At 72.4% G+C, this 45,574-nt stretch carries 38 protein-coding genes and 1 pseudogene; 19 read left to right on the top strand and 20 right to left on the bottom strand.

All coding sequences use genetic code 11. The features are described 5' to 3' along the window. Nucleotides 1-184: 184 nt before the first annotated feature. Together VT50_RS28765 and VT50_RS28760 are read right to left on the bottom strand one after the other, a co-directional pair. A complete protein-coding gene (locus VT50_RS28765) occupies nucleotides 185-1,393 on the bottom strand; it encodes an MFS transporter (protein WP_046084458.1) in 1,209 nt (402 codons plus the stop codon). 175 nt (nucleotides 1,394-1,568) lie between these two features. Then, on the bottom strand, nucleotides 1,569-2,606 hold the full coding sequence (locus VT50_RS28760; RefSeq protein ID WP_046084459.1) for an endonuclease/exonuclease/phosphatase family protein: 1,038 nt from the start codon (nucleotides 2,604-2,606) through the stop codon (nucleotides 1,569-1,571). 423 nt (nucleotides 2,607-3,029) lie between these two features. On the opposite strand from VT50_RS28760, the gene VT50_RS28755 reads away from it, so the two are divergent. Then, nucleotides 3,030-4,031: a hypothetical protein gene (locus tag VT50_RS28755; RefSeq protein ID WP_046084460.1), complete on the top strand. Its 1,002-nt coding sequence runs from the start codon at nucleotides 3,030-3,032 to the stop codon at nucleotides 4,029-4,031. A 47-nt stretch (nucleotides 4,032-4,078) separates the two neighbouring features. Here VT50_RS28755 and VT50_RS28750 read toward each other — a convergent pair whose 3' ends face one another. Together VT50_RS28750 and VT50_RS28745 are read right to left on the bottom strand one after the other, a co-directional pair. Continuing rightward, nucleotides 4,079-4,705, bottom strand: coding sequence for a TetR/AcrR family transcriptional regulator (locus tag VT50_RS28750; RefSeq protein ID WP_046084461.1), 627 nt, complete (start codon nucleotides 4,703-4,705; stop codon nucleotides 4,079-4,081). Continuing rightward, nucleotides 4,702-6,327, bottom strand: coding sequence for an MFS transporter (locus VT50_RS28745; RefSeq protein ID WP_046084462.1), 1,626 nt, complete (start codon nucleotides 6,325-6,327; stop codon nucleotides 4,702-4,704). The genes VT50_RS28750 and VT50_RS28745 overlap by 4 nt, the downstream gene beginning before the upstream one ends. A gap of 263 nt (nucleotides 6,328-6,590) precedes the next feature. Between VT50_RS28745 and panB the strand changes: the two genes are divergently transcribed. The 3 genes from panB (at nucleotide 6,591) to VT50_RS28730 (ending at nucleotide 9,530) form a co-directional block, all read left to right on the top strand. Further along, on the top strand, nucleotides 6,591-7,460 hold the full coding sequence (panB, locus tag VT50_RS28740; RefSeq protein WP_046084463.1) for a 3-methyl-2-oxobutanoate hydroxymethyltransferase: 870 nt from the start codon (nucleotides 6,591-6,593) through the stop codon (nucleotides 7,458-7,460). Between the two features lie 235 nt (nucleotides 7,461-7,695). Next, nucleotides 7,696-8,709 carry an ATP-binding cassette domain-containing protein gene (locus VT50_RS28735; protein ID WP_046084464.1) on the top strand — a complete coding sequence of 338 codons (1,014 nt, stop codon included), beginning with the start codon at nucleotides 7,696-7,698 and terminating at the stop codon, nucleotides 8,707-8,709. Between the two features lie 11 nt (nucleotides 8,710-8,720). Then, entirely contained in the window at nucleotides 8,721-9,530 is an 810-nt protein-coding gene (locus VT50_RS28730) for an ABC transporter permease (protein ID WP_046084465.1), read from the top strand. 256 nt (nucleotides 9,531-9,786) lie between these two features. Here the strand turns inward: VT50_RS28730 and VT50_RS28725 are convergent, their stop codons facing one another. Continuing rightward, on the bottom strand, nucleotides 9,787-12,438 hold the full coding sequence (locus tag VT50_RS28725) for an ATP-binding protein (RefSeq protein WP_476714584.1): 2,652 nt from the start codon (nucleotides 12,436-12,438) through the stop codon (nucleotides 9,787-9,789). A gap of 394 nt (nucleotides 12,439-12,832) precedes the next feature. Beyond that, nucleotides 12,833-13,699 (bottom strand): annotated as a pseudogene (locus tag VT50_RS40655) (AfsR/SARP family transcriptional regulator); the annotation flags it as partial. 264 nt (nucleotides 13,700-13,963) lie between these two features. Between VT50_RS40655 and VT50_RS28720 the strand changes: the two are divergent. Then, the gene (locus VT50_RS28720) at nucleotides 13,964-14,761 is read left to right on the top strand and encodes a site-2 protease family protein (RefSeq protein ID WP_046084481.1); all 798 of its coding nucleotides are present in this window, start codon (nucleotides 13,964-13,966) and stop codon (nucleotides 14,759-14,761) included. Nucleotides 14,762-14,789: 28 nt separating this feature from the next. Here VT50_RS28720 and VT50_RS28715 read toward each other — a convergent pair whose 3' ends face one another. The 6 genes from VT50_RS28715 to VT50_RS28690 all read right to left on the bottom strand — a co-directional run bounded on the left by VT50_RS28715 (nucleotide 14,790) and on the right by VT50_RS28690 (nucleotide 20,472). Continuing rightward, nucleotides 14,790-14,990: a hypothetical protein gene (locus VT50_RS28715; RefSeq protein ID WP_046084466.1), complete on the bottom strand. Its 201-nt coding sequence runs from the start codon at nucleotides 14,988-14,990 to the stop codon at nucleotides 14,790-14,792. Nucleotides 14,991-15,169: 179 nt separating this feature from the next. Beyond that, nucleotides 15,170-15,934, bottom strand: coding sequence for an NADPH-dependent F420 reductase (gene npdG / locus VT50_RS28710; protein WP_046084467.1), 765 nt, complete (start codon nucleotides 15,932-15,934; stop codon nucleotides 15,170-15,172). Between the two features lie 47 nt (nucleotides 15,935-15,981). After that, nucleotides 15,982-17,028 (bottom strand): carbohydrate ABC transporter permease, encoded by a 1,047-nt coding sequence (locus VT50_RS28705; protein WP_240529346.1) that lies wholly within the window; start codon nucleotides 17,026-17,028, stop codon nucleotides 15,982-15,984. Beyond that, the gene (locus tag VT50_RS28700; RefSeq protein WP_046084468.1) at nucleotides 17,025-17,987 is read right to left on the bottom strand and encodes a carbohydrate ABC transporter permease; all 963 of its coding nucleotides are present in this window, start codon (nucleotides 17,985-17,987) and stop codon (nucleotides 17,025-17,027) included. The genes VT50_RS28705 and VT50_RS28700 overlap by 4 nt, the downstream gene beginning before the upstream one ends. Nucleotides 17,988-17,992: 5 nt before the next feature. Further along, nucleotides 17,993-19,348 (bottom strand): ABC transporter substrate-binding protein, encoded by a 1,356-nt coding sequence (locus VT50_RS28695; protein WP_046084469.1) that lies wholly within the window; start codon nucleotides 19,346-19,348, stop codon nucleotides 17,993-17,995. Next, nucleotides 19,345-20,472, bottom strand: coding sequence for a sialidase family protein (locus VT50_RS28690; protein WP_046084470.1), 1,128 nt, complete (start codon nucleotides 20,470-20,472; stop codon nucleotides 19,345-19,347). Before VT50_RS28690 ends, VT50_RS28695 begins: the two co-directional genes overlap by 4 nt. 281 nt (nucleotides 20,473-20,753) lie before the next feature. Between VT50_RS28690 and VT50_RS28685 the strand changes: the two genes are divergently transcribed. Further along, a complete protein-coding gene (locus tag VT50_RS28685) occupies nucleotides 20,754-21,359 on the top strand; it encodes a hypothetical protein (RefSeq protein WP_046084471.1) in 606 nt (201 codons plus the stop codon). A 134-nt stretch (nucleotides 21,360-21,493) separates the two neighbouring features. Here VT50_RS28685 and VT50_RS28680 read toward each other — a convergent pair whose 3' ends face one another. Beyond that, complete coding sequence (locus VT50_RS28680) at nucleotides 21,494-21,721, bottom strand: hypothetical protein (RefSeq protein WP_046084483.1); 228 nt, start codon at nucleotides 21,719-21,721, stop codon at nucleotides 21,494-21,496. 72 nt (nucleotides 21,722-21,793) lie between these two features. Here VT50_RS28680 and map point away from each other — a divergent pair, with 72 nt between their 5' ends. Further along, the gene (gene map / locus VT50_RS28675) at nucleotides 21,794-22,651 is read left to right on the top strand and encodes a type I methionyl aminopeptidase (protein ID WP_046084472.1); all 858 of its coding nucleotides are present in this window, start codon (nucleotides 21,794-21,796) and stop codon (nucleotides 22,649-22,651) included. A gap of 157 nt (nucleotides 22,652-22,808) precedes the next feature. Continuing rightward, entirely contained in the window at nucleotides 22,809-23,459 is a 651-nt protein-coding gene (locus VT50_RS28670) for a biliverdin-producing heme oxygenase (protein ID WP_046084473.1), read from the top strand. Nucleotides 23,460-23,514: 55 nt separating this feature from the next. On the opposite strand, the gene VT50_RS28665 is transcribed toward VT50_RS28670, so the two are convergent. The 3 genes from VT50_RS28665 to VT50_RS28655 all read right to left on the bottom strand — a co-directional run bounded on the left by VT50_RS28665 (nucleotide 23,515) and on the right by VT50_RS28655 (nucleotide 27,533). Next, nucleotides 23,515-23,994: a hypothetical protein gene (locus VT50_RS28665; RefSeq protein ID WP_046084474.1), complete on the bottom strand. Its 480-nt coding sequence runs from the start codon at nucleotides 23,992-23,994 to the stop codon at nucleotides 23,515-23,517. 253 nt (nucleotides 23,995-24,247) lie between these two features. After that, the gene (locus VT50_RS28660; protein WP_046084475.1) at nucleotides 24,248-25,816 is read right to left on the bottom strand and encodes an HtaA domain-containing protein; all 1,569 of its coding nucleotides are present in this window, start codon (nucleotides 25,814-25,816) and stop codon (nucleotides 24,248-24,250) included. A 202-nt stretch (nucleotides 25,817-26,018) separates the two neighbouring features. Next, on the bottom strand, nucleotides 26,019-27,533 hold the full coding sequence (locus tag VT50_RS28655) for an HtaA domain-containing protein (RefSeq protein ID WP_078840556.1): 1,515 nt from the start codon (nucleotides 27,531-27,533) through the stop codon (nucleotides 26,019-26,021). A 126-nt stretch (nucleotides 27,534-27,659) separates the two neighbouring features. Between VT50_RS28655 and VT50_RS28650 the strand changes: the two genes are divergently transcribed. From VT50_RS28650 to VT50_RS28620, 7 genes are all read left to right on the top strand, one after another. Continuing rightward, nucleotides 27,660-28,703 (top strand): heme/hemin ABC transporter substrate-binding protein, encoded by a 1,044-nt coding sequence (locus VT50_RS28650; RefSeq protein WP_046084485.1) that lies wholly within the window; start codon nucleotides 27,660-27,662, stop codon nucleotides 28,701-28,703. Between the two features lie 47 nt (nucleotides 28,704-28,750). Beyond that, nucleotides 28,751-29,875 (top strand): FecCD family ABC transporter permease, encoded by a 1,125-nt coding sequence (locus VT50_RS28645; protein WP_046084486.1) that lies wholly within the window; start codon nucleotides 28,751-28,753, stop codon nucleotides 29,873-29,875. A gap of 533 nt (nucleotides 29,876-30,408) precedes the next feature. Beyond that, nucleotides 30,409-31,257, top strand: a complete 849-nt coding sequence (locus VT50_RS28640) for a heme ABC transporter ATP-binding protein (RefSeq protein ID WP_240529348.1) — start codon at nucleotides 30,409-30,411, stop codon at nucleotides 31,255-31,257. 161 nt (nucleotides 31,258-31,418) lie between these two features. Then, nucleotides 31,419-32,552, top strand: coding sequence for an iron uptake system protein EfeO (efeO, locus tag VT50_RS28635; protein ID WP_046084476.1), 1,134 nt, complete (start codon nucleotides 31,419-31,421; stop codon nucleotides 32,550-32,552). 10 nt (nucleotides 32,553-32,562) lie between these two features. Beyond that, nucleotides 32,563-33,849 carry an iron uptake transporter deferrochelatase/peroxidase subunit gene (gene efeB, locus VT50_RS28630; RefSeq protein WP_046084477.1) on the top strand — a complete coding sequence of 429 codons (1,287 nt, stop codon included), beginning with the start codon at nucleotides 32,563-32,565 and terminating at the stop codon, nucleotides 33,847-33,849. 70 nt (nucleotides 33,850-33,919) lie between these two features. Continuing rightward, on the top strand, nucleotides 33,920-34,897 hold the full coding sequence (efeU, locus tag VT50_RS28625) for an iron uptake transporter permease EfeU (protein ID WP_046084478.1): 978 nt from the start codon (nucleotides 33,920-33,922) through the stop codon (nucleotides 34,895-34,897). Continuing rightward, a complete protein-coding gene (locus VT50_RS28620) occupies nucleotides 34,830-35,753 on the top strand; it encodes an SCO2278 family lipoprotein (protein WP_476714581.1) in 924 nt (307 codons plus the stop codon). The genes efeU and VT50_RS28620 overlap by 68 nt, the downstream gene beginning before the upstream one ends. Nucleotides 35,754-35,849: 96 nt before the next feature. Here VT50_RS28620 and VT50_RS28615 read toward each other — a convergent pair whose 3' ends face one another. Next, nucleotides 35,850-36,584, bottom strand: a complete 735-nt coding sequence (locus VT50_RS28615) for a bifunctional DNA primase/polymerase (RefSeq protein ID WP_046091031.1) — start codon at nucleotides 36,582-36,584, stop codon at nucleotides 35,850-35,852. A gap of 168 nt (nucleotides 36,585-36,752) precedes the next feature. Between VT50_RS28615 and VT50_RS28610 the strand changes: the two genes are divergently transcribed. Together VT50_RS28610 and VT50_RS28605 are read left to right on the top strand one after the other, a co-directional pair. Next, nucleotides 36,753-37,661, top strand: coding sequence for a glycerophosphodiester phosphodiesterase (locus VT50_RS28610; RefSeq protein WP_079343919.1), 909 nt, complete (start codon nucleotides 36,753-36,755; stop codon nucleotides 37,659-37,661). 70 nt (nucleotides 37,662-37,731) lie between these two features. Further along, nucleotides 37,732-38,760: a small ribosomal subunit Rsm22 family protein gene (locus tag VT50_RS28605; protein WP_046090442.1), complete on the top strand. Its 1,029-nt coding sequence runs from the start codon at nucleotides 37,732-37,734 to the stop codon at nucleotides 38,758-38,760. Nucleotides 38,761-38,920: 160 nt separating this feature from the next. On the opposite strand, the gene VT50_RS28600 is transcribed toward VT50_RS28605, so the two are convergent. Both VT50_RS28600 and VT50_RS28595 read right to left on the bottom strand, forming a co-directional pair. Beyond that, nucleotides 38,921-40,030, bottom strand: coding sequence for a serine hydrolase domain-containing protein (locus VT50_RS28600; protein ID WP_420822235.1), 1,110 nt, complete (start codon nucleotides 40,028-40,030; stop codon nucleotides 38,921-38,923). Further along, nucleotides 39,991-41,322, bottom strand: coding sequence for a multidrug effflux MFS transporter (locus tag VT50_RS28595; RefSeq protein ID WP_046090444.1), 1,332 nt, complete (start codon nucleotides 41,320-41,322; stop codon nucleotides 39,991-39,993). The genes VT50_RS28600 and VT50_RS28595 overlap by 40 nt, the downstream gene beginning before the upstream one ends. Before the next feature lie 91 nt (nucleotides 41,323-41,413). Here VT50_RS28595 and VT50_RS28590 point away from each other — a divergent pair, with 91 nt between their 5' ends. Beyond that, nucleotides 41,414-42,481: a Gfo/Idh/MocA family protein gene (locus tag VT50_RS28590; protein WP_046090445.1), complete on the top strand. Its 1,068-nt coding sequence runs from the start codon at nucleotides 41,414-41,416 to the stop codon at nucleotides 42,479-42,481. Between the two features lie 101 nt (nucleotides 42,482-42,582). On the opposite strand, the gene VT50_RS28585 is transcribed toward VT50_RS28590, so the two are convergent. After that, entirely contained in the window at nucleotides 42,583-44,205 is a 1,623-nt protein-coding gene (locus tag VT50_RS28585; protein WP_046090446.1) for an alkaline phosphatase D family protein, read from the bottom strand. A 224-nt stretch (nucleotides 44,206-44,429) separates the two neighbouring features. Here VT50_RS28585 and VT50_RS28580 point away from each other — a divergent pair, with 224 nt between their 5' ends. Continuing rightward, complete coding sequence (locus VT50_RS28580; RefSeq protein WP_046090447.1) at nucleotides 44,430-45,203, top strand: SDR family oxidoreductase; 774 nt, start codon at nucleotides 44,430-44,432, stop codon at nucleotides 45,201-45,203. Nucleotides 45,204-45,574 lie beyond the last annotated feature (371 nt).

The following is a 45,574-nucleotide window of genomic DNA, read 5'->3' as shown; positions in this document are numbered from 1 at the left end:
GGCCGGGGGGACAGGGGACGGGGGACGGGCCATCGGGGCTAGGGGCGAAGCCCCTGTTGGGGGCTGGAGGCGAAGCCCCTGGTTCGGGGCCGGGGGCGAAGCCCATGGTTCGGGGCTAGGGGCGAAGCCCATGGTTCGGGAAGGGGCGGGGAGGGGAAGGACCCCCTGGCCAGCCGTCCGCAGGTCAGCCCACTTCCGACAGCTCCGCCCTCGCCTCGCGCCTCGCGACGACCCGCGAGCCGCCTGCCGGGGTGGCGCGGTCGGTCAGGCCCGCGACGACGGCGATCGCGAGGCCGAGCACCGCGAGCACCGCGCCGACCAGCGTCGGGGACGTCCAGCCCCAGCCCGCCGCGATGGCGGCGCCGCCGAGCCACGCGCCACCGGCGTTGGCCAGGTTGAAGGCGGAGTGGTTGGAGGCGGAGGCCAGCGTCGGGGCGTGCTGGGCCTTGTTCATCACCAGCATCTGGAGCGGGGTGGTGGTCATGAAGCCCACCGCACCCAGCACCACGACCGACACCAGCGCCGCCCACTTCACATGCACCGTGAAGTCGAAGGCCACCAGCACGGCGGCCAGCGCCGCCAGCGAGCCGTAGAGCGTCGGCCGCAGCGCCCGGTCGGTCAGCGGACCGGCGATCAGGGCGCCCAGCGTCATGCCTATGCCGAACAGCGCCAGCACCAGGGTGACCGTCGACTCACCGAACCCGGTGACCTCGGTCATCATCGAGGCGAGATAGCTGTAGACGGCGAAGACACCGGCGAAGCCGAAGACGGCGGTGAGCAGCCCCAGCAGCACCTGGCGGTCGCGCAGCGCGCCGAGCTCCTGGCGCAGCCCGCCGTGCTGCTCGTGGGAGATCCGCGGCACGAGCCGGGCGAGCGCGGCCATGGCGACCACCCCGATCGCGGCGACGACCAGGAAGGTCGCGCGCCAGCCGAGGTTCTGGCCGAGCAGGGTGGCCACGGGGACGCCGACGATGTTGGCGATGGTCAGCCCGAGGAACATGGTGGCCACCGCCCGGGCCCGCCGGTCCTCGGTCACCAGCCGCGCGGCGACCACCGCGCCGACGCCGAAGAACGCCCCGTGGGGCAGCCCGGCGAGCACCCGGCCCGCGATCAGCAGCCCGAAGGTGGGGGCGAGGGCGGAGGCGAGGTTGCCCACCGTGAAGAGCGCCATGAGCAACACGAGCATCCGCTTGCGCGGGATACGGGAACCGAGGGCGGTCAGCAGCGGAGCGCCCACCACGACCCCGATGGCATACGCGGAGACGAGGTATCCGGCCGTGGGCACCGAGGTGCCCAGATCATGCGCGACATTGGGCAGCAGGCCCATCATCACGAATTCCGTAGTACCAATGCCGAAGGCGCTCACAGCAAGGGCGAGCAGGGCCAGGGGCATGAGAGACCTTTCAAACGAAGGAGAAACGTGCAGGGATGCATATGTTCTCTAGCTGAACAAAGTCTCTCACGCGGAATGTTCCCAAGCAGATCCCGCAGATGAACGGCACGTAAGATCTCGCCGGGTGCCGCGTGACATGGCTCACGGGGCACCCGGCGAGCCCATACGGCTCAGCTCAGTAGTCGACCGACGCCGCCAGCGGAAGGTGATCGCTCCCGGTCCTGGGCAGCGCCCACGCCGACACCGGATCCAGCCCCCGCACCATGATCTGGTCGATCCGCGCCATCGGGAACGACGCGGGCCAGCTGAAGCCGAAGCCGTCGCCCGCCGCCCCCTGGGCGGACCGCATCTGCGCGGTGACGGGAGCGAGCGCACGGTCGTTCATCGTGCCGTTCAGATCGCCCAGCAGGACCACCTTCTTCAGCGGCTCCTCGGCGATGGCCTGGCCCAGCGCCTCGGCGCTGCCGTCGCGCTGCCCGGCGGTGAAGCCCGCGTTGAACTTCACGCGCACCGAGGGCAGATGGGCCACGTAGACGCCGACCTCACCGCGCGGGGTGGCGACGGCGGTGCGCAGCGCCCGCGTCCAGCCCAGCTTGATGTCCACCGGTTTGGTGCCGGACAGCGGGTACTTGCTCCACAGCCCCACCGTGCCCTGCACGGTGTGGTAGCGGTAGGTGCCCGCCAGGGCCCGCTCGTACGCCGGCACGGCCGGGACCGTCAGCTCCTCGAGGGCCACCACATCGGCACCCGAGGCGGCCACGTCCTTCGCGGTGCCGGTCGGATCGGCGTTCTCCGCGTTGACGTTGTGGGTGACGACGGTCAGCTCACCGCCGCCGCCGGACTTGTCGGAGAACATCAGCCCGCCGAAGAGGTTCAGCCAGACGCCGACGGGCAGCACCAGCGCCAGCACCGCGCTGGCCGACCGCCGCACCAGACCGAGCACCAGCAGCACCGGCAGGAACAGGCCCAGCCACGGCAGGAAGGTCTCCAGCAGCGAGCCCAGGTTGCCCACCCGGTTGGGGATGTCGGCGTGGAAGATCATGACCAGCGTGAGCAGGAGCGCGAGCGCCGCCAGCACCAGCCCGCGCCGCCAGAGGCCGCGATCGTTCCGGAGCCGGAACCGGAACCGGTCGAACAGGCGGCCGATCCGGGAGCCCGATTGCCGGGGCGTGTCCCCGAGCTGACCCGGCTCCTGCGTGTACGCCTGCGTCATTCGCTGTCCCTCACTGCCTCAACTGCCGCGCCTTGGACTACGACCCTAGGTGATGACCAGGGCTTTTCCCGACGCCCCCGCGTGCCCCCGCGCAAGGACGACCGGTGGGGGCGCTCCCCCGTCCGAGGACGACGGCGCGACGGCCCCGAGTTCCCCGTCCCGGCCCCGGGACGGGGTGTTGTGACACAACAGGCACATATCCGCCACCCCGCCGTCGGCCGACGTTCGGGCAAGGCATCGGTGCACGGCATTCGTGCGAGGCGTTCGTGCAAAGCGCTTGTCCACGACGTTTGTGCAAGAGGCTCCGACGTCCGTCCAATGCGCCCGCGCGCGCCGCGCCCGCATAGTGACGTGGGCGCGCCCGCGCCCGCAGCCCCGACGCCACCCGCCCACCAACCACCGCCCCTGGAAGGGGAGTCGCCGATGAGATGGCGCCCCAGCGCCCCGGCCCTGGCACTGGCACTGGTCCTGGCACTCGCCGTTGTCCTCCCCCTCGGGCCGTCCCTGCCCACCGCGTCCGCGCGGACTTCGGCCGGGACCCCCATCGTGTTCGACGACGGCCCGCGGCACCGCTGCTACGCCGTCCAGGAGGAGCACTACGACCCCGAGCCGCCCGGCCACGCGCCCAATCCCCTCAAGGACACCTCGGGCTGCTCCGCCCTGGACGACCCCCAGCGGGTGGACGCGGCCTGCGCGGACTTCGGCCACACCGGCCCCTGGGGCCCGGCCTGTCCGGCGTGGAAGTTCCTGACCGTGGGCTGGTACTACCAGAAGACCCCGGACCCCGACAGCGGGGACTTCCGGAAGTTCCCCGGGTACGACGTCCAGGTGGCGGGGGCGGAGGGCGCCCCGCTGACCGTCTCGCTGCGCAACAGCGCCCGCGCGACGGCCGATCCGTGCACCCTGCGCGAGGTGGCCTTCGCGTACGAGTACCCCTCGTCCTCCTTCCGCCGCAGGGCGGACGGCGGCGCGTACGGGCTCGCCGACGGCTCCGCGCTGCGGGTCTCGTACGACGCGCGGGTCAGCGACGGCGGCGTCTACGCCTGTGCGTCCGAGCACCGGGCGTCGCTCACCACCGACCTGATCTACGGCTACGGCCCCGAGGGGGCCCGTAAGAAGAACGTGATCTCCGTGGTGCATTTCAACCCCGACGCCCCGGCCCCGCCGCCCGACGGCGTCCTGTGGAGGCACTGCGACACCGGCGGGTGCCGGGTCGCCGTCGCCGCTCCGGAACAGCTCCCCGCGGGGGTGAGCAGCCACATCAGCGTCGAGTTCCGTGCCCTGGCCCAGCGGTACGCGGCCGACCTCGGCCATCCGGACGGCGTCCCGGCCGACGCCCAGATCGACGCCGTACAGATCGTGAGCAGCAACCGGGGCACCGACACCGGCGTGGACCTGACCGGCACCGAGGTCGTTCTGGAGTAGCCCGGGGCCGCGGCGTAACCGCCGCGAGCGTCAACCGACCGGAGGTGTCAGCCGGGGGCGTCCGCGCGCGGCGCGGGCGCCACCCCGTGCAGCACGGCGTCGACGATGCGCTCGGCCAGGCCCTCGGGCAGCTCCTTCCACTCGTGCAGGATCGCGCGGGACAGCATCGGCCCGGTGAACAGGTCGGCGAGCAGTTCCAGATCCACGTCGGTACGGATCTCACCGGTCTCCTGGCCGCGGCGCAGTACGGCGCGCAGGGCGGTGCGGCGGGCCTCAATGACGGTCTCGTCGTACGCCCGCCACAGCTCCAGGTGGGCGTGCATCTGCGTGATGACGTTGCGCAGCAGGGCGGAGTTGCGCTTGGCCAGCCCCCGGCGGCGCATGAACTCCAGGATGGCGACGAGGTCGTCGCGCACCGAGACCCCGGACGGCTCGGGGCCGGGCTCCTCCAGGGAGCGCAGCACATCGAGCAGCAGCGCGTTCTTATCGGGCCAGCGACGGTAGACGGTGGCCTTGCCGACCCCCGCCTCGCGGGCGATCCCCTCGATCGAAAGTCCGCCGACCGAGGCGCCCTCCTCCAGCAGCCGGAGCGCGGCCTCGATGATCGCGGCGTCGGTGGCGGGGCTGCGGGGACGGCCGCGGAGCCTGGGCGCGGAGCTCTCCGGTGCGGTCATCGGTCGGCCGACGCCCCCTTCCGCTCCCGCGGCCGCCCGTCGTCGGGGGCCCGGCCGGGGCCCTCCTTGCCGGGCAGGAAGGCCAGCACCACCAGCGCGCCGAGGACGGCGACGCCCGCCGAGCCGAGGGCGGCGATGTGCATGGCGTGGACGAAGGCGTCCTGGGCCGGGCCCACCAGCGCCTGCCCCCTGGACCCCAGCTTCTCGGCGACCCCCATGGTGGCCTCGACGGACTCGCCCGCCGAGCGCTGTACGGAGTCGGGCAGCCCGGGCACCGCGGCCAGGGTGTCCCGGATCCGCTCGCGGTAGGCGGCGGAGAGCACCGAGCCCAGCACCGCGACCCCGAGCGCGCCGCCGACCTGCCGGAAGGTGTTGTTGAGCGCCGAGCCGGAGCCCGCCTTCTCGCGCGGCAGCGCCTGCATGATCCCGGTGGTCACCGGCGGCATGATGTGGGCCATTCCGGTGCCCTGGACGAAGAACAGCACCTCGAGCACGACGATCGGGGTGTCCACGCCCAGCAGCAGGAATCCCGACATGGTGGCGGCCACCAGCAGCATCCCGCCGGTGCACACCGCGCGGGCGCCGAACCGCTCGACGACCAGCCGGGCGCGCGGGGCGAAGATCAGCTGCGCCACGGCCAGCGGCAGGATCAGCAGCCCGGATTGGAGCGCGCTGTAGCCGCGCACGCTCTGGGTGTAGAAGACCATGAAGAAGGTCACGCCCATGAGGGCGAAGAAGACCAGGGCGACGGCGGCGATGGCGGCGGAGAAGGCGGGGTTGCGGAAGTAGCCGACGTCGATGGCCGGATGGTCGCTGCGCTTCTCGTGCACCACGAAAAGGACCAGGACGACGAGCCCGGCGATGATCGAGCCCAGCACCTGGGCGTCGGTGAAGTCGGCGAGCTGGCCGCCCTTGATGATGCCGTAGACCAGCAGGACGAGCCCGACCACGGACAGCAGCACGCCCAGCGGGTCCACCCGGCCGGGCGCGGGGTCCCTGGAGTCGGGGACGAGCACCACCATCGCGATCAGCCCGACGATCACCACCGGTACGTTGACGAAGAAGACCGAACCCCACCAGAAGCGCTCGAGCAGCAGTCCGCCGGTGATCGGGCCGATGGCGATGGCCAGCCCCACCGCGGCGACCCAGATGCCGATCGCCTTGGCCTGCTCCTCGCGTTCGAAGACATTGACCAGGATGGCGAGGGTCGCGGGCATCACGAAGGCGGCGCCGAGGCCCATGAGCGCCCGGAAGCCGATGAGTTCACCGGGCGACCCGGAGAAGGCGGCGAGCACCGAGCCCATGCCGAACACCGCCATCCCGCCGAGCAGGACCTTCTTGCGGCCGATCCGGTCGCCGAGGATCCCCGCGGTGAACAGCAGCCCGGCGAAGACCAGCGTGTAGGAGTTGATCGCCCATTCCAGCTGGCTCTGGGTGGCGCCGAGCCCGGTGGGCTTCGGCGAGGCGATGGTCTTCATCGCCACGTTGAGTATCGAGTTGTCGAGGACGACGACCAGCACGCTGAACATCAGGACGACGAGGATCGCCCAGCGCCTGCGGTGGATCGCCTCAGGGACACCGGATCCGGCCGGCGCGCCCTGGGCGCTGGGTGAGGTTGCCATACCGCCCAGGCTAGGCGACTTACGATACGAGGCCGTCTCGTATTAGAAAATCTTTGCGAGGCTTTTGAGCCGACGGGCAGACGGGCCGACGGGCCGGTGGACGGACCCGTGGAGCGGCCCGTGAACGGGCCCGCGGAAGGTGGTCAAGGCCACTCGCCCGCACGGTCCGGGCCCACTTTCGTCCCGGCAGGAGCCGTGCCAGCATGGGATTGGTCCGGGGACGCCGTCAGGGCGCCTCGAGATGATGAACAGGAGCCGTAGCGATGACGCACGTCGATCCTGCGCGAAAGCAGTCCGAGAAGCCCGAGAAGGCGCTCTACGGGGGCACGAGCTCCCGCCGCATCACCGTCCGCGACATCGCGGCGGCCAAGGAGCGCGCCGAGAAGTGGCCGATGCTCACCGCCTACGACGCGATGACCGCGTCCGTCTTCGACCAGGCGGGCATCCCGGTGCTGCTGGTCGGTGACTCGATGGGCAACTGCCATCTGGGCTACGAGACCACCGTGCCCGTCACCATGGACGAGATGGCGCTGCTGTCCGCCGCCGTGGTCCGCGGCACCCGGCGCGCGCTCATCGTCGGCGACCTGCCCTTCGGCTCGTACCAGGAGGGCCCCGTACAGGCGCTGCGCAACGCCACCCGCCTGGTCAAGGACGCGGGCGTGGGCGCGGTGAAGCTGGAGGGCGGGGAGCGCTCCGCCCACCAGATCGAGCTGCTGGTCCAGTCCGGCATCCCGGTCATGGCCCACATCGGCCTGACCCCGCAGTCCGTCAACGCCTTCGGCGGCTACCCCGTCCAGGGGCGCGGCGAGGAGGCGGCCCAGCAGCTGCTCCGGGACGCCAAGGCGGTCCAGGACGCGGGCGCCTTCGCGGTCGTCCTGGAGCTGGTCCCGGCCGAGCTGGCCGCCGAGGTGACCCGGTCGCTACACATCGCCACGGTCGGCATCGGCGCCGGTCCGGACTGCGACGGCCAGGTGCTGGTGTGGACGGACATGGCGGGCCTGACCGACGGCCGGGTGCCGCGCTTCGTCAAGCAGTACGCCCAGCTGCGGCAGGGCCTGGGCGACGCGGCGCGGTCCTTCGCGGAGGACGTCGTCGGCGGGGCCTACCCGGCCGAGGAGCACTCCTTCCACTAGGTGTCTCCGACGGGCGCCTGTAGGGGACGTCCGACGCGTCAGGTGCCGGGAAGGGGCGGGGAGGGGAAAGACCCGCCGGACCAGCCGTAGCACCCCGGGTCCCGTCGGACACCACGAGTCCCGTCGGACACCACGAGCCACTGCGGTACAACGACAGCCCGCCGATCTTCCCCCGTCGGCGGGCTGTCTGCCGCTTGTCGGTGGTCTGTCGGTGACGGCTGCCACCGTGGGCTGCATGACGCGACGGGAACACAGGATCAGGGACGGCAACGCCGTCGAAGTGCGGGGGCTGGTCAAGCACTTCGGTGCCACCAAGGCCGTCGACGGAGTGGATCTGGACGTGCCCGAGGGCACCGTCCTGGGGGTGCTGGGCCCCAATGGCGCCGGTAAGACGACCGTCGTCCGGTGTCTGTCCACCCTGCTGGTGCCGGACGCCGGCACCGCGGTGGTCGCCGGGTACGACGTGGTGCGCCAGCCCCGGCAGCTGCGCCGCACCATCGGGCTGACCGGGCAGTACGCATCGGTCGACGAGAAGCTCCCCGGCTGGGAGAACCTCTACATGATCGGGCGGCTGCTCGACCTCTCCCGCAAGGAGGCGCGCACCCGGGCGGACGCCATGCTCGAGCGGTTCTCGCTCACCGAGGCGGGCAAGCGGCGGGTGCGCACCTACTCCGGCGGTATGCGCCGCCGGCTCGACCTGGCCGCGTCCATGATCGGGCGGCCGTCGGTGCTCTATCTGGACGAGCCCACCACCGGTCTGGACCCCCACTCCCGCAACGAGGTGTGGGACGAGGTCCGGCGGATGGTCAACGACGGCGCGACCGTGCTGCTGACCACCCAGTACATGGAGGAGGCCGAGCAGCTGGCCGACAATCTGACGGTGATCGACCGGGGCAGGGTCATCGCCAGCGGCCGGGTGCACGAGCTCAAGGCCAAGACCGGCGGCCGCACCCTGCAGATCCGTCCGTCCGACCCCGGTGAGCTGCACCGCATGGTCGGCGCCATCAGCCAGGCGGGGCTCGACGGCATCGGCGGCGCGATCGCCGATGTGGAGGAGGGCCAGGTGAACGTGGTCATCGCCAGTGACGAACAGCTGACGGCCCTGATCGGTCTGCTCGCCGAGCGCGGCTTCGCGATCTCCGGGATCCACACCCAACTGCCCAGCCTGGACGAGGTCTTCCTGGCCATCACCGGCCGGAGGGCGTCCGCCCCGCAGGACGACAGGAAGCTGGAAGGGGTCCCCGCGTGAGTACCGCCACGATGACCGCGCCCCTGAGGGGGAAGAACGACGGCCGGATCGGCCCCCGCGCCAATCTGCGCCACATCGGCGCGCTGGTGCGGCGCAACGTCATGCAGATCAGGTACGAACCGTTCGCGATGTTCGACGCATTGGCCCAGCCGATCGTCTTCGCGCTGCTGTTCACCTATGTCTTCGGCGGCGCGATGACGGGCGGCAACCGCTCCGAGTACGTCAACTACTTCATTCCCGGTCTGATGGCGATGGGCGGGCTCAACATCGCGATGTCGATCGGCATCGGTGTCAATGACGACTTCAGCAAGGGCGTCATGGACCGCTTCCGCACCATGCCGATCGCCCGCTCCTCGGTGCTGATCGCCAAGCTGATCGTGGAGAGCGGCCGGATGATGGTGTCCACCCTCATCCTGCTGATCATGGGCTTCATCATGGGCTTCGAGCTCGAGACCGGCCCGCTGGAGCTGGTGTTCGCGGTGGTGCTGTCCGTGCTCTTCGGATCCTCGCTGACCTGGATCTTCATGCTGCTGGGGATGTCGATGCCCACTCCGCAGGCGGTCAGCGGTCTGGGCTTCATGGTGATGATGCCGCTGCAGTTCGGCTCGTCCATCTTCGCCCCGACCGCCACCATGCCGGGGTGGCTGCAGTCCTTCACCGAGTACAACCCGCTGTCCCGGCTCGCAGACGCCGCACGGGCGCTGACCAGCGGCCATGGCGCGGTGGCCGAACCGGTGATGGTGACCCTGGGCTGGGCGGTGGCCCTCACGGTGGTCGTGGCGCCGCTCGCGGTGCGCAGGTTCCGCATCAAGACGAGCTGACGGCCCGCGGACCCGAGACACCGGCGAGCCACCGGCCGGGCGCGCATCTCCCCGTGGGACGTGCCCGGCCTGTTGCCGTTGCCGCCGCCCCGGCCGGGGCTCGCGGCCCGGGCGGGCCCTTGCCGCCGGGCAGCGGGCGGGGCCGCTCAGACCGTGCCCTGGGCGGGCCCGATCAGCTCAGGGCAGTGGCCTCGCCCGCTCAGACCAGCGCGGTGGCCTCGCCACTCACACCAGCGCCATGACCTCGCCCGCCCGCTCACACCAGCGCGGTGGCTTCCTCCAGCGTGAGGCCCGTGCCCTCGGCGTACGCCCGCTCGTACGCGGCGTCCCCGAGCCCGGCCCGCGCCGCAGCCTCGGTGCGCTCCCGGCCCGTCCGCTCGATGGCGGACTTCCGGTGGTACCGCGTCGTGCGCAGCACGTCGTACGCCCCCACCAGCCGCGCCGCGGTCCCGGCCCGCCCGGCGCCGCCGAGGGCGCTCAGCGCCTCGGCCCCGGTGAGCAGCTGGGTCACCGGGATGTACGGCGCGATGAGGTCCGTCATCGGCCCGGTGGACTTCGCCAGCGCGCCGCGCGCGTTCTCCAGGGCGTCGCCCGGCCGCCCCTCCAGCAGGTCGAGCCAGGCCAGCATCCCCATCACCAGGCCCGCGAACAGAGGCAGCGACCGGCCCTCGAACTCCCCGTGCAGGGTGACGAGAAGGGCCCGTGCCTCCGCGGGACGGCCCGTGGACCCGCAGCGCAGCGCCAGGTGGATCCGGGCGTACGACAGCGCCTCGGCGCCCATGTGCTGCCGCTGACCGACCACCTCGCGCAGGATCCGCTCGCCCTCCGCGGCCTCCTCATCGTCCCCCAGCTCCACGAAGACCCCGGCCAGCCGGGAGCGGAGGAACAGCACCTGCTCATGGGCCCCGAGCTCCTGGGCGCAGCGGATCGCCGCACGGTAGTCCTCGGCCGCGGCCGCGCCCTCGCCGCGCTGCTCCCGGGTCTCGGCCCGACCGGCCAGCGCCTCCGCGGTGCCCCATACGTCACCGAGCCGCCGGAAGATCTCCAGGGCCTCGTCGGCGTCGCGGATCGCGCCCTCGTGCTCGCCGCCGCGCTCGTTGTGGACCCTGGCCCGCAGCTGGAGGTTGAACGCCAGCTCCCACGCGTAGTCCAGCTCCCGGCAGGTGCGCACCGCCTCGTCGGCCATCCCGCGCAGCAGGGCGAAGTCACCTTTGAGGATCACCGCGAAGAACCAGAGGACGCCCGGGAGACGGCAGGTCTGGGGCAGCCCGGGGCGGTAGGCGGAGACGATGCCCTCCAGCTCGCGCCGGGTGCCGCTGCCCACCATGGCCTGGAGGTCGCCCTCGATGGTGGACAGCGCGAACAGCCGCACCCCGCGCCGCGCCTCCTCCAGCGGTTCGGGCTCCATCGGCGGCGGGGCGGCGATACAGCTGACGTGGAGCGGCGGCGCGGGCGTCACGGGCGGGGTGAACGGGCTCGGCCCGAGCTCGGCCGCGGCGGTCGCCCAGTGGTGGGCCTCGACGCGATGGCCGCGCAGGTGCCAGAACCAGCCGAGCGAGAGCACCAGGCACAGCGCCTCCTGCTCGTCGCGGGCGGCCACGGCCCGGCGCAGCGCGGTGCGCAGATTCTCGTGTTCGGTCTCCAGCCGGAGCAGCCAGCGGCGCTGTGCCGGGCCGCGCAGCAGCGGGTCGGCGGTACGGGCCAGCTCCCGGTAGGCGACCAGGTGGCGGCGCTCGACCACGGCCCGCTCGCCGGACTCGTCCAGCCGCTCAGCCGCGTACTCGGCGACGGTCTCCAGCAGCCGGTAGCGCATCTCCCCGTCGGCGGCCCCGGGCGCGGTGACCACAAGCGATTTATCGATAAGGGAACCGAGGAGGGCGGCCACATCGCGAGGATCCACGACTCCGGCACGCTCTTCGCTGCCCTCTTGCCTGTCGTCTTGCCTGTCGTCTTGCCTGTGCTCATGGCTGTCCCCGCACACCGCCTCCGCCTCGGCCAGTCCGCAGCCGCCCGCGAAGACGGACAGCCGGGCGAGCACGGTGCGTTCGGGGGCGTCGAGCAGGCCCCAGGACCAGTCGACGACCGCGCGCAGGGTCTGCTGGCGGGGCAGCGCCGTACGGCTGCCGCTGGTCAGAAGGCGAAAGCGGTCGTCCAGCCGGTCGGCGAGCTGGCGCGGGGTGAGCAGCCGCAGGCGCGCGGCGGCCAGCTCGATCGCCAGCGGCAGCCCGTCGAGGCGGCGGCAGATCTCGGCGCACGCGGCCGGGTCGTCCTCGGTACGGAACCCGGGCCGGGCCGCCGCGCCCCGGTCCTGGAGCAGCCGCAGCGCGACGGGGTCGGGCAGCGGCTCCACGGGCCGCACCAACTCGCCCGGGACGGCGAGGGGTTCCCGGCTGGTGGCCAGGATGGTGACCCCGGGGCACTGGGCGAGCAGGGACTCGGCGAGGTGGGCCGCGGCCGTCACGAGGTGTTCGCAGTTGTCGAGCACGATCAGCATCCGGCGCGGGGCGCAGTGCTCGATGAGCCGGGCACGCGGATCGTGCAGGGTCGGGTCGGCGGCGGCTCGCAGCCCCTCGGCCGCCGTGCCGAGGATGACCGTCTCGCGCGCCCCGAGCGCGCTGAGGACCGTCTCCGGAACGGTCTCGGGGTCGTCCACGGGCGCGAGCTCGGCCAGCCACACCCCGTCCGGCCAGCCGGACGCGACCGCCTCGGCGGCCTCCTGCGACAGCCGCGTCTTCCCGGCCCCGCCGGGCCCGAGGAGGGTGACCAGCCGGTGCTCGGCCAGATCGCCGCGCAACGCCGCGAGATCGGTCTCGCGCCCGACGAAGCTGGTCAGCCGGGCCCGCAGATTCCCCCCACGAACGCGCGCGGACCCGCCCGCCACGCCCCCCGCCGAACCGCGGCCGGGCACCCCCGAACCGCCCGGTACGAACTCCGCCGCCCCGGAGCCGGGCGCCCCCGAACCGGCCCGTACGGACTCCACCGAACCAAAGCCGGGCGCCCCCGAACCGGCCGGTGCAGACCCCGCCGAACCAAAGCCGGGCGCCCCCGAACCGCCGATGCAGACCCCGCCGAACCAAAGCCGGGCGCCCCCGAACCGCCGATGCAGACCCCGCCGAACCAAAGCCGGGCGCCCCCGAACCCGCCGATGCAGACCCCGACGGACCGGAACCCGCCAACCCCGAACCAGCCCGTACGGACTCCACCGAACCGGGACCGGGCGCCCCCGAACCCGCCGATGCAGACCCCGCCGAACCGGAACCCGCCAACCCCGAACCAGCCGATATGGACTCCGGCGAACCAGAGCCGGGCCGCCCCGAACCAGCCGGTGCGGACTCAGCCAAACCAGGACTGGGCGCCGCCGAACCGGCCCGTACGGATTCCGCCGAGCCAGGGCCGGAAGCCCCCGAACCAGGCCGTACGGACTCCGGCGGAGCGGGGGGCTCGCCGGCGGTCAGCGTGAGGAGCTCGGCGTGGAGCGTCCGCAGGTCCGGCCCTGGGTCGGCGCCCAGACGGTGGGCGATCTCCGTACGGATCGCCTCGTACGCGGCCAGGGCCTCCGCCACCCGGCCCGCGTCCCGCAGGGCGCGGATGCGCAGTGCGTGCAGCGGCTCGTCCAGCGGGTGGGCGTCGCAGAGCGCGGTGAGCGCGGGGAGGGCGCGGTCGGCGCGACCGAGGGCGAGGTCGGCGGCGAACCGGGCGCGCCGCGCCTCCAGCCGCCGCGCCTCGGCGCGGGCGGCGGGCGCGGCGGCGTCGGGCAGATCGCTGAGCGCGGGCCCGCGCCACAGCCCGAGTGCGGCGTCGAGCAGATCGACGGCCTTGACCGGATCGCCGTCGGCGAGGGCGCGGGCGCCCTCCTCCGCGAGCCGTTCGAAGCGGTGCAGATCGATGTCGTCGGGGTCGGCGCTCAGCCGGTACCCGCCCGGTACGGACTCCACGGCGTCCTTGCCGAGCACCCGCCGCGCCCGCCCGACCAGCGCCTGCAGCGCGCCGTGCTCGTCGGCGGGCGGATCGGTGTCCCAGATCTCCCCGATGAGCGCCCCGGTGGTCCGCGCCCGCCCGGGCTCCAGCGCGAGCGCCGCAAGCAGCGCACGCAGCCGTACCCCGCCGACGTCCACGGGGGTGCCGTCGTCGCGGCGGGCCTGGGTGGTGCCGAGTATGCCGTAGCGCACGGGCCCATTCTGATGGATGGCCCGCGGGGCGAGGCATCGGCCTCGGACACGCGGGAACGGCGCCGACGAAACGATGCCGTCGGGAACGGCGCCGACGGGGAGGGCGCCGAGCCGAGGGCGCCGGGTGGCCGCGGGCGCGTGGCGCTGATCACGTCTGCTCTGCTCCCCATTGACCGGAACTCCGCGCACACTGTCCGTCGTTTCCCCCTCAGCGCTCACCAGCTCAGCGCTCACCAGCCCGTACGTGTATGGAGACCCCACCCGATGACCACCGCCATCAGCCGCCGCGACCGGCGCATCAGCCCCGTCTTCCTCGGTCTGTTCGCGATCATGGTCGTGTCCGCGTGGGCCGTGTGGACGGAGTACTCCGCGAGCCCCGGCTTCGCCGTGTTCCTGTTCGTCGTGTCGGGCTGGATCGTCTCCCTCTGTCTGCATGAGTACGCCCATGCGCGCACCGCGCTGCACGGCGGGGATCTGACGATCGGCGCGAAGGGCTATCTGACCCTGAACCCGCTGAAGTACACCCATGTGGCGCTGAGCATCGTGCTGCCCGTGATCTTCGTGATCATGGGCGGGATCGGGCTGCCGGGCGGGGCGGTGTTCATCGAGCGGCACCGGATCCGGGGGCGCTGGAAGCACAGCCTGATCTCGGCCGCGGGGCCGCTGACGAACGTGCTGTTCGCGGCGGCGCTGACCGCGCCGTTCTGGCTCGGCGCCACCGACCGGGTGCCGGAGCTCTTCCGCTTCGCGCTCGCCTTCCTGGCGCTGCTCCAGGTCACGGCGGCGATCCTGAACTTCCTGCCGGTGCCGGGGCTGGACGGGTACGGAGTGATCGAGCCGTGGCTGTCGCACCGCATCCGGCGCCAGGTCGAGCCGTACGCGCCGTTCGGGCTGCTCGCGGTGTTCGGGATCCTGTGGATACCCGGGGTCAACCAGGTGTTCTTCGAGGCGATCGACGCGGTGCTGCGGGCTTTGGGCGTATCGGAATGGGACACCTATTGGGGTCGGGAATTCTTCCGCTTTTGGCAGGGTGAGCCCGATATGACCGGATTCGGCGCGTAGGGGCGCCTGGCCAGCCGCGGCCGGAGGCTCAGCCCGTGGCGCCCTCGCCCTCGTGGGTGGTCGCTCGGTCGGCGCGGGTCTTGCGGAGGTAGTACCAGGCCATGTTGGAGGAGATACCGGCGATCAGGATCCAGACGATGCCGAGCAAGCTCCCCCGCGCGAAGGACACGACGGCTGCGGCGATCGCGAGCACGCAGACGGCCAGGGCGTAGAGGGCGAGGCGGGGCATGGGGTCGGCTCCTGTCGGGGGGTGTGTCGCTCCCCGACATTGTCCCCCATGCGCCGCCGGAGGGGGCGGGGCGCCCCGGGCGCGGACCCCCGACACCCCGGGCGCGGACCACCGCCGACCCCAGGCGCCCCGGGCGGGGACCCCCGCCGACCCCAGTGCGGGCATGCCCACAGCCGTCCTCAGACGTCCGTGACGCGCAAGCCCGCATGCGCCTTGTAGCGGCGGTTGACCGAGATCAGATTGGCCACCAGGGACTCCACCTGGTGGGCGTTGCGCAGGCGGCCCGCAAAGACCCCGCGCATGCCCGGAATGCGGGCCGCGAGCGCCTGGACCACATCCGTGTCGGCGCGCGACTCGCCCAGGACCATCACATCGGTGTCGATCTGCTCGACCCCGGGGTCCTGCAGCAGCACGGCCGAGAGGTGGTGGAAGGCCGCGGTGACGCGGGAGTCCGGCAGCAGGGCGGCGGCCTGCTCCGCCGCGCTGCCCTCCTCCGGCCGCAGCGCGTACGCGCCCTTCTTGTCGAAGCCCAGCGGATTGACGCAGTCGATGACCAGCTTGCCGCCCAGCTCCTCGCGCAGCCCCTCCAGCGTCTTGGCGTGGCCGTCCCACGGGACCGCGACGATGACGATGTCGCTGCGGCGCGAGCACTCCGCGTTGTCCGCGCCCTCGATCCCGAGCTCCGCGCCGCCCAGCTCCCGCGCCGCGGTCTGCGCGCGCTCGGCGGCACGGGAGCCGATGATCACCTTCTGACCCGCCCTGGCCAGCCGGTAGGCGAGGCCACGGCCCTGGTCGCCGGTACCGCCGAGGACACCGACGGTCAGGCCGGACACATCCGGAAGGTCCCAAGGGTCCTTGGCCGGGGCCTTCTTCGCGGGGACCTCCTTCGCGGGGGCGTCGGACGCGGAGTTCGTGGCATCAGGAGTGGCATCAGGAGTTGTCATGACAGTGATCCTGTCACGCACCGCGGCCACCTTCAGGGTGACGTCTCTTACGCCTTGACACTCCCCTCCGTCAGCCCTGTCCGCCAGTACCGCTGGAGCACACCCATCAGCACCATCAGCGGCAGCACGGACAGGAACGCCCCGCCGACCGTGTACTGGTACAGCTCCGGCTGCCGGTCCGCGTACCCCTGCCACGACGTCAGACCGAGCTGGATCGGATAGAGGTCGGAGTCGGAGAGCATGACCAGTGGCAGAAAGAAGTTGTTCCAGATGTGTACGAACTGGAACAGGAAGACGGTCACCAGCGCCGGGGTCATCAGCCGCAGCCCCAGCGTGGAGAAGATCCGGGCCTCCCCCGCGCCATCGATCCGCGCCGCCTCCAGGAGGGAGTCCGGCACGGCCGCGGTCGCGTAGATCCGGCACAGATAGACCCCGAACGGGCTGACCACGCTGGGGATCAGCACGGCCCAGTAGGTGTTGGCCAGGCCGATCTCGCTGAAGAGCAGATACAGCGGGAGGGCGAGCGCCGTGCCCGGGATCAGCACTCCGGCCAGGATGACGTTGAAGACGCCCTCCCGGCCGGGGAAGCGGTACTTGGCCAGGGCGTAACCGGCCGCGGCCGACAGCAGGGTGGCGGCGAGCGCCCCGACGCCCGCGTACATCAGGCTGTTGGCGAACCACCGCACGTAGATGCCGTCGTCATAGGTGAGCACCTGGTGCAGATAGTCCAGCGGGTGCGGGTCGTGGAACCAGAAGCCGAAGGTTCCGAAGAGGTCGCTGCTGGACTTGGTGGAGCAGACCACCAGCCAGTAGACGGGGGTCAGGAAGTAGAGGGCGGCGACGGTGAGCAGCGAGGAGGTGATGATCCGGTGTCGCAAGGGGGGTGCCAGACCCTCCCGGCCCTTCGCCGCGCGGCCGGGGGACCGGCCCGCACCGGGCCGGTCGCCGGACTGATCCCCTGGTCGGCCCCCGGGCCGGTCGTCGGGCGGGACCGCCTCGGCCTCACCCCCGGGCGCGGCCTCACCCCCGGGCGCGGCCTGGCCCCCGGACTCATCGGCGACCACCCCACCAGGCAGGTCGTTTCTCTCGCTCATCCGCTCTCGCCGTCCTTCTCCCGCTGTCCCACGAGCCTCAGGAAGCCGAAGGACAGTACGCAGGCGACGAGGGCGAGCAGTACCGCCTCGGCCGCCGCGATGTGCTGGTTGTTGCTGGTGAACGCCTCGTTGTAGGCGGAGAGATTGGGGGTGTAGCCCGAGTCGATGGAGTTGCTCAGCGGCTTGAGCACCTTCGGCTCGGCGAAGAGCTGGAGGGTGCCGATGAGGCTGAAGACGGTGGTGAGCACGAGCGCGGGCCGGATCAGCGGGAGCTTGATGTGCCGGGCCACCTGCCAGGCGTTGGCCCCGTCGATCCGCGCCGCCTCGTACAGCTCACCGGGGACGGCCTTGAGCTGGGCGATCAGCACCAGCATGTTGTAGCCGGTGAACTGCCAGGTGACGATGTTGGCGATGGACCACAGAACCGCTCCGCGGCCCAGGAAGTCCACGTTCCAGCCCATCGAATCGGCCATCTCCACCAGCGGGCTGATCCCGGGGACGTAGAGGAAGCCCCACAGGATCGAGGCGATCACCCCGGGCACGCCGTACGGCAGGAAGAAGGCGGTCCGGAAGAAGCCGACCCAGCGCGCGGACGCCGCGTCCAGCAGCAGCGCCAGCGCGGTGGCGAAGACGATCATCAACGGGATCTGGACGGCGCCGAAGAGCAGCACCCGCCCGAAGCCCGCCGTGAACCGGTCGTCCTCCAGGGCGTGGACGTAGTTGGACAGGCCCGCCCACACCTGTTTGGTCTCGCCGCCGAGGCCCAGCGGCCCGGTGCGCTCGACCTTCAGCAGACTCTCGTAGAGGGCGTACGCGATGGGGGCGATGAAGCACAGGAGGAAGAGCGCGAGGAACGGCAGCAGGAAGCCGGACGCCGCCCGGGCGCTGCGGGCCTCGGTCCTGGTCAGGCGGCGGGGGGCTCCGCTCCTCCGCAGCCCGCTCCCCCGCGCCCCGTTCATCCGCCTCACCCGGCCTTCACCTGGAGGCCCTTTTCCTTCAGGTCGGCGACCGTCTGGCTCTGCACCTTCTTCAGTACGGAGCGGAAGTCGGACCCGTCCCCGATGGCCGCCGTGAAGGCGTCGCCGAGCCGCTGGTAGAGGGTGTCCGTGGCGGGACCCCACTTCCAGCTGGTGTCCACGCCCTTGCTCGCCTCGTCGAAGACCTTGCTGTACGCCTGGCCGCCGAAGAAGTCCTTGTGCACATCGAGCTGGGAGGTGGTGTAGCCCTTCTTGGCGCCCGGGGTGCCATAGCCGTTCTCGATCAGCAGCTTGATCGACTCGGGGTCGGTGTTGAGCCAGACCGCGAAGGCCAGCGCGTCCTTGGGGTACTTGGTCTTGGCGAAGACCGCGGTGGTGGAGCCGCCCCAGTTGGCGTGGGCGGCGTCGCCCTTCTTCCACTGCGGCATGGGCACCACGCGCCACTTGCCCGCGGTCTTGGGGGCGTTGCCGACCAGCAGGGCGTCGCCCCAGCTGGCGCCGAGCCAGGAGGCGATACCGCCGGTCTGGACATCCTTGTACCAGGCGTTCTGCCGGTCCGGGATGGTCTTGATGAGCTTCCCGCGGACCAACTCGTACCAGTAGTCGGCGACCTTACGGGTGGCCTCGTCGTCGATGGAGACGATCCAGGTGTCCCCCTCGGTGCCGAACCAGCGCGCCCCGGCCTGCCAGGCGAGTCCCGCGAAGCGGTTGCCGTTGGTGGCCGAGAAGGTCTCGATCCAGGCGCCCTTCTTACGGATCGCGGTGGCCGCCTCCTGGTACTCGTCCCAGGTGGTGGGCGGCTCGATGTCCCACTTCTCGAAGAGGTCCTGTCGGATGAAGAGTCCCATCGGGCCGGACGCCTGCGGTATCGCGTAGACCCCCTTGCCGAAGACGGACTGCTGCCACTGCCAGCCGACGAACTCGTCCTTGTGGTCGGCGACCCCGTACTTGGTCAGGTCCAGCAGCCCGTTGTCGACGAGGAAGCTGGGCACGACCGGGTACTCGATCTGGCCGAGGTCCGGCGGATTGCCCGCCTTGATGGCGGCGTGCATCTTGGCGTACTGGGCGCCGTCGACGGCCGAGACCTTCTCGACCTTGACCCGCACCTCCGGGTTCTTGCTGTTCCACAGGGCGACGGGCTTGTCGATGCCCGGCACCCAGGACCAGAAGGTCAGGGTGATCTTCTCGCCCTTCTTGCGGCCCTTGGGCCCATCACCCCCGTCGTCGTCCGAGCCGCAGCCCGCGAGGGCGAATCCGGCGGCCGCGGCGGCCGCGCCGCCGAGGACCGTACGGCGCGGTGTGCCGTGCGGCCAGGTGTTCCCGTTTCTTGTGGTGTCGCTCATACCAGCTCCTTCATAGGTATGCGCCGGAATGTGATGGTCGAGTAGGCGCTGAAGTCGCCGGTCTCGTAGAGCAGTCCGACCGTGGCGTCGTCGAGCCGGACCAAATCGGAGTAGGCGGCGGGCAGGCCGTCCACGGTGTGCGCCGGCCGCCAGGTGACGCCGCCGTCACGGCTGGTGCGGACGGTCATCAGCGCCCGGTACGCGGGGTCGGCGGGGCCGGAGAAGAGCAGTGCGTCCGGCTCGCCGAGGTGCAGCACGCTGCACTCCACCACCGGGGCGACCAGACCGGCCTGCGGCCGGAAGGGGAGGTCCAGGGTGGCGCCACCGTCGCCGGAGTGGGCGTCCGCGCGGGTACCGGGCGCGCTGGCGTCGGTACGGGTGTTGAAGTAGACCCGGCCGTCCGGGAGTTGGGCGGCGGTGGTCTCGTTGACGTTGATGTAGTCGTCGGGGTTGTCGTCCACGTACCCGATCCGCCAGGTGGCGCCGCCGTCGTCGCTGAGCAGGTCGTGGCCGCCGTTGTACCGCCCCTCGGTGCCGTTGTCGCCGGGGACGGTCGGGGGCAGGGAGTGGTTGCCGGGGATGACGATCCGGCCCGCGTGGGGGCCATACCGCAGCTGGAGGGCGTGGCCGGGGGTGGTGGCGTACCAACGCCACTCGGGCCGCTTGGTGCTCGCGGTGATCTCGCGGGCCCCGCTCCAGCTCGCGCCGCCGTCATCGCTGTACGTCAGCCACACCCGCCGCCCGTCGGCAGCGCTCACCTCGCCGCGCCGGATCCGGTCCTCGGTGGCGGAGGCGGCGCTGCGGACGTGCACCAACAGGACGCGGCCGTCGTCCGGGCCGCCGTCGAGGACGACGGGGGCGGGGTTGCCCGCCGTTCCGTCGCCGTTGCGGGCCACGACCTGTAAGGCGCCCCAGGTCCGTCCGCCGTCGGCCGACCGCTTGAGCACGAGGTCGATATGACCGTCGTCGGCGGAGGAGTTCACCCGCCCCTCGGCGAAGGCGAGGACGGTGCCGTCGTGGGCCAGCACGGCCGCCGGGATCCGGTAGCTCGCATAGCCCTCCGTCCCCGCCCGGAAGGGAACGGACACCTCGTACGAGCGTGCCGCCCCCGTGTCGACTGCCATCAGACCTCCCGATGCCCCGTCGCAATCGAGTGCCACGTCATAAATAGGACGTAGGACGTCCCTTGTGTGCGGCGACCTTAGGGTTTGCCTCACAGAGCGTCAAGGGACGGGGCATGAACACTTGGAGACACGGAGGGGCACGCGCAGGGGGACACGGAGGGGGCGCGGGGGCGCCGGGCGCGCAACGGGTCGACGGCATGCCCAGCGCATATGCCCCGAACGGGTGAGCCGGACCCGAATCGCCCCCGCCGGGGCGCGGACCGGGGCAGGATCCGGATGCCATGGACGCCGTAAGGGTCGCGCTGCTGCGCGAAGTCCTCGCCGGAACGGAATGGCTCCAGGCCACCCGCCGCTTCGCGGGCTCGCTACGGGCCTCGGTCGGACCGCGCGCGGGCGGACTGCTGCTGGTCGGCAGCGAGGCTTATGAACCGTGGCACCTGGCCGCCCACCTCGACGACGAGGCGGCCTGGTCCGGGCTGCCCGAGCTGTCCCCCACCCTCGTCCGCCACCAGGTGCCCGAGGGCGGCGCCGTCCCCGCGCACCTCGCGGTCGGCCTCGGGCGGCTGGAGCGGGCGGGCCGCGGCGAGACCCTGCTGGTGGTCGCACCCGGCGACCCCGGGGCCGGGCTGCTGGAGCGGGTGAACGGCGCCCGCCGGTCCGGGGCGACCGTGCTCGCCCTCGACGGCGGCGACGCCGAGCTGCACGCCCTGGCCCATGACGCGCTCTCCGCCCCCGAGGACGGCGAACTCGACCTCGACACCCTCCAACACCTGGTCAGCGCGGCCACCGGCGAAAACAGCCCGCCCCGCCCGGGCCGCCGCCGCTTCCAGGACCGCCTGGCCCGCCTGGCCGAACACCTGGCCGCGCCGCCGCCCGCGCATTGGTGAGGCCGGTTTGGGGGCTGGTGTGCGCCCGCTGGGGGCTGGCCATGGCGGCGGCCGGATGGCAGTCCAACGTCTGGAACGGCGCGCCGGGAGGCGGCTAGGCGTCACCGCCGGAGACTAGGCGTCACCGGCAGAAGCTAGGCGTCGCCGCCTTGGGGCTTGTCGTCGCGCCAGCGCGGATCGTTCCGCCACTCCGCGTCGCGCTCGCGCACCGTCTCCACCGCGCGGGCCGCCTCCTCCGGGGAGGCGTACGGGCCGAGGCGGTCGGCGGCGCGGCACTCCGGGCCCTCCTCGACCTTCTGGTGCTCGATGCAGTAGTACCACTCGCCGGGCTTCCCGGCGGTACCTCTCCTGAACAGCGCCATCCCGGCCCCGACCTTCCGCTCGTACTCCCTTGCGGCCATGCTGCCCCATGCACCGCCGATACACTCGCTGATATGTCTGGCCAGTCGCTTCTAGTCCCGGGGAAGCTCTCCCCCACCCGCACCGTCCCCGCCTCGATCCCGCGTCCGGAGTACGTCGGCAAGAGCGGCCCCACTCCTTACGACGGGCCCGAGGTCCAGGACGCCGAAACGATCGAGCGCATGCGGATCGCCGGGCGGATCGCCGCACGGGCGATGGAGGAGGCCGCCAAGCTGATCGCACCTGGGGTCACCACGGACGAGCTGGACCGGGTGGCCCATGAGTACATGTGCGACCACGGCGCATACCCCTCGACGCTGGGCTACCGCGGGTTCCCCAAGTCGCTGTGCAGCTCGGTCAACGAGGTCATCTGCCACGGCATCCCCGACACCACCGTCCTGCGCGACGGCGACATCGTGAACCTCGACGTCACCGCCTTCATCGGCGGGGTGCACGGGGACAACAACGCCACCTACCTGTGCGGCGAGGTGGACGAGGAGTCGCGGCTGCTCGTCGAGCGCACCCGTGAGTCCCTCAACCGTGCGATCAAGGCCGTCAAGCCGGGCCGCCGGATCAACATCATCGGCCGGGTCATCGAGTCGTACGCCAAGCGCTTCGACTACGGCGTGGTGCGCGACTTCACCGGCCACGGGGTCAACACCTCGTTCCACTCCGGCCTGATCGTGCCGCACTACGACAGCCCGCACCACACCACCGAGATCAAGCCGGGGATGACCTTCACCATCGAGCCGATGCTGACGCTCGGCACCCATGACTACGACATGTGGGAGGACGGCTGGACCGTGGTCACCAAGGACCGCAAGCGGACGGCGCAGTTCGAGCACACGCTGGTGGTGACGGAGACCGGGGCGGAGATCCTCACCCTGCCGTAGGGGTCCGCGGGGTTCTGAGGTGTTCTGAGGTGTCTTGTGCCGGGGGCGATTTTTCGTCGGCCGTTTTACCGACAGCTTGTCGGGAAAGCATTGACGTAGACGACGGTCTCTACTTAGGTAAGGCTAACCTACACACCTCGGCCCCCGGAGGTCCACCGTGGAGTTCTCCGCCCTGATCCGCACCGCCTCACGGGAAGCGCACTCGGACGTCGGGAGCTCGTCGTTCATGACCGACCTGCTCGGCGGGCGGCTGGGAGTGGCGGCCTACCGCCGCTATTCGGAGCAGCTGTGGTTCGTCTACCGCGCCCTGGAGTCCGGGCCCGCGGCCGGCGCGCTCGCGGCCGACCCCGTGGCGGGCCCGTTCCTCCGGCCGGAGCTGGCCCGCCTGGCCGAGCTGGAGCGCGATCTGGCCCACCTCGGCGGCCCGGACTGGCGCACCGGCCTCACCGCGCTGCCCGCCACGGCGGCGTACGCGGCGCGGATCGCGGAGTGCGCCCGCGACTGGCCCGCGGGCTATGTGGCCCACCACTACACCCGCTACATGGGCGATCTGTCCGGCGGCCAGATCGTCCGGGACACGGCGGAGAAGACCTGGGGCTTCGACCGTAAGGGCGACGGGGTGCGGTTCTACGTCTTCGAGTCGATCGGCAACCCCGCCGCGTTCAAGCGGGAGTACCGCGCGCTGCTGGACGCGCTGCCGCTGGACGACCTGGAGAAGCAGCGCGTGGTGGAGGAGTGCAAGCGCGCGTACGCGCTGAACGCGGGGATCTTCCGGGAGCTGGCCGAGGAGTTCCGGCTCAGCGCCTGAGCGAAGTGACTGAGCGGGCAGGAGGGGCCGGTGAGCGCGGGCGTTCCGGTGGGCGCTACGAGTTAGCGGCATAGCTGGTGGTGCCCCAGCTCTGGCCGACGCGCAGCGACTCCATCCAGCGGGCATCGGTGACCTGGACGAGGTAGTCGCCCTGGGCAAGCCGCTCCTCGTCCTGCCAGCCACCGTCGCGCTCGTGGGAGAACATCGGCAGCCGCTCGAAGGCCTCATCGCTGACGGGGTGGTTCCGCGCGGCCACCCTCTCGATGCCCGCGACGAAGCGGTGGGTGTTGCTCTCCACCCATTCCTCGTCCAGGAACTCATCGAGGGTGACGACGTCCGCCAGCGAACCATCGCGGCGCGGGGTGGAGTTCTCCGCGGCCTCCCACAGCACCCGGAAGAAGAAGGTGGGGTCGTCGGGCAACAGCTCGCCGGTGCCCCAGGAGGGCTCGTAGTAGACGACGAAGACCCGAAAGCACACGCGCCGCTGCTCGTGGTCAAGATCGAGGACGCGGACGCCGAAGAGGTCGGTGGACATGGGGGACTCCAGGGAGGATGCGCAGGGGATCCAGCCCGGACGGTGGGACCGCCGGTGCGGGGGCTCACGGTAGCGGCGCCCGCGCTCTGTTGGTGAGCTGGATGGATCGCTTCCACGAAGACGAGTGGGGCCGGGCCGCGACCTGCGTTGCCCTCCCCCGTACCGGGCCACGGCCCTAGCGGCCCAGCCCACAAGCCCGCGCCCACCGGGCAGGAGGAGTCGGTGAGCGCGGGCGGCCGGTGGGGCGGGTTGGTCAGGACCCGCCGGGTGTCGGGGTGTCGATCGCGTTGAGGCGGCGGCGGGCGGTGGCGAGGAGGGCCGCCGTACCGGCCACGGCCATGGCTCCGGCGCCGCCCAGCATTGCCCCGGTGGGGATGTCCGCGCCGGTGCTGGCCAGGGAGCCGGTGCCGCCCGTGGTGGACCCGCCGGTGACGGACCCGCCGCCGGTGGTGGTGCCTCCGGTGTCCGTACCGCCCGTGTCGCCGCTTCCGCCGGAGCCGCCGGTGTTGCCGCCGGGCAGTTCGGCGTCCTCGTCGAGGGAGACGGCCACCGTGACCGGATCGAGGGCGTCGCCCGCCGTGTAGAAGCCGCCGAAGGCCTCGGCTCCGTCGGCCGTCAGCGCGGCCGGGAGATCCGTAAGGGTGATGACCCCACCCTTCGGGTCGGGGAGGCCGGAGCCCGTCGCGAGATCGGCCACCGTGACGTCGTCGCTCTCGGTGACCTTGCCCGTCTCCCGGTCCTTCGAGGACACATCGGCCACCAACGCGCCCTTGGCGCCCTCGACCTCGATGCTCAGATCGCTGAACCTCAGGTCCAGCGCGCCCTCATGGCCGGTGAAGCGCACCGCGCCGTCGAACGCCGCGTCCAGCGAGCCCTCGTCCGCGTCATAGGCGCCCTCGCCGTTCGGGAAGCGATAGCCGTCCCCGTGGTCGGCCGCGCCGCCGCTGAGGGTGATCTTCCCCTTGGCGATCGGGCCGGTGACGTAGTCCCGGAAGGACTTCTTCACCCCCCAGTCGAGGTTGCCGTCCACGACCCCGGGCGCCGCGCCGGAGGACTCGGTGGGCGTGTTCGCGGGCCCCGCCGTGGTGTGGGTGGGAGCCGGGGTCGTCGGGGTCGTCGGAGTGGCCGAGGGCGAGTCCGTCGGGGTGGGCGTCGCGGTCGGGGTGGCGGCGCCCGGGGTGACCGCGAGCGTCGCCGGGTCCAGCTGCTGCCCCTCCTGGTACATGTCGTTGAACGCCTTGGCGCCGTCGGCCGTGAGCTCCGTCGGGATGTCCGCGAAGGTCATCCGGCCGCCCTCGCCGGTGCCCGGCGTCACCCCGGACAGATCGAGGGTGACGAGCACGACGTCGTCGCTGGTGGTGCCGGACGAGGTGACATCGGCGGTGATCTCGCCCGAGGCGCCCTCCGTGCGCACCTTAAGGTCGGCGAGGGTGAGGTCGAGCGCCCCGGCGTGGCCGGTGAAGCGCACCGTGCCCTTGAAGGTGGTGTCCACGGCGTGGCTCGAGGTGTCGTACGTGCCCGTGCCGTCGGTGAAGGTGAACGGGCCGTTGTCGGGGGCCTGTCGGGCGCCGTCCGCGACCTCGATCGTGCCGTGGGCTATCGGGCCGGTGACGTAGTTCCGGAACCCCTCCTTCACACCCCACTCCAGGGTGCCGTCCTTGAGCTCGAGACCGGGCGCCGCCGCGGCGGCGTGGGCGGGCAGGACGGTGACGGCGCCCCCGAGCGCGGCCGCGGCGGCGACGGCCGTGGCGAGCGCCAGGGCGCCGCGGGCGGCGGGTCTGCGGGGGCGGGGCGCGGAGGTGGTGGTCGGTGTGACGGTCATGGGCGGGTGCCTCCCGGTCGGAAGTCCAGTTGAGGAGCGACGAATCAGTAGTGACAGGGGTGGATGAGTGGTTCAGGCCGGTGGCGGGGTCGCCGTCCGGTGGCCGGGGGTCAGCCCCGTGGGCGCGGTCGCCGCCCGGCGGCCGGAGGGCAGCCCTGTGGCGTCGCCCCCGACGGCCGGGGGCCCGTGGCGTGGCCTGGGGTCAGTTCCGTGGCGCGGTCACCGCCCGGCGGCGGCGCCACCGCGGTACGAGGACGGCCGCGGCGATCAGCAGCACGCCGCCCGCCCCGGCCGCCGCCCATGGCGCGGCGGAGGAGCCCGACGAGCCCGACGACGAGGAGGCCGCCGCGGGCGAGGCGGTGCGCCCGGCCTTCGCGCCGGTGGGCCGTTCGGCGGTGGCGGACGGGGAGTCGCCCAGGTCGGGCAGGGGCGGAAGGGATGCCTTGGCGTCGAGGGCTACCGCGAGCGAGACCGGGTCCATGGCCGTGCCCGCCCGGTAGAGCCCACCGAACACCTCGGCGCCCCGGGTGGTCAGCGTGGCTGGGGATTCTGTCACCGCGATCAGGCCCTTCTGGGCGCGCAGTTGGGCGGCCTTGAAGGTGGCCAGCGGCACGTCCCCGGCCGTGGAGCCGTCGCGGGTCACATCCGCCGCCAGCGTGCCGCGCCCGTCCGCGATGCGTACGGACACCCCGCTCAGCGCGAGGTCGAGATCCTTGCCCCGGAAGCCGATACGGCCCTGGAAGGTGGCGCGGAGGGTGTTCCGCCGCTCGTCGTACGTCCCCTTGCCGCCGGGGAAGCGGAAGAGCGCGCCGCCGTCCTGCGCCCCGTCCGACAGCCGCCACTTCCCCTTGGCCACCGGGCCGGTGACGTACTCGCGGAAGGTGCGGCGCACCCCCCAGTCGACGGCGGCCGTGGTGAAGGCGCCCCGTGGCCGGTCCTTCCCAGGGTCAGCGCTGGCGCCATGGGTCGGCTCGGCACCCGGCTTCGGCGCCTTCCGCGCGGGCGCGTCCACCGACAGGCTCACCGGGTCCAGCTCCGTACCCGCCGTGTAGTACCCCGCGAACGCCTTGGCGCCCTCCGAAGTGAGCTTCGCCGGAAGGTGGTTGAGCACCACCGGCGATCCGCCGCCGCGCATGGTCACCCCGCCGAGGTCGAGGGTGGCCAGCGGCACCTGCCGGGCGCTGGTGACCTTGCCGGTGCCCTTGGCCTTGCCGGTCATATCGGCGTAGAGGGTGGCGCCGCGGCCTCCGGCGGGGATCCGGACGGTGGGGTGGCCGATGGTGAGGTCCAGTTGGTACGAGCCGTCCGGCTTGCGGTGGCCGAGGAAGCGCACCCCGCCGGAGAACGCCGCCTCGAAGGCGCCGTCGGCCGGGTCGTAGGAGCCGGTGGCGGAGTGGAAGCGGAACTGGTCGCTGCCGACCGTGGCCGCCCCGTCCCGCAGGTTCCAGCTCCCCTTTGCGATGGGTCCGGTGACATAGCTCTGGAACGAGGACTTGATGCCCCAGTCCAGGCGCCCGCCCGCGACCGTACGACCGTCGGCGACCGTGTGTGCGTCCGCGGCCGTACGTGCGTACGCGGCCGTACGGTTCGCCCCCTGTGCGGCGGGGCCGCTCAGCAGCGTGGCACAGAGCGTGAGCACGGCGGTGGCGGTCGTCGCGGTGAGCACGGTGGACTTACGGACCGGCCGTGACGACTCTGCTGGTCCCAACGGCAGCATCAGAGGCCCCTCCCCCCTCTAGTGAAGCAAGGCAAGGCTAACCTAAGCTATGCGCCGTCAGGTAGGAACAGCGCGACCAACGTGGAAGGGCTGAACGTGGATCAACCGCAGTCGGCGGCCGGGCCTCTGCCCGGCAGACCCCATGCACCACGCCTCGCCAGGCGGCCACTCGGCGCCCTTCTCCCGCTGCTCGCGCTGCTGGCGCTCACCGGGTGCGGCGGGGGCGCCGGGGGCGGAGGCGGTGAAAGCGGTAGGGACGCCGGTTCGCCGCGTACGGCCGCGGCGGCAGCGGACCGGGTCGAGCCCCTGCGCACCACGCCGACGCCGCGCCTCCCCGCCACCGTCAGGTCCGCCGACGGCCACCGGGTGACCGTGCGGGACGCCGACCGGATCGTGCCCCTCACCGGGTCGCTCTCCGAGATCGTCTTCACCCTGGGGCTGGGCCGGAACGTCGTCGCCCGCGACATCACCGCCACGTTCGCGCAGGCGGCCAAGTTGCCCGTGGTCACCCGGGCCCACGATGTCTCCGCCGAGAGCGTGCTCTCCCTGAAGCCCAGCGTGGTGCTCGCGGAGACCACCACGGGTCCGGCCGAGGCCATCGGCCAGATACGGGACGCCGGGATTCCGCTGGTGGTGCTCGACCCGCCGAAGCGGCTGTCCGACATCGGCACCCGTATCGACGCGGTGGCCACCGCACTTGGCGTGCGTACGGCGGGTGCGGAGCTGCGCGAGCGCACCGACCGCCGCATCGAGGCCGTGCGCAAGGACATCCCCGCCGCGGACCACCGGCCGCGCGTGGCCTTCCTGTACCTCCGCGGCAGCGCCTCGGTCTATCTCCTCGGCGGCCGGGACTCCGGGGCGAGTTCGCTGCTGGAGGCCGCGGGGGCGGTGGACGCGGGCAAGGAGTCCGGACTGACCAAGGACTTCACCGCCATCACCAGTGAGGCCCTTGCCAAGGCGGCGCCGGACGCGATCCTCGTCATGACGAAGGGGCTTGAGTCGGTGGGCGGTGTGGACGGGCTGCTGAAGGTGCCGGGGGTCGCGGAGACTCCGGCCGGTATGGACCGGCGCGTGGTGGCGGTCGACGACGGTGTGCTGCTCAGCTATGGACCGCGTACTGATCGGGTGCTGGCGTCACTGGTGCGGCAGCTTCACCGTACGGGCCGATGACGGCCAAGGGGGGCCGCCGCCCGGTGGATCGTGGCGCCTGCGGCGGGCTGTTCCCCTCCCCGCCCCTTCCCGAAACTGGGGCTCCGCCCCAGCCCCCGACATCCGGGAGCCAGGCCCTTGGGGTCCCGGGTGGAGCCCTTGGGCCTCGTGGGCGGGCCGCGCTCCTTACGGGTGCTCTCGTCGCCGCCCTCGTCGTGCTTGCCCTGCTCGCCGCGTCCATCGGGGCGTATGAGATACCGCCTCGGGCGCTGCTCGGCTCGCTTCTCCACCGCACCGGTCTCGGTGGCGCCGAGTTGGACCGGGTCGGGGAGAGCGTGCTGTGGAACGTACGGCTGCCGCGCGTCGTCCTCGCGCTTCTCGTCGGGGCCTCGCTGGGGTGCGCGGGGGCGCTGACGCAGGGGGTGTTCGGCAATCCGCTCGCCGAGCCGGGGGTCGTGGGCATCTCCTCGGGCGCCGCCGTCGGCGCGGTCGGCTCGATCGCCCTGGGTCTGGACGTCTTCGGCAACTGGACGGTGACCGTGTGCGCCTTCCTCGGCGGGCTGCTCACCGCGTTCGTCGTCTACGCGCTGTCACGGTCCGGCGGCCGTACGGAAGTCGTGACGCTCATCCTCACCGGGATCGCGGTCAACGCCTTCGCGGGCGCGCTCATCGGGCTCGCCGTCTTCCGCGCCGACAACGCCCGGATCACCGAGATCACCTTCTGGCAGCTGGGTTCGCTGGCCCAGGCCACCTGGCCCAAGGTGCTGGCGGTGCTGCCGTGCGCGGTCGCGGGCCTGGCCGTCGCGCCGCTGTACGCCCGCGCCCTGGATCTGCTCGCGCTGGGCGAGCGCCCGGCGCGCCATCTGGGCGTGGACGTCGAGCGGTTGCGCAGGGCGCTGATCCTGGTCGTCGCGCTGCTCACGGCCGCCGCGGTCGCCGTCGCGGGGGTCATCACCTTCGTCGGGCTGCTGGTGCCGCATCTGCTGCGGATGGCGGCCGGTCCGGGGCATCGCTTCCTCGTCCCCGCCAGCGCGCTCACCGGTGCGCTGGTACTGCTCGCGGCCGACCTCGCGGCCCGTACGGCCGCCCAGCCCGCCGAGTTGCCACTCGGGGTGCTGACGGCCCTGGTCGGCAGCCCGTTCTTCTTCTGGCTGCTGCGCCGGACCCGCCGCGGGCGGGGAGGCTGGGCATGACCACCATAAGGACCCCACGTCAGCCGTTCGCCAACCGCACCCGGCGACTCTTCCCCGCCCGCACCCGGCGGCTGTTCCCCACCCGCGCGTACCGGTTGGCCCCCGCGGGTGATGGGCCGCTAGCCCCCGCCCGCGCTCGTCAGCCGTTCACCACCCGCACACGGCAGTTGCTCCCCACCCGTGCACGGCGGATGCTCGCCACGCGCGCACGACGGATGCTCGCCACGCGCGCACGACGGATGCTCGCCACCCGTGCACGACGGATGCTCGCCACCCGTGCACGACGGATGCTCGCCACCCGTGCACGACGGATGCTCGCCACGCGCGCACGACGGTTGGTCTCCGCCCGCGCTCGGCGGACGTTCGCCAACCGCACCCAGCAGCTGTTCGCCGCCTGCGCCCGGCGGCTGTTCCCCACCCACGCGCGCCGGTTGGCCCCCGCAGGCGATGAGCGGCTGGCCCCCACCCCCGCCCGGCGGACGTTCGCCACCCGCACCCGCCGGCTCTTCCCCACCCGCACCCGGCGGCTCCCCGTGCCCGCGCCCCTCGGGGCCGTCGTGGTTCAGGCGGAAGGGGTCGCGGTGCGGTTGGGGGGTCGTACCGTGTTGGCCGGGGCCGGGCTGGTCGTTCGGGCCGGGGAGGTGCTCGCGCTCGTGGGGCCGAACGGCGCGGGGAAGTCCACGCTGCTGGCGGCCCTCGCCGCCGATCTGCCCGCCGCGTCCGGCACGGTCCGCCTCGACGGGCGGCCGGTGGGCGCGTGGACGCCGGGCGAGCTGGCGCTGCGCCGGGCCGTGCTGCCCCAGGCGGCCGCCCTCGCCTTCCCGTTCACGGTCCGGGACGTCGTACGGATGGGCCGGGCACCGTGGGCGGGTACGGCCGCCGAGGACGAGGACGAGGCGGCCGTGGCGGACGCGATGGCCCGGACCGAGGTCGCGGAGTTCGCCGAACGGCCGTTCTCCGCGCTCTCCGGCGGCGAGCGGGCCCGGGTGGCGCTCGCCCGGGTCCTCGCCCAGCGCACCGGGCTGCTGCTGCTCGACGAGCCGACCGCGGCCCTCGATCTGCGCCACCAGGAGCTGGTCCTGAGGGTGTGCCGGGAGCGGGCCGCGGCGGGGGACGCGGTGGTGGCCGTCCTGCACGACCTGTCGCTGGCCGCCGCGTACGCGGACCGGGCCGCCGTGCTGCACGAGGGCCGGATCGCGGCGGAGGGGCCGCCCTCCGGGGTGTTCGACGCCGCGCTGCTGTCCCGGGTCTACCGGCAGCCGGTGGAGGTGATCCCCCATCCGCGCACCGGGGAGCGGATCGTGCTGCCGCTGCGCGACCGGGCGGCGACACCGGACGAGCCGCGTCCGCCGGAAGAGCCCACGGAAGCGTCACGCGCATGAGAGGCGTGAGTCACTTTTGCGGGCCGCGAACCGCCTTACATCGACCGCCATGACCAAACCTTTGCCCCTCTCAGGGCACATCTTGACCTTACACAGAATCCACATAGGCAAGCCTCAGTTAAGTTAGGCCAGCCTTATTCGATGCCTTTTCTGGAGCCCGTATGCGAGCCGCTCGCACCTCCGTCGTCGCCGCCATATCGGCGCTGACGACGATCACCGCCGTCGCCGGATGCGCCCAGAAGTCCGACGCCAAGGGCTCGGACGCCATCCAGGTCACCGCGTCCGACAGCGCGTGCGAGGTCTCCAAGACCTCCTTCCCCGCCGGGCATGTGAAGCTCGCGGTGGAGAACAAGGGCTCCAAGGTCACCGAGGTGTATGTCTACGCCCCGGGCGACCGGATCGTCACCGAGCGGGAGAACATCGGCCCCGGCACCCGCACCTCCATCAACGCCGAGGTCAAGGCCGGTTCGTACGAGATCGCCTGCAAGCCGGGGATGAAGGGCCACGGCATCCGCCAGAAGGTGTCGGCCACCGGCAAGGGCAAGCTGCCCAAGCGCGATCCGCGGCTGGACGAGGCGGTGGCCGCGTACCGGACGTACGCCCAGAAGCAGGCCGATGACACCCTGCCCGCGGTCCAGAAGTTCGCCGACGCGGTCAAGAAGGACGACCTCAAGGGCGCCAAGGAGCTCTACGCCCCCTCGCGTGTCGGCTGGGAGCGCACCGAGCCGGTCGCCGAGTCCTTCGGCGATATCGACCCCAAGGTCGATGTGCGCGCGGACGGTCTGGAGAAGGGTCAGAAGTGGACCGGCTGGCACCGGCTGGAGAAGTCGCTGTGGCAGACCAAGAAGATCACCGCGGCCGACCATGACCTCGCCGACCGGCTCATCAAGGACCTGAAGGACTGGCAGAAGCGCGTCGGTACCGCCGACATCACCCCCACCGGCATGGCCAACGGCGCCAAGGAGCTGCTGGACGAGGTGCAGACCGGCAAGGTCACCGGCGAGGAGGAGCGCTACAGCCACACCGACCTGGTGGACTTCAAAGCCAACGTCGAGGGCGCCGAGACCTCGTACAAGCTGCTCAAGCCGGTGGCGGCGAAGAACGACCCGGAGCTGGCCAAGGAGCTCGACAAGCAGTTCGCGGCCGTCGCGAAGCTGTTGGACCAGTACCGCGAGGGCGAGGGCTTCGTGTCGTACGACACCGTCTCGGAGTCCCGGCGCAAGAAGCTGTCCGACGCGGTCAACGCGCTCGCCGAACCGCTGTCCCGGCTCGCCGCCGCCGTCGTCACCAAGTGAGGGTCCGGGCATGGCGACGCACACCGGTCCTGACGCGCCGATCGACGAGAGCGGCACGGCCCCCTCGCGCCGGGCGCTGATCGGCTGGGGTGGGGCCGGGCTCGCGCTCGGCGCCGCGGCCGCCGGGGGCGCGGCGGCCGCGCTGGGCGGCGGCGCCGACGACACCCGTACGGTCGCGGACAGCGGCGCCGCGGTGCCCTTCCACGGGGCGCACCAGTCGGGGATCGCCACCGCGGTGCAGGACCGGCTGCACTTCGCGGCGTTCGACGTCACCACCGGCGACCGCGCCGAGCTGATCGCGCTGCTGAAGGAGTGGACCAAGGCGGCGGCCCGGATGACCCAGGGGCACGCGGTCGGCGGCGGCGCGGTGAGCGATCTGGCGGAGGCCCCGCCGGACGACACCGGCGAGGCGCTGGGCCTCAAGTCGTCCCGGCTCACCCTCACCATCGGCTTCGGACCCACGCTCTTCACCGACAGGAAGGGCAAGGACCGCTTCGGCGTCGCGGGCCGCCGCCCCGAGGCGCTGATCGACCTGCCCGCCTTCCCCGGCGACAACCTCGACCCGGCGCGCAGCGATGGCGATCTGTGCGTACAGGCGTGTGCGGACGATCCGCAGGTGGCCGTGCACGCCATCCGCAACCTGGCCCGCATCGGCATGGGGAAGGTGGCCATCCGCTGGTCACAGCTGGGCTTCGGCAAGACGTCCTCGACCACGCCGGACGCACAGACCCCGCGCAACATGATGGGTTTCAAGGACGGCACCCGGAACATCGCGGGCACCGACACCGCCGCCCTGGACAAGCACGTGTGGGTGAGCGAGAGGGCCGGACCGGCGTGGCTGGCGGGCGGCTCGTACCTGGTGGCGCGCCGCATCCGGATGCACATCGAGACCTGGGACCGTACGTCGCTCAAGGAGCAGGAGGACGTCTTCGGCCGGGACAAGGGCGAGGGCGCACCGCAGGGCAGACAGCGCGAGCACGACGAGCCCAACCTCAGGGCGATGCTGCCGGACGCGCACGTCCGGCTGGCGCATCCGGACTCCAACGGCGGGGCCCGGATCCTGCGCCGCGGCTATTCCTTCACCGATGGCACGGACGGTCTGGGGCGGCTGGACGCGGGGCTGTTCTTCCTCGCCTACCAGCACGACGTACGGGACGGTTTCGTGCCCGTACAGCGGCGGCTGGCGCGCACCGACGCGCTCAACGAGTACATCCAGCACGTGGGTTCGGCGCTCTTCGCCATCCCGCCGGGCGTCCGGGACGCGGACGACTGGTGGGGCAGGACGCTGTTCTCCTGACCGACTGACCGACTGACCGAACCTCCAACTGACCGACTCCTACCGGATCCCTGAAAGGCGGGCGACCCTCGTGTTCGGCAATTACCTGATCGGTTTGCGCGAAGGGCTCGAAGCCAGCCTGGTGGTCTGCATCCTGGTCGCCTATCTGGTCAAGACCGGGCGCCGCGAGGCGCTGCGCCCGGTGTGGCTCGGCGTGGCCGCCGCGGTCATCCTGAGCATGTCCTTCGGCGCGGCGCTGGAGTTCGGCTCGCAGGAGCTGACCTTCGAGGCCCAGGAGGCGCTGGGCGGCTCGCTGTCGATCGTGTCGGTGGGCCTGGTGACCTGGATGGTGTTCTGGATGCGGCGCACCGCCCGCCATCTGAAAGCCGAGCTGCACAGCAAGCTGGACGCGGCGCTCGCGGTGGGCACCGGGGCGCTGGTGGCCACGGCCTTCCTGGCGGTCGGCCGGGAGGGCCTGGAGACCGCGCTGTTCGTGTGGACGGCGGTGCGGGCGAGCAACGACGGCACGGCGGACCCGCTGATCGGCGTGGTCCTCGGCCTGCTCACCGCGGTGGTGCTGGGCTGGCTGTTCTACCGGGGCGCGCTGCGGATCAACCTGGCGAAGTTCTTCACCTGGACCGGGGCGATGCTGGTCGTGGTGGCGGCGGGGGTGCTCGCGTACGGCTTCCACGACCTCCAGGAGGCCGACTGGCTGCCCGGACTGCACTCGCTGGCGTTCGACATCAGCTCCACCGTCGCGCCGGACTCCTGGTACGGCACGCTGCTCAAGGGCGTCTTCAACTTCCAGCCGGACCCGACCTGGCTCCAGGTGTGGATGTGGACGCTCTACCTGGTCCCCACGCTCGCGCTGTTCCTCCGCCCCGGTAGGGTGTCGCCGTCCACAGCAGCCCCCACGGATCGGGAGCCGGAGCCCCATGACACGCAGGTCGCCCCGTCGGCAGCTGGCCGTTCCGACCGCAGCGGTGGTACTGACGCTGGGGATGACGCTCACGGGGTGCATGACGGTGCACGGGGAGCGGGAGAACATTCCGTCGGTGGACAAGGCTGAGGCGCCCAAGGCGCTCGAGCGGTTCACCGATACGTACAACAAGGCGTACCGGGAGCTGGATCCGGCGGTGGCGAGCCAGGTGGAGACGGGCCCGCTGGAGGCCATCACCACGGCCGACCTCAAGGCCCAGCACGCGAGTTCGCCCGACGGCAACCCCACGTACCCGTCGCTGGAGCTGTCCGACGTCACCTACCGCATCCCCAAGCAGGTGGGCTGGCCGAAGTTCTTCGTCGCGGACACCGACAGCAACCGCGATGACAACCGCTGGCTGTTCGTCTTCACCCGTGGCGGTGCCGATGAGCCGTGGAAGGCGGCGTATCTGTCCATCCTCAGCCAGGACGAGGTGCCGGACTTCGCGACCGACGGGGACGGCTGGGCCAAGCCGGTCCGGGCCGCGGGACCGGCCCCGAAGCTGGCCGTCCGGCCGGACCGGCTGAGCGCGAAGTACGCCGACTACCTGATGACGGGCAAGGGTTCGGTCTTCGCCGACGGCCAGTCCACGTCGGCGCTGCGGGACACCCGGAAGAAGTACCTGCGCACGCCGAAGTTCTGGACGGAGTACATCGACAGCCCGGCGCAGGGCGCGCAGGACGCCCCGGTGGGGCTGCGCACCTCGGACGGCGGGGCGATCGTGTTCTTCACCTCGCACCACCGGCAGAAGCAGACTATGGCGAAGGGGTTCAGGCCCAACCCGGATCCGCAGATCAAGGCGCTGATGACGGGAGAGGCGAAGCGGGCGGTGACGCTGACGAGGATCGCGGAGTCGGCGGTACGGGTTCCCGCGAAGGACGCGGCGGACCCGAAGGTGGTCTTCCTCAACCGCCTGGAGGGCGTCACCGCGGCGAGGGGCGACTAGGTAGGGTGCGGCCCTTCGGTCCGAGGTGCGGAACGGGTGGGCACAACCCACCCACCGGCCCGCACCCGGCGACGGACCTAAGAAGGGCTACCCGGACTACCGCCCCATGGGCCAAGCCGCGGCCTGATCCTGCTCCTCGCCCGCGAAGCGGGCACACGCGTCCGTGAGCGTCTCCAGCAGCGTCAGGGGATCCGGCAGCGGCCGCTCGGGCCCCAGCACCCACCCCACGCGCCCGTCCCCCGCCACCCTCGCGGGCGGCACCAGCACATAGCTCCCCCGGCAGTGCCACCGCAGCCCCGGATGCTCGTCCATCGTCTCCGGATGGCAGTCAAGCTCGCACGGCCACCACTCGTCCTCGTCGTCGGGCGTGCCCCGCGTGGCCGTGAAGAAGAGCATCCGGGCCTGCTGGAGATCGCCACTGCTGGTGGCCACCGGCCCGACCTCGACCTCGGCCGCGCCCAGCCGCTCCAGGGCCAGCCGCCCCGCGTCCACGGGCACGTCGAGCACATCGTGGACGATGCCGGTGGCGGTGATGAAGTTGGCCCGCGGATCGGCGCGCAGCCACTGCGCGACCCGGTCCGGGTCCGTCGTCGCCTGGGTCTGCCAGGCGAACGAGACGGGGTGGCGGGCCGGGGTGGGACAGCCGATGCGGTCACAGGAACAGCCGTAGCCGGACGGGTGCGCGGCCGGTGCCAGCGGGAATCCGGCCGCCGCGGCGGCCATGAGCAGGTCCTCGCGGGCGCCCCCGGCGCCCGCCCCCGTGTCCTGGTCGCCGCCCGCCCCGCTCCTCGGCCGACGCAGCCACTGGGAGAACCTGCCCTTGCGTTCCATCTACCGCCTCGCTTCACCGCCGGTACCGGCGGTGCCGCCAGTACCCGATCAATGCTGCCACCATCCTGCTCCGGAAGTGGCCGGTGTCCGCATCCGGGGTGGTGAGAGCACCCCGACCGGGTGTCGATATCAGGACATGACGGATGTCACGCCCCTAGCGTTCCGTTTATGATCAGCAGGCGCTTTCTGACCGCCGTCGTGGTGCTCGGCCTCTCCATACCGGCGGCCGTCGCGGCCCACCCCACCGCTCGTCCTTCCGTACGACGCCTCATACCCCCGGCCCCCGAACCGGCGCGCCTCGCCCTCCAGCCCGTGCTCACGACGCCGTCGTCCCGCAGGCCCGCCATCGTCTACACCGCGCACCGCGGCGGCGCCCTGGAAGTGCCGGAGAACAGCATGTCCGGGCTGGCCAGCGCCTTCAGCAGGCATGACACCCAGGTACTGGACTTCGACAGCCGCATGCTGGCGGACGGCACGCTCGTGGTGATGCACGACGCCACGCTGGACCGCACCACCGACCGCACCGGGCCCGTACGGGCCCTCACCGCCGCCCAGTGGCGGGGCGTCCGGCTACGCCCCGCCCGCTCCCTGCGCGGCGCCTGGCGGCCCGAGCGGCCGCCGACCGTCGCCGAGGTGCTGGACCGGTTCGGCGGCCGGACCACCTTGATGGTGGAGGCCAAGGACCCGGAGAGCCTGCCGCGGCTGGCGAAGCTGATCCGCGACCGGGGGCTGGTCCGCTCCGTCTACGTCAACAGCAACCGCCCCGAGGTGGCCCGCGAGGCCCACCGCAGGGGGCTGCTGACGCAGCTGTGGCGGTCCGCCCGGCAGATGCGCACCGACACCCCGCGCGACTGGCGCGGAGTGGTCGATCTGCTGGACGTGGACTACCGGGCGCGCGACGCGGACGTACGGCGGGCCGTCACCTCCGGGATACCGCGGGTGTGGGCGCACACCGTGGACACCCCGGCGCAGCGGGACCGGATGCTGCGGCTGGGCTGCGAGGGCATCATCACCGACGCACCGGGACGGCTGATCTCCACACCCTCACGGCTGCCACAGGCCCTCAACGGAAGCTGAACGCCAGCCGCCGCCGGCGAGCCGAGCAGGACCGACCACCGGTCCGGCTCCCGCCGGTAGGATTTCCCGGATGCACGCCGCCGACGCCGCACCTGCCGACGCCCCCGCCGATGAGACGCCGCACACCGCGCTCGCCGGGCTCCTCGACGGTCTGCCGCCCCGCCGGGCGGCCCAGGCGGTCGACCGGCTGATCGGCCACTACCGGGGGCGTACCCCGACCGACGCGCCCGTGCTGCGCGACCGATCCGACGTCGCCGCGTACGCCGCGTACCGGATGCCCGCGACCTTCGAGGCCGTGCGCGCGGCCCTCGACGCCTTCCGCGCCCGTACGCCCGGCTGGGCCCCGGCGGCGCATGTCGACATCGGCGGCGGTACGGGCGCGGCCAGTTGGGCGGTGGCCGCCGCCTGGCCGCGGGCCGGGCACACCACCACGGTCCTGGACTGGGCCGAGCCCGCGCTGGCCCTCGGCCGCGAGCTGGCCCGGCGGGCGCCCTCCGAGGCGCTGCGCACCGCCGGCTGGCAGCGCCGGGCCATCGGCGACGGCCTTGCGCTGCCGGACGGAACGGACCTGGTCACCGCCAGCTATGTGCTGGGCGAGCTGACCGAGGCCGACCAGCGCGCCGTCGTGGCCGAGGCGGCGCGCACGGCGCGGGCCGTGGTGCTGGTCGAACCGGGCACCCCGGACGGCTATCTGCGGATCCGCGAGGCCAGGGACCGGCTGCTGGCGGCGGGGCTGCGGATCGTCGCCCCCTGCCCGCACGGCGCGCCCTGCCCGATCGAGCCCGGCACCGACTGGTGCCACTTCGCCACCCGGGTCCGCCGCTCCTCCCTCCACCGGCGGGTCAAGGGCGGTTCGCTGCCGTACGAGGACGAGAAGTTCAGCTATGTCGCGGCCGTGCGCTTCGACGCCCCGCCCGCCGGGGCGCGGGTGGTGCGCCGTCCCCAGATCCGCAAGGGCCAGGTACTGCTGGACCTGTGCACCCCCGAGGAGGGGCTGGCCCGCACCACGGTGACCAAGCGCCAGGGACCGCTGTACCGGGCAGCCCGAGATGTCGCCTGGGGCGACACCTGGCCCCCCGAGGAGAGACCGCCCGGCTGAGCGCTCCGCGGTGCCGTCTCGATGTGCGGCTCCGCCACTGGACCCGGGGTCTGGGGCGGAGCCCCACCAGGCGGCGGAGCCGCATATCGAGGCCGTGGGAAGGGGCGGGGAGGGGAACGGCCCGCTGCGGGCGGGACATCCGCTGCTCGGTGCGGCCGGGTCAGCGCAGGGCGCGGGCCAGTGCCGTGGCCGCCTCGGCACGGGGGGTGCTGTCGCCTGGGCGGCGGCGTGGATGCACGGTCGTGGCGAGGAGTACCAGATAGGCCCCGCGGGCCCGGTCCACCACCAGGCTGGTGCCGGTGAAGCCGGTGTGCCCCGCGGCGCCCCGGCCCGCCAGCTCGCCCATGAACCACGGCTGGTCGACCTCGAAGCCAAGGCCCGGTGCGGTCAGCATCAGTTCGGTGGACTCCGGCGACAGTACGGGTCCGCCGCCGGTCAGCAGGGCACGGCACAGGGCGGCGAGGTCTGCGGCCGTGGAGAAGAGTCCGGCGTGTCCCGCGACCCCGCCCAGCGCCCAGGCGTTCTCGTCGTGCACCACGCCCCGCAGCATCTCCCGGTCCAGCTTGCCCCAGGGCCGCCGCTGGTCCTCGGTGGCCGCGGTCCTGGGCCGCCAGGAGGCGGGCGGGTTGAAGCGGGTGTCCGCCATGCCCAGCGGGCCGGTGACCGCCTCCCGGACGAGCCGGTCGAGCGGCTGCCCGGCCGACCGCTCCAGGACGCGCTGGAGCAGCAGGAAGTTGAGATCGGAGTAGCGGCGGGCGGTGCCGGGCGGGGTGGCCGGGGGCTCGGCCGCGAGCCGGGCCAGCGCCCGCTCCCGGCCGTCCTCCCCGTACTCGTACAGCGGCAGTTCGGGGATCAGCCCGGAGGTGTGGGTGAGCAGCTGCCGTACCGTGATGCCGTGCTCGGCGGCGGCCGTGCACTCCGGGGCGTACCCGGCCACCGGCCCGTCCAGCGCGATCAGCCCGCGCTCGACGGCCCGCAGCGCCACGATCGTGGTGCACAGCTTGGTGAGCGAGGCGAGGTCGAAGACGGTGTCGGAGCGCACCGGCACCCACCGCTCGCGCGGCAGCTCCACGCCCCGGTCGGTCCGCTCGTCGTACGCCGCGTAGCGCACCGCCCAGCCGGAGCACTCCTCGGCCAGCGGGCCGGAGGCGGTCCCGGCGGCCAGCGCCACCCCGGCGCACCAAGGGCGCTCCCCCTCGGGAAGCGCCCTCACGGTCTCCAGGAGCCGGGTCAGACCACGGTCACGCGTCGATTCGTACGTCGCTGCCACGGACGGCAGAGTCCCATGAAGCAGGCCATCGCCGCGAGCGCGCAGACCAGCTGGACGACGGCCATCGGCACCGCCGTGGTCTCGCCCGCGATCCCCACCAGCGGGGAGGCGACCGCGCCCAGCAGGAAGGTGGAGGTGCCGAGCAGCGCGGAGGCGGAACCGGCGGCGTGCGGGGTGCGGTTCAGGGCCTGGGCGTTGGTGTTCGGCATGGCCAGGCCCATCGCGGACATCAGCACGAACAGGCTCCCCGCCACCGGGACCAGACCGGCCTTCCCGAACACCCCGGAGGCCAGCACGAGCAGCGTGCCCGCCGCGACGGTGATCACGACCAGCCCCACGGCCAGCACCCTGTCCATGCTGACCCGGCCCACCAGCACCCGGCCGTTGAGCTGACCGGTGGCCACGAGACCGATCGAGTTCAGCCCGAAGAGCAGGCTGAAGGTCTGCGGCGAGGCGCCGTAGATCTCCTGGACGACGAAGGACGAACCGGAGACATAGGCGAAGAGCGCCGCGAAGGCGAAGCCGCCCGCGAGCACATAGCCGGTGAAGACGCGGTCGGCGAGCAGCCCGCGCATGGTGCGCAGGGCCTGGCCGAGCCCGCCCTCATGGCGCCGCTCTGGCGGCAGCGTCTCGCCCAGCCGCCGCCAGACCACGAGGGTGAGCAGCGCGCCGATCACGGTGAGCACCACGAACACCCCGCGCCAGTCGGTGAAGCGGAGGATCTGGCCGCCGATGAGCGGGGCCGCGATGGGCGCCACGCCGGAGATCAGCATCAGGGTGGAGAAGAACCGGGCCATCGCGACGCCGTCGTAGAGGTCCCGGACGACGGCGCGGGCGATCACGATCCCGGCCGAGCCCGCGAGCCCCTGGAGCAGCCGGAAGCCGATGAGCAGCCCGGCGGTGGGGGCCAGGGCGCAGACGGCGGTGGCGATGACGTAGACCACCATGCCGATGAGCAGCGGACGGCGGCGCCCCCAGCGGTCGCTCATCGGGCCGACGACGAGCTGCCCGAGCGCCATGCCCATCAGGCAGGCGGTGAGGGTGAGCTGGGCGGTGGCGGCCGAGCTGTGGAGCGCGTCGGTGACCTCCGGCAGGGCCGGGAGGTACATGTCCATGGACAGCGCCGGGAGGGCGGTGAGCCCGCCGAGTATCAGGGTGACGAGGAGGCTCGTACGGCGCTGCGCGGTGAGCCCGGGAGGGGCGGCAGCGGAGGCGCGGGAGGCTTCGGGGGACGGGGTTCCGGGCAGGTCGGCCCGGGTGGGAGCGGCGGCCGGTTGGCCGGGCTGCTGCATGCGTACCTTCCATGAGTCGTTGAGACGTTCCTATGCTCTCAGCGATTCGAAGGGACTCGAACCTCTGGGGACAGGGGGAAAGGGGGCCGGAATGGCCGGGACGAGCGGTTCGGACACCGTGCGGTGGGGGATTCTGGCGACCGGCGGGATCGCCGCCTCGTTCGTCACGGATCTGCTGGAGATGACGGACGCGCAGGTCATCGCGGTCGGCTCGCGCCGGCCTGAGTCGGCGAAGCGGTTCGCGGAGCGGTTCGGGATACCCCGCGCCTACGGCGGCTGGAAGGAGCTGGCCGCCGATGACGACATCGATGTGATCTATGTCGCCACCCCGCACTCGGCCCATCGGGCCTCGGCCGGGCTGTGTCTGGAGGCGGGGCGTGCGGTGCTGTGCGAGAAGCCGTTCACGCTCAATGTCCGCGAGGCCGGGGAGCTGGTGGGCCTCGCCCGGGCCCGGGGCCGCTTCCTGATGGAGGCGATGTGGACGTACTGCGATCCGGTGGTACGCCGGATGACCGAGCTGATCCACGACGGTGCGATCGGTGAGGTGCGGGCGGTCCACGCGGACTTCGGGCTGCCCGGCCCGTTCGAACCGGACCACCGGCTGCGCGATCCGGCGCTGGGCGGCGGCGCCCTGCTGGACCTCGGCGTCTATCCGGTCTCCTTGGCCCAGCTGGTGCTCGGTGAGCCGGACGAGGTGCGGGCGGTGGGGCGGCTCTCCCCCGAGGGCGTGGATGTGAACACGGGCCTGGCGCTGGGCTGGAACAGCGGGGCGGTGGCACTGCTCTCCTGCTCGATCACCGCCGATACGCCGCTGACGGCGGCGGTGACGGGCACGGCGGGGCGGATCGAGTTCCCGCGCGGCTTCTTCCACCCGGAGCGCTTTGTGCTGCACCGGCCGGGCCGGGATCCGGAGGAGATCACGGCGGTGGACGGGATGAGCGGCTACCAGCGGGAGGCGGCCGAGGTGATGCGGGCGCTGCGCGCGGGCGAGACGGAGTCCCCGCTGGTGCCGCTGGACGGCACGCTGGCGGTGATGCGGACGCTGGACGCGGCGCGGGAGCGGCTGGGGGTGCGGTATCCGGGCGAGGACGCGGGTGTGGCGGCGGCAACAGCAACAGCAACAGCAACGGCCGCGGGCGAGGGCGAGGGCGAGGGATGAGCGGGCGGGCCCGGCTAGGGCGTGCGCGCCGGGCCCGCCCGGCTCGGGCATGCGCGCCGGGCCCGCCCGCTTCAGACGTGCGCGCCGGGCCCGCCCCGCCGTCAGACCTGCTTCAGGCCGGGGTTCCCGGCCTCGCTGACGAACGACGCCGCCGTGGTGAGCGGCGCGCCCTGGGTCGTGACCGCGGAGACCGTCTTGTAGTCGGCCCGTGCCCGCTCCTCGTCCAGTGAGACCGTCACATAGCCGCGCCGGCCGTTGTAGAACTTCATATGCGGGTTGGCGGCCATGTACGTGCCCCAGTTGTCGGGCTTGTCGGCGCCGTCCTGGCCGCTGCTGACGGAGGTGCCGACGAACTCCACGCCCAGGGTCCGGGAGCCCGGGTCGTCGAAGTCCTTCTTGATGTCGAAGGCGTAGTGCACATGGACATCGCCGGTCAGGACGACGAAGTTGGCCAGGCCCGCCTTCTCGACACCGGCCAGGATCCGCTCCCGGGAGGCGGGGTAGCCGTCCCAGGAGTCCATGGAGAGCTTGGAGCGCGCGGCCGTGGTGTTCTTCCGCTGGGAGAAGGTGACCTGCTGCGGCAGCACGTTCCAGGTGGCGGTGGAGCGCTGGAAGCCGTCGAGCAGCCAGCGCTCCTGGGCGGCGCCGGTGAGGGTGCGCGAGGGGTCCCCGGACTCCGGCCCCGGGTACTGCCAGCCGTCGCCGTACGCCTGGTTGGAGCGGTACTGGCGAGTGTCGAGGATGTCGAACTGGGCCAGCTCGCCGTAGTGGAAGCGGCGGTAGAGCCGCATGTCGGCGCCGCTCGGCCGCTGGGGCATCCGCAGCGGCATGTTCTCCCAGTACGCGCGGTAGGCGGCGGCCCGGCGGACCAGGAACTCGTCCGAGGGGCTGCCGTTCTCGTCGATGTCGCCCGCGTAGTTGTTCTCGGTCTCGTGGTCGTCCCAGGTGACGTACCAGGGGAAGGCGGCGTGGGCGGCCTGGAGGTCCTCGTCGGACTTGTAGAGCGCGTAGCGCAGCCGGTAGTCCCCGAGCGTCATGGTCTCGGTGTTGAAGTGGGCGGGGAGGGTGCGGTCGGTGTAGCCGCGGGCGCCGCCCGCGGCGCTGACCGCGTACTCGTACTGGTAGTCGCCCACGTGGAAGACGGCGTCCAGGTCCTCCTGCGCCAGGTGGCGGTAGGCGGTGAAGTAGCCGTCGTGGTATGCCTGGCAGGACACCAGGCCGAAGCGGACCTCCTGGACCTCGGCTCCCTGGGCGGGGGTGGTGCGGGTGCGGCCGACCGGGCTGGTCCAGCTCCCGGCCCTGAAGCGGTACCAGTAGACGCGGCCCGGTTCGAGCCCCGTGGCGTCCACGTGCACGGTGTAGTTGAACTCGGCGTGCGCGGTGGTGGTTCCCCGGCGGGCGACGCGCTGGAACCTCTCGTCGCGGGCGATCTCCCACTCGACCTTCACGGTGCCCGTTTCCGGCAGCCCGTTGCCCGGCTCATAGGGGCGGGGCGCCAGCCTGGTCCACAGCACGACGGCGCCGGGCAGCGGGTCGCCGGAGGCCACGCCGAGGGTGAAGGGGTTGTCGGCGAGCGCGTGCGGCGTCGCCTGCGCGGCGTGGGCGCTGGGCAGGTTGGTGGTGAAGGCGAGCGCGGCGGCGGCCCCCGTCACGGTGAGGAAGCGGCGGCGTCCCAGCTGTGCGGCCGCGGCTCGTATGGCGCGCTGGTGCGAGTCGTGTGCCATGTGCTCTCCCCTGGCTCGTGGCGTCCCTGGCGCGCGGCATTCCTGCGCGTGCCTGCGCGTGCCTGCGCGTGGCGTCAGGGGAATTGGAGTGTCGGGGGACGGCCGGGCGTTTGCGTGCACACGACATTGATATGACCGCTCGGTGAGGTCCGTTGCCGGAAGGGATCTTTACCGCGAATCGACGTCTCGGCACGGCGAACTGACGTGGCGTACGCTGCGGCGCCATGAGCGACGGTCGTGTGTCGGTGGTGTCGAAGGTGGCGGTGGTGACGGGCGCGGGCTCCGGGGTCGGCCGGGCCGTGGCGCTCGAACTCCTTGAGTCGGGCTGGTCGGTGGCGCTTGCGGGGCGCCGCGAGGAGGCCCTGGCCGAGACGGCGCGGCTGGCCGGTGGCGGCTCCCAGGCCCCGGTGGTGCCGACGGATGTGGCCGACCCGGGGCGGGTGGACGCGCTCTTCGCGGCGGTGCGGGAGCGGTTCGGACGGCTGGATCTGCTGTTCAACAACGCGGGCAGCTTCGGCCCGCCCGGCGTACCGCTGGAGGAGCTGGCCTACCAGGACTGGCGGTCGGTCGTGGACACCAACCTCACGGGGGCGTTCCTGTGCGCACAGGGGGCGTTCCGGCTGATGCGGGACCAGGAGCCCCGGGGCGGACGGATCATCAACAACGGCTCGCTGTCGGCGCATGTGCCCAGGCCGGACAGCGTGGCGTACACGGCCACCAAGCACGCCGTCACCGGGCTCACCAAGTCGCTGTCGCTGGACGGGCGCCGGTACGGCATCGCCTGCGGGCAGATCGACATCGGCAACGCGGCGACCGAGATGACCGAGCGGATGTCCGCCGGGGTGCCACAGGCGAGCGGGGAGGTGGTGGCCGAGCCCGTGATGGACGTCGCGGACGTGGCACGGACGGTGCGGCATATGGCGTCGCTGCCCCTGGAGGCGAATGTGCAGTTCGCGACGGTCATGGCGACGGCCATGCCGTACATCGGCCGCGGCTGACGGATGAGGGAACGTCACCCGTCGTAGATAACCCTCCGATTGTGGAGATAATGTGAGGATGCGGGCAATTCACCCCATCGGCACAGCGGTTCCCGGGTGCCCCCCTGGGTCACCCCCCGGGCTGTTCGAGGGCCGCTCGATATGGCAGGGTCGTTCCCCACCGCGCCACATCCTTCACCACTGCACCACCGCCGTTCCGCCCCCGCCCCACCGCTGTTCCGCCCCCGCCCCACACCGGCATCCGAACGAAGAGAGACCGCCGTGCGTTCTCTGCCGCTCACCCTGATCGCCCGTCTGCTGCCCGTCGCCGTCCTCGCCGCCGCGGGGGTGGCCATGACCACGTCGGACGACTCGGACACGAGCGCCACCCC

This window comes from Streptomyces antioxidans (assembly GCF_000968685.2).
Taxonomy (GTDB): domain Bacteria; phylum Actinomycetota; class Actinomycetes; order Streptomycetales; family Streptomycetaceae; genus Streptomyces; species Streptomyces antioxidans.
Note: the sequence above shows the minus strand (reverse complement) of the source record. Positions and strands in the feature narration are given on the sequence as shown.

Coding starts and splice junctions, on each gene's coding strand:
- VT50_RS28580 (WP_046090447.1), top strand. CDS start 44,430: ATGAGCGACGGTCGTGTGTCGGTGGTGTCGAAGGTGGCGGTGGTGACG.
- VT50_RS28590 (WP_046090445.1), top strand. CDS start 41,414: ATGGCCGGGACGAGCGGTTCGGACACCGTGCGGTGGGGGATTCTGGCG.
- VT50_RS28585 (WP_046090446.1), bottom strand. CDS start 44,205: ATGGCACACGACTCGCACCAGCGCGCCATACGAGCCGCGGCCGCACAG.
- VT50_RS28745 (WP_046084462.1), bottom strand. CDS start 6,327: ATGGCAACCTCACCCAGCGCCCAGGGCGCGCCGGCCGGATCCGGTGTC.
- VT50_RS28690 (WP_046084470.1), bottom strand. CDS start 20,472: ATGGCAGTCGACACGGGGGCGGCACGCTCGTACGAGGTGTCCGTTCCC.
- VT50_RS28750 (WP_046084461.1), bottom strand. CDS start 4,705: ATGACCGCACCGGAGAGCTCCGCGCCCAGGCTCCGCGGCCGTCCCCGC.
- VT50_RS28720 (WP_046084481.1), top strand. CDS start 13,964: ATGACCACCGCCATCAGCCGCCGCGACCGGCGCATCAGCCCCGTCTTC.
- VT50_RS28700 (WP_046084468.1), bottom strand. CDS start 17,987: ATGAACGGGGCGCGGGGGAGCGGGCTGCGGAGGAGCGGAGCCCCCCGC.
- VT50_RS28705 (WP_240529346.1), bottom strand. CDS start 17,028: ATGAGCGAGAGAAACGACCTGCCTGGTGGGGTGGTCGCCGATGAGTCC.
- VT50_RS28660 (WP_046084475.1), bottom strand. CDS start 25,816: ATGACCGTCACACCGACCACCACCTCCGCGCCCCGCCCCCGCAGACCC.
- VT50_RS28665 (WP_046084474.1), bottom strand. CDS start 23,994: ATGTCCACCGACCTCTTCGGCGTCCGCGTCCTCGATCTTGACCACGAG.
- VT50_RS28655 (WP_078840556.1), bottom strand. CDS start 27,533: ATGCTGCCGTTGGGACCAGCAGAGTCGTCACGGCCGGTCCGTAAGTCC.
- VT50_RS28715 (WP_046084466.1), bottom strand. CDS start 14,990: ATGCCCCGCCTCGCCCTCTACGCCCTGGCCGTCTGCGTGCTCGCGATC.
- VT50_RS28685 (WP_046084471.1), top strand. CDS start 20,754: ATGGACGCCGTAAGGGTCGCGCTGCTGCGCGAAGTCCTCGCCGGAACG.
- VT50_RS28615 (WP_046091031.1), bottom strand. CDS start 36,584: ATGGAACGCAAGGGCAGGTTCTCCCAGTGGCTGCGTCGGCCGAGGAGC.
- VT50_RS28610 (WP_079343919.1), top strand. CDS start 36,753: ATGATCAGCAGGCGCTTTCTGACCGCCGTCGTGGTGCTCGGCCTCTCC.
- panB (WP_046084463.1), top strand. CDS start 6,591: ATGACGCACGTCGATCCTGCGCGAAAGCAGTCCGAGAAGCCCGAGAAG.
- VT50_RS28605 (WP_046090442.1), top strand. CDS start 37,732: ATGCACGCCGCCGACGCCGCACCTGCCGACGCCCCCGCCGATGAGACG.
- efeB (WP_046084477.1), top strand. CDS start 32,563: ATGGCGACGCACACCGGTCCTGACGCGCCGATCGACGAGAGCGGCACG.
- VT50_RS28755 (WP_046084460.1), top strand. CDS start 3,030: ATGAGATGGCGCCCCAGCGCCCCGGCCCTGGCACTGGCACTGGTCCTG.
- VT50_RS28760 (WP_046084459.1), bottom strand. CDS start 2,606: ATGACGCAGGCGTACACGCAGGAGCCGGGTCAGCTCGGGGACACGCCC.
- VT50_RS28620 (WP_476714581.1), top strand. CDS start 34,830: ATGACGCTCACGGGGTGCATGACGGTGCACGGGGAGCGGGAGAACATT.
- VT50_RS28765 (WP_046084458.1), bottom strand. CDS start 1,393: ATGCCCCTGGCCCTGCTCGCCCTTGCTGTGAGCGCCTTCGGCATTGGT.
- npdG (WP_046084467.1), bottom strand. CDS start 15,934: ATGACAACTCCTGATGCCACTCCTGATGCCACGAACTCCGCGTCCGAC.
- efeO (WP_046084476.1), top strand. CDS start 31,419: ATGCGAGCCGCTCGCACCTCCGTCGTCGCCGCCATATCGGCGCTGACG.
- VT50_RS28695 (WP_046084469.1), bottom strand. CDS start 19,348: ATGAGCGACACCACAAGAAACGGGAACACCTGGCCGCACGGCACACCG.
- VT50_RS28730 (WP_046084465.1), top strand. CDS start 8,721: ATGACCGCGCCCCTGAGGGGGAAGAACGACGGCCGGATCGGCCCCCGC.
- VT50_RS28595 (WP_046090444.1), bottom strand. CDS start 41,322: ATGCAGCAGCCCGGCCAACCGGCCGCCGCTCCCACCCGGGCCGACCTG.
- VT50_RS28680 (WP_046084483.1), bottom strand. CDS start 21,721: ATGGCGCTGTTCAGGAGAGGTACCGCCGGGAAGCCCGGCGAGTGGTAC.
- VT50_RS28735 (WP_046084464.1), top strand. CDS start 7,696: ATGACGCGACGGGAACACAGGATCAGGGACGGCAACGCCGTCGAAGTG.
- map (WP_046084472.1), top strand. CDS start 21,794: ATGTCTGGCCAGTCGCTTCTAGTCCCGGGGAAGCTCTCCCCCACCCGC.